This window comes from Streptomyces sp. NBC_01261, assembly GCF_036226385.1.
Classification (GTDB): domain Bacteria; phylum Actinomycetota; class Actinomycetes; order Streptomycetales; family Streptomycetaceae; genus Streptomyces.
Map to the genome: position 1 here is coordinate 9,813,254 of NZ_CP108463.1, position 57,077 is coordinate 9,870,330.

Sequence of the window (57,077 nt, forward strand, 5' to 3'; positions counted from 1 at the left end):
GCAGCGGAACGGCCAGTCCCTGTCCGGCGGTCGAGGTCCGCTTCAGGTGGGCGACCGCGGCCGGGTCGGCGGTGATGTCCGCGCCGCGGGTGAGCCGGTTCAGGTCGGTGCGCAGGTCGAGGCCCGCGTCACGGTAGAGCGACTCGACCTGCTTGACTTGGGCGGACCCGCGCAGCAGCCCGGTGTAGTCGACGCCCTTGTTCCAGGACGTGTTGCCGCCGGCGGACTGCTCCACCGACCAGCGCGCAGGGACGATGAACGACAGCAGGCCCTGGGCCAGCCACGCGTACTGCTGCCGCTCCTGGCCCGCGAAGTCGCCTCGCGCGGGCGGCAGTTGACCGGGAGCCCAGTCGGCCAGATTGAGATAGGCGGCGGCCAGCGCGATCCGGGCCCGGCCCGCCGGGGTCTCCTGCGCCGTCTCCACGGCCGTCGTGAGCCGGGCGGCGAGGGCGGCGCCGTCGGCCAGGCTGTCGAGGTTCACCAGGTCATCGGCGTCGGCGGGGTCGAAGAACGTGGCCAGGGTGTACTCGGCGTCCAGCTGGTAGTTGTCCAGATCGACCCCGCCCGCGACCAGGCCGCACAGGCCGAGCGCACCGTCGACGCGGCCCGCGCCGTCCCGGGCGATCCGGGCGTTGACGAGCCCGCCCATCGACTGGCCCACCGAGATGACCCGGGTAGGTGTGCCGACCTGTCGGCGAAAGGCGGTGAGGGCGGCGAACTGGTCCCGCTCGGCCGAGTCGAGCGCCCACATCGAGCCGTTGGGGTCGTAGGAGGACCCGGCGAGGGCGTAACCGGCGTCCAGCAGGGCCTGGCTCGCGGCGGGCGAGGGCGCGTCGGCGGCGGTGGTCGGGCCGAAGCCGTGGCTGAACAGCAGCAGGGTGCCGTTCCACTGCTCGGGCGTGTCCGCGATCCAGGTGGCGCCGTCGGTCAGCGTGCCGGAGTAGTGCCCGGCGGTGGCGGCCTGGGCGCCGGTCGCCGGACCGATCAGGGCGGTCGCGAGAGCGGTAGCGCAGGCGGCGGCGAGGGTCGAGAAACGGGGTCGGGACATGACGGCGGCTCCGCGAGTCGAGTCGGACCGATGGGGGAGCGTGCGGGACGTTCGCGTTGGGAGAGCGGTGAGAATGTAGGGCTCTTTTTTCATGGCCGTCAAGAGAGTGACCAATAATGAGGCAGGTGAATCCGTGTATGGGCACACGGGGGCCGGGGGTGGACGCAAGTGGGTCCGCTGGGTGTGGATCAGTCCAGGGTCATGGTGTCGAGCAGCCGGACGGCCGCTCGCGCCGCCGGTCGCTCCCAGCGACTGGCCAGACCGCGGAAGACGGTCTCCGCCTGCGCGGCGGGCCAGTCTCCGGGAAGGTGCTCGGCCGGCAGATGCGGATCCCGTCGTACGAGATCCAACCAGTCGGTGTGCAGCAGGAGTTGACCGGCGAGATCGTCACCGGAGGTCGCCGCCGGCAGGGGGTCGGTGCGGTCCCAGCGGTCAAGGAACGCGCGGTACCGGGCGCCGATGGCCGGCACGTCGAAGGCCTGCTCCAGCACCTCGCGGACGTCGGTCGGCGACTCCACCTCCGCCCGGAACACCCGCAGATACGGCTCCAGGCCGAGCCCCGCGACCATCTCGCGGACGTCGACCGGCGCCGGGGCCACCCACAGACCGTTCTGCAGCAGGCCGAAGCCCGCCCAGATCAGCCGGGAACGCAGATCGTGCCGTTCGCGGCTCCACGCCTCGGGCAGCGAGAAGCCCACCATCGTCCAGCGCCCGTCCCAGTCCCGGTTCACCGCGCCGGTCTGCCAGATGCGGTCCCTGCCGTCCGTCAGCACCTGCACGGCGTGCGGTGTCAGCGCGAAGTACGTCTTCCGGCCCTGGCGGCGCCGCTCCAGCAGATCGCGCTTGACCATCCGGTTCAGGGTGGTTCGCACGGCCTCCTCGGTACTCCCCACCCGCCCGAGAGCGGCGATCACGCTGCCCGACGACACGGCGACGGGCCGCCCCAGCACATGAGCACCGAAGAAGGTCAGCATCAGGGACTGGGTGCGCGGCTCGGGTCCGCTCTCGGCGGCGGGTCCGGGGGCGACGTCAACACTGGTCACGGGCACAGCGTAGGCCCGGGGCGGGCACGTGGAGCCTCTGTTCCGTGAACTGTGTCGTTTCTTTAACGGCAATCGGTGATTAGCCGAAGGTCAAGGGGAGCGGCCGACTCAGAAGGCGAACGCCTCGGTCAGGCGCAGGTTGTAGCCGTCCTCTTCCATCAGGACGACCGTGACGCCGAACGGGGACGGATGGTCCAGTTCGAGGGGAGTGAAGGCGTAGTCGACCGCTGCCTGGACAGGCGGTACCAGTCTGCCGTCCGGCTGGGGAGCCGGGGCCGGCTGCCACTGTGGTTCGGCGGAGGACGGGTCCTCTGTGTAGGGGAACTGGTGGAGCGTGTGGCCGTCCTTCGTGGCGTGCACCATGTTGAGGCAGGGGGACGGGCCGTCGCCGGGGAGTTCACAGGCGGTGGCCACGTCCTGGGTCTCCCAGGCGAGCACGATCTCGTCGGCGTTCGCCGCCGCGGCGATGTTCGACAGCGACGCGATCGCCGTGAGCGCGTCCTCGCCGGACCTGACCGGGCGCAGCCAGATCAGGCCGACCAACTCGCCGCGCACCAGCGGCATGATGACCGGGCGGGGCACGGCGCCCTCGCTGAGACCCGCGACGTACGCGCTCTTCATCGACTCCGTCAGCGCGTCGAACGTACGCGTGTCCATGAACTCCCCATCCGCAGCGGCTGTGTGGCGTCCATTCTGCCCCGGTCGCGGAGTGCGCGAGGTCGCACCTGGGAGTGAAAAGAAGGCCCCGGCCGGACGGGGGAGACCAGCCGGGGCCGTACAGGGTGGCGTGCGGAGGGCGGTCGCCTCTCGGCGAGGGGCTCCATGGGGCTTCAGCCGGACGATCGTCCCCATGGGCTGTAGGTGAGGCCCGGGGACACTGTCCCCTCCGCAGCCACGTACATATGAACGGGCGACCCGGCCCACTTGTTCCCGCTCAGGCCCCGTCGGGGACTGTGAGCTGCGGAACACTCCGCGCGGCAGGGCTCAGTTGAGGTAGTCGGCGATCAGGGCCGCGAACTCGTCGGGCGTGGCGAGACGGATGCCGAGAGTCTCGGCCTTGGCCCGCTTCGAGCCCGCGTTCTCGCCGGCCACGACCAGGGTGGTTTTCTTGGAGACGCTGGAGGAGGAACGGCCACCGGCGCGCTCGACGAGTTCGTTCATCTGGTTGCGGCTGAGCTTCTCCAGGGGGCCGGTCATCGCGCCGGTGACGACCACCGTCATCCCGGCCAGCGGCCCGTCGTCGGCCGTGGCCGCGGCCTCTGTGCCGTCGGCGACCGCGTCGTCCGTCATGGGCGCGGGCGGGGTCGCACCGGGCTCCGTCATGTTGACCCCGGCGGCGACCAGTCTGTCGATGAGCGGGGCGAGTTCGACGAGTTCGGCGACGATCGACGGGGCCTTCTCCGTGCCGATGCCGTCGACCCGCTGCATGGATTCCGCGTCGGCGGCCCGGATCTCGTCCATGGTCGCGAAGTAGCGCGCGATACGGCGGGACATGGAGCGGCCGGTGCCCCGCACCCCGAGCGCGCACAGCACCCGGGACAGCGGCTGCCCCTTGGCCGTGGTGATCGCGGCGAGGAGGTTGTCGGTGCTGGTCTCGCCCATCCGCTCCAGGTCCAGGAGCTGCTCCCGGGTGAGGGCGAACAGATCGGCGAGATCGGCGACCAGACCGGCGTCGACGAGCTGGACGACACGGGTGTGGCCCAGGCCCTCGATGTCGAGCTGGTCGCGACCCGTGGCGTAGGAGAGGGCGGCGACCAGATGGCAGTTGCGGCCCTGTTCGCAGCGCCAGCGCAGTTCGCTGGTGTCGATGCCGGAGCCGCAGCGCGGGCACACCTCGGGGAACACGATCGGCTGTTCCTCGCCGGTGCGCAGATGCGCGACCGGGGCCTCGATGCGGGGGATCACGTCACCGGCGCGGTGCACCATGACGTGGTCGCCCAGGCGCAGGTCACGGCGGGTGATGTCGCCCGGGTTGTGGAGCGTGGCGTAGGTGATGGTGGCGCCGTCGATCTCGACCGGCTCCAGGACCGCGCGCGGGGCGATGATGCCGGTGCGGCCCACGTTCCACTCCACCTCCAGCAGCCGGGTGATCTTCTCCACGGCGGGCAGCTTGTAGGCGATCGCCCAGCGCGGGGCCCGCGTCCCCGACCCGGCGGCCTGCTGGTCGGCGGCGAGGTCGGCCTTGATGACGATCCCGTCGATCCCGAACGGCAGCTGGGCCCGCAGCGCGGCGATCTCCTGCACCCGGGCCAGTACCTCCTCGACCGTGTCGGCGGTGATGCCGGGCACGGCGGTGGTGGCCGTGGTGTTGACCCCGTAGGCCGCGGCCTGGATCATCAGCTCGCTGTGCGCGAGCCCCGGCAGCCGTGCCGCGAGGTCGGCCTCGGTGTCCGGGAGGGGCAGCAGGCCGTAGCCGAAGAACGTCATCGGCACCGTGTAGGCGCGCTCCTTCGCGCGCAGCGTGCCCGCGGAGGCGCCGCGCGGGTTGGCGAAGGGCTGGCCGCCGTGCGCGGTGCGGACCTCGTTGCCGTGCTCGAACTGGGCGGTGGTCATGAGGACTTCGCCGCGCACCTCGACGGTGACCGGCTCGGCCAGCTCCTGCGGCAGGCCCTCGATGGTGCCGATCGCGTGGGAGACGTCCTCACCGGCCGTGCCGTCGCCCCGGGTGATGAGGCGGGTGAGCCTGCCGCGCGTGTACCGGGCCGCGATCGCCAGGCCGTCCAGCTTCGGCTCCACGCTGAACCGAGTGACCTCGTGGTCGATTCTTCGAGCCACCGACGCGGTCCAGGTGCTGAACTCCTCCGGGGAGAACACGTTGTCCAGGCTCAGCATCGCCACCGTGTGCGGGACATCGCCCTCGACCGCGCCGCCGGCCACCTTCCCGGTGGGCGAGTCGGGCAGCACCTGGTCGGGATTCTCGGCCTCCCACGCGGCGATGCCGCGCACCAGCCGGTCGTAGGAGTCGTCGTCCAGCGCGGAGGTACCGGCGGCGTAATAGGCGGCCGACGCCTTCACCGCGTCCTCGACCGCCTGCGCGTAGGCGGCGGCATCCACGATCACAGCTGCAGGAGTTGTCATGACTCCCATCCTGCCTCCCACCACTGACAATGCCCCGGGCCGAACGCGCCGCGGCCTCCTCGCCCGCCCACGGGAGGGCGGGCGAGGAGGCCTTCGTGCCGGTGCTCAGCCGAGCCCGCGGCTGTATGCCCAGGCGGTCGTGTTCAGGGTGTCCTCGAACCCGCTGAACGGTTCCTGCGGGGTGTACGAGTCGGTGGTGAAGTCGACGTCCACGTCGTCCGCCGTACCGCCGATCCCGTCCGCCCCGATGCCGAGCGTCTGGGCGATGCCGCCGCCCTGGTCCATCAGGTTCGCGGTGTCGTCGTACTGGTCGGTGTGCCAGTTGCCCGAGAAGTGTCCGATCTCGTGCGTGATGCTGTTGCCGAGCCCCCGCCCTATGAAGCCGATCTTGTCGCTCTGCGGTCCCAGGTAGGTGTTGAGCGAGTTCGGGTTCGGCGCCGCCGCGCTCAGCAGGTCGAGCAGGACGAGGGCGGTGTCCTCGTGGCCGTAGTTGCCGGGGTCGATCGAGGACGCGATGCCGATGGTCGGGATGCCGGACTCGGCGATGGTGCCGCCGACGACGACCCGACTGACGTTGGGCTGGTCGAACGGGTCAGGATCGTCACGGCTGTTGAGGACTCTGACGGCGAGGTGCGGGTCGGTGCCCTTCGCGGCCAGGTCGGTGGCGATGTTCACCTTCACGGAGGCCACGACGGCGTCGATGACCACACCGCGCCGCGGGGCACCTGTCCCTCATGGCAAGCGCCACGCCGTCGGCATCCCTCACGGAAGGCGCCGCGCCCCCCACGCATCCCCGGCGGCAAACAGCGCGCGCCCCCGTCAGTCCTCCGGCTCGGACGTGCGTTGCAGATCGGCCCGTCCCTCCGCCGTCCGGATGAAGCGGGTCATCCCGAACTGGCTTGTTCCGGCGGCATCTTGGAGGCTGCCGGGAGCCGATTCGGTGGAGCGGGGCGTGGCCGGCAGGACGTACGGGCGGCGGAGCACCTCGTCGAGGATGATCACGGTCTCGGTCGCGCGGACCGCGGGGATGGTGGAGAGACGGTCGGTGACCAGGCGGTGGACGGCGGTGACGTCGGCCACCCGGATCTGGATCATGGCGTCGTGCTCGCCGGTCGTGACGGCGCAGTACTCCACCTCCGGCATCTGGGCGAGCGCGGTACGGAACTGCTTCCACAGCTCCTGGCGGACCGTGACGAAGATCAGGGCGCAGATCTCAAGACCGACCCGGTTGTGGTCGACGCGCGCGCTGAAGCCGCTGATCACGCCGTCGGCGCGGAGGGCTTCGAGGCGGGTGTAGGCGTTCGCGCGGGAGACGCCGACACGCTCCGCGAGGGCCGCGACGGAAATACGGCCCTGGGTGCGCAGCACGTCGAGGATCTTGAAATGCACCGAATCCAGGGCAAGACCGATGCCGATCCGTCCAGAGCGGCGCTCGCCCGGGGTCTCCGGGGTCGACAGATCTTCCATGTTCGCGCCTCTCCGTTGCATTACGTCTCGCGCTGGTCCCGTCCGCCGAGAGTCCTGGTTAGTTTCAGCCAACCCTAACGGCGAATCGTCCAGGTCCCCTCCCGGCATCCGCCCGCACCCGCACGGCCTTCTTCCGCTCCGCCCTGCTCTGTCTTGCCCACGGAGGCACGCATGCCCAGATTCAGCGCCGGGTCCTACCCGGTGGCACTTCCTCTCGTCGCGGTCGCGGCGCTCGCCCTGAGCGCCTGCTCCGGCGGTACGAGCGCCTCCGGTTCCTCGGCCGGCAAGACCCTGGTCGTCGACACGTCGTTCAACCTGAAGACCGCCGACCCGGGCCGCGAGTTCGAGCCGACCGGGCAGATCGTGGACAAGGCGCTGTACGAGACGCTGCTGTCCTTCAAGGGCTCCGACGTCACCAAGCCGGTGCCGGGCCTCGCCTCCTCGTACGAGCAGTCCAAGGACGGCAAGACGCTCACCCTGCACCTGCGGACGGGCGCGAAGTTCGCGGACGGGAGCGCGGTCACCGCCGACGACGTCGTCTTCTCGCTGAACCGGGTGATCGCGCTCAAGGGCAACCCGTCGTTCCTGCTCGACGGCGTCACGGTCACCAAGACCGACGCGTCCACCGTCACCCTGGTGTCGAAGAAGGCGAACCCGGCGCTGCCCTTCATCCTCCCCAACCCCGCGCTCGGCATCCTCAGCGCGAAGACGGTCCAGGCCCACGGCGGCTCGGCGACCGCGACGGACGCGGCGGAGAAGTACCTCAACACGACGTCGGCGGGCTCCGGGCCGTACACCCTCACCTCGTTCAACACGAACACCCAGGTCGTCCTGACCAAGAACCCCCAGTACACCGGCTCCGACAAGCCGACCTACGACAAGATCGTCATCCGCAACGTCCAGGCCCCCACCCAGAAGCTGAACGTCCAGCGCGGCGACAGCCAGATCGCCCTGGACCTCACCTCCGACCAGGTCAGCGGGCTCGGCGGCGGGCTCAAGGTGGACAGCGGCGCGTCCTCGGACGTGATCTTCCTGCTGCTCAACCGGAACACCAAGGTCAGCAGTACGACGGCCAACGCGAAGTTCGCGGAGGCGGTGCGCAAGGGCATCGACTACAAGAGCCTGCTGTCGCTCGCGGGCACCGGTTCCGTCCAGCCCGCCGGGATCATCCCGTCGACCTTCCTCGGCGCGCTCCCCGCCTCCGAGGCCGTGGGCCGTGACCTGGCCGGGGCGAAGGCGGCGCTCAAGGCGAGCGGTATCGCCAAGCCGTCCGTGACCCTCGGCTACGCCAGTGACCTGACCGTCGACGGCCTGTCCCTGCAGACCCTCGCCGAACGGGTCCAGGCCCAGCTGAAGGAGGTCGGCATCACCGTCACGCTCGCCCCCGCGCCGACCACCACCGAACTCGACAACTACCGCAACGGAAAAGAGCAGTTGGGCCTCTGGTACTGGGGCCCGGACTACCCGGACCCCAGCGACTACCTGACCTTCCTCCCCGGCGACCTGGTCGGCCTCCGCGCGGGCTGGAAGGCCGGCGCCGACCCCGCCCTCACCGCGCTCGGCGACAAGGCGGCGACGACGATCGGCGACGACACCCGCAAGACCCTGTACGAGCAGATCCAGACCCGCATGAACGCCTCCGGCCCCTTCATCCCGCTGATGCAGCCCAGCCGGAACACCGTCTCCGCCGCGTCCGTGACCGGCGTCGCCTACAACCCCGTGTGGACGATCGATGTCGCCGCGCTGGGCGCGAAGTAAGGGGACGGGGGACGAAGGGGTGGGTGCCGAGGACGCCGACGGCGTGGGCGCGGGCGACCGCCTCCACACCGGCGGCGGCTCGGGCGGCGGTGACCGTCTTCGCACGGGCCGCCCGACGGCCCGCCGCCCCCGTCGTCTCCTCGCCCGCCACCCCCTCGCCCGTTTCCTCCTTCGCCGTACCGCCACCGCAGCCCTGCTCGCCCTCGGCGTGACCCTGGTGACGTTCATCCTCACCAACCTGGTCCCGGGCGACCCGGCGGCGGCGAACCTCGGCCAGCGGGCGATCGGCGACCCGGCGATCGTCGCCCAGTTCCGCCACCACTACGGCCTCGACAAGCCACTGCCGGTCCAGTACGTCACCTACCTCGGCAACCTCCTCCACGGCGACCTCGGCGAGTCCCAGCAGAGCCACCAGTCCGTCCTCACCGACCTGTCGACGGCCGTTCCCGCCACCCTCGAACTCGCCGGCGCCGCGATCGTGGTCTCCCTGATCGTGGGCGTGGCCTTCGGCGTCATCGCCGCACTGCGCCGGGACCGCCTCACCGACCAACTCCTGCGCGTGGTAAGCCTGTTGGGAGTCTCGGTGCCGACCTTCTGGCTGGCCCTGCTCGCCTTCTACGTCTTCTTCTACCGCCTCGGCTGGGCCCCGGGCAGCGGTCGCCTCGACCCCGGCATGGCAGCCCCGCCGCACGTCACCGGCTTGTACACGGTCGACGCGGCACTGGCAGGACAATGGCCGGTGTTCTGGAGTGCGGTGGGCCATCTCACCCTCCCCGCACTGGTGTTGACGGCCTACACGGTCGGCCTCCTCACCCGCTTCACCCGCTCGGCCGTCCTCGAAGTACTGAACCAGGACTACGTCCGTGCGGCCCGCGCCAAGGGCCTCCCCGCCCGCACGGTCCTCTTCCAGTACATCCTCCGCGCGGCCCTCGTCCCCGTCATCACGGTCGCCGGACTGGCCTTCGGCGCCCTCCTCTCCGGCACCGTCCTGGTCGAGTCGATCTTCGCCTGGCCGGGCCTCGGCGCCTACGCCTACCGCAGCGCGACCACCCTCGACCTCCCCGCCGTGATGGGCGTCGGCCTGGTCGTCGGCCTGGTCTACCTGACCGTCAACCTCGCCGTGGACGTCCTCTACGGCGTGATCGACCCGAGGGTGAGGGTCCAGTGAAACGCAGTCATGAGGGTGCGGTGAAACGCAGTCCGCTACGACGGCTGCCGCCCGCCTGGCGCAGGCCGCTCGCGGTGACGGGCGGTCTGGTCGCGCTGTTCTGGCTGGTCATCGTCCTCGCCGCCCCGCTGCTCGCCCCGCACGACCCGCTCGCGCAGAACCTGCCCCGGCTGGCCGCCCCCGGCGCCGGCCACTGGTTCGGCACGGACGAGCTGGGCCGGGACGTGCTGAGCCGGGTGCTGTACGGCGCCCGGGTCTCCATCCCGCTCGCCCTCCTGCTGGTGGCCATGTCGCTGCTGGTCGGCGGAGTGCTCGGGGCCTGCGCCGGGTTCTTCGGACGCTGGGTGGACGAGACAGTGATGCGGATCGCGGACCTGGTGTTCGCCTTCCCCACCGTCATCCTGGCGATGGTGGTCGCCGCCGCGCTCGGCGCCAGCCTGCAGAACGCGGTACTGGCCGTCCTGGTCGTCTCCTGGCCGTCGTACGCACGCGTCACCCGGGGCCTGGTCATGGGGCTGCGGAACCGTGAATTCGTGCTCAGCGGACGGCTGTTGGGCTTCTCGGCCTGGCGCTCGCTGCGCGTCGACGTCCTGCCCAATGTGCTCGGCCCACTCCTCGTCCTGGCCACCCTCGACATCGGCACCGCGACGCTGCTGCTGTCCGGGCTGTCCTTCCTCGGGCTCGGCGCGAAACCGCCGACCGCCGAGTGGGGCGCGATGGTGGCGGACGGAACGCAGCAGTTCGACAAGTGGTGGATCGGGGTCTTCCCCGGCCTGGCGATCCTCACGGTCGTCCTCGCCTTCAACTTCCTCGGCGACACCCTGCGGGACGCCCTCGACCCGGGCACCGCCCGCACGATCGGCGCGGAGAAGGAGCGTGTGGCATGACCGACGGCGACACGGTCGACGTACTGAAGATCAGTGGCCTCACCCTCGACCTGGGCGGTGCCCGCATCCTCGGCGGTGTCGACCTCGCGCTCCAACCCGGCCGTATCCACGGGCTCGCGGGGGAGAGCGGTTCGGGCAAGACCATGACCGGGCTGGCTGTGCTCGGCCTGCTGCCGCCCGGCGCGCGCACCGGCGGGCGGATCGAGTTCGAGGGAACCGACCTGCTGACCCTGCCGGCCCGCCAACTAACCGCGCTGCGCGGGCAGTCGGTGAGCATGGTGTTCCAGGACCCGTCCACCAGCCTGCACCCGATGCTCAGCATCGGCCACCAGCTCACCGACCACCTGCGCCATCACCTGAGGCTCAGCCGCAAGGCGGCGAAGGAACGGGCCGCCGAACTGCTGACACAGGTCCGTATCCCCAACCCCCGTGAGGCGCTGGGTCGTTACCCGCACCAGTTCTCCGGCGGCATGCGTCAGCGCATCGCGATCGCCATCGCGCTGGCCTGCGAACCGAGGGTCCTGATCGCCGACGAGCCGACCACCGCCCTCGATGTCACCGTGCAGGCAGGGGTGTTGCGGCTGCTGCGCGGTCTCTGCGACGACCTCGGACTCGCCGTCCTGCTGGTCACCCACGACCTGGGCGTGATGTCCGCGATCGCCGACGAGGTGAGCGTGATGCGCCACGGCCTGGTCGTCGAGACGGGTCCACGCGGCCGGGTCCTCACCGACCCGCAACACGACTACACCCGCACGCTCTTGGACGCGCTCCCCGGAAGGAGCACCGTATGACGACCAGCCCGCCGCCCCTCACGACCCCCCGATCGACGGCCCCTCTCCTCTCGGTCGACGACCTCGTGGTCCAGTACAACCGGCCGGGCGCACCCCCTACCCGGGCCGTCGCCGGGGTCAGCCTCCAGGTGCGGGCCGGTGAAGTCGTCGGCCTGGTAGGGGAGTCGGGCTGCGGCAAGTCGACGCTGGCCCGCGCGGTCTGCGGCCTCACCGCACCCGCGGAAGGCCGGATCACCTACGACGGCACCCCGGTACGCCCGTTGCGGGTACGCCGCCGCGAACAGGCCCTGACCGGCATCCAGATGGTCTTCCAGGACCCGTACGGCTCCCTCAACCCCCGGCGCCGGGTGGGTTCGCAGATCGCCGACGGCATCCGCACGGCGGCCGGGCGGGGTGAGTCGGCGGCCGAACTCACCACCCCGGAGGACCTGTTGACCCGGGTCGGCCTGCCGACGAGCGCCGCCGATCGCTACCCCCAGGAGTTCTCCGGCGGCCAACGCCAGCGCATCGCCATCGCCCGCGCCCTCGCCGCCCGACCCCGCCTGCTCGTCGGCGACGAGCCGATCTCCGCGCTGGACGCTTCCGCTCAGCTCCAAGTGGCCACGCTGATGCGGTCGTTGGCCGTCGAGTCGGGTGCCGGGCTGCTGTTCATCAGCCACGACCTGTCCGTCGTACGGCTGATCGCGGACCGGATCGCCGTGATGTACCTCGGCCGGATCGTGGAGACCGGCCCCACGGCCGAGGTCTGGGCGGACCCGCGCCACCCTTATACCCAGGCGCTGTTGGCCGCCGTACCGAAGCCGGACGGGGCGGGAGTCCTGCCGGCCGAACTCCCCGGCGATGTCCCCGACCCCGCCGACCCGCCGAGCGGCTGCCGCTTCCATCCGCGCTGCCCGCTGGCCTTCGACGGTTGCGACCGGGAGGAGCCGGAGTTGATCGCGGGGGGTGTCGCGTGTCGGTTGTACGCGGCGTGAACGGGAGTGGGGTGGCTGCGCGGGCGGTGGCGGGTCGCGGGCGGGGCTGATCCTGATCCGGATACGGCGATGATCCGGGCTGGTGCTGGTGCCTGGTCGGCGGGCGATGTCGATCCGGGCCGGTGCGGGCTCACGCGTGGTACCGGGTCGCGCCGGTGGCGACGACCCGTACTCGGCACCGATCCACCCCGGCAACGCCGGCAGCGTTTGATCACAGCGCCACCCGCTGACGATCGCCCACGGCGGAGCCCCCGTGCCACCGGCGCCCCGCACCCACGGAACCTCACCCACAGAACGTCAAACAGAACCCCGTACCGAACCCCACGGAGAACCCATGCCCGCCACCCCACCGCCCAACGACGACCACCCCCACCCCACCGAACCGCCCGCGAACCTGTACCCGGCCGACCGCCTCCACCGCGCCCGGCAAGCCACGGCCCGGGCAGGTCTCGACGCCCTGCTGATCTCGCCCGGCGCGGACCTGCGTTACCTGACCGGTTACGACGCCAAGCCCTTGGAGCGGCTGACCTGTCTGGTGCTGCCCGCCGACGGTGATCCCTTCCTCCTCGTGCCGGCCCTGGAGGAACTCGCCGCCAAGGCATCCCCGGCCGGTGACCTGGGCATCGAGATCACCGGCTGGGGTGAGACCGACGACCCCTACGCCCTCGTCGCGGCCCGGCTGCCTGCCCGTACCGCCCGTGTCGGCGTCGACAACCGGATGTGGGCGGAGAAGACCATCGCCTTCCGCAACCAACTGCCGGGCGCGAGCCAGGAGTTGGCCGGGGGCGTGCTGAACGGGCTGCGGATGCGCAAGACCCCGCAGGAGGCGGACGCGTTGAGCCGGGCCGGTGCGGCCATCGACCGGGTGCACGCCCGCATGGGGGAGTGGCTGCGAGCGGGTCGTACGGAACGCGAGGTCGGCCGGGACGTCGCGGACGCGATCATCGCCGAGGGGCACATCCGGGTCGACTTCGTCATCGTCGGCTCCGGCCCGAACAGCGCGAGCCCGCACCACGAACTCTCCGACCGGACGATCCGCCCCGGCGACCCGGTGGTGGTCGACATCGGCGGTACGACCCTGGACGGCTACTGCTCGGACTCCACCCGGGTGTACGCGGTGGGCGAGCCGCCCGCCGAGTTCCGCCGGCTCCACGACGTACTGCTCGGCGCCCAGCGCGCCCAGACCGACGCCGTGCGGCCGGGCATCACGGCCGGTCAACTCGACGCCGTAGGACGGGACATCATCACCGACGCCGGATACGGCCCGCACTTCATCCACCGCACCGGACACGGCATCGGCCTGGAGAGCCACGAGGAGCCCTACATCGTGACCGGCAACCCGCTCCCGCTCGCCCCGGGCATGGCCTTCTCCGTCGAACCCGGCATCTACCTGCCCGGCCGGTACGGAGCCCGGATCGAGGACATCGTGATCTGCACGGAGGAGGGCGGTGAGCGCCTCAACCGCACCCCCAGGGACCTGGTCGTCCTCCCGTGAACCGGAACGAACAGGAGGAGCGGGAGCGTCAGGCAGGCAGGGGAGACAGGAAGCGACGCGACGATCCACGGCGAGAACCCCGCCCCCGTCACCGCCTCCGCACTCGCCCCTGCCCCCGCGCAACTTCGCCTGACCGGCGAGGACTTGGTCCTCCGTGAGTGGACCGCGAACGGCCTCCCCGCCATGACGGAACTGTTCGACGACCCCGAGATCGCGCACTGGACCCCGCTGGCCTCCCCGTTCGACGAGACCGCCGCCCGCGCCTCGGTGGCCCGAGTCGCCGGCTCCCACCCCACCGACGAACCGCCGATCGCCGCTATCGGCAAGGGTCGGTCGCCCACCCTGCGGACGTGGGCCCACGACCGTCCCTGACCCGGACCGCACCCCTTCCCGCCAGTCACTCACCCAAGGATCCGCCATGCCCGCTCCGCCTCCCCCTTCCACCCGTCCCGCCGCCGACCGCGGTGCCCGCCCGGGTGGCGCGCCCGCCGACCTGGCCGACGTGTGGACGGTGATCACGGGCATGTACGCGGGCTACACCGCCGGCGACCGCGACCGTATCGACGCGTTCCTCGATCCGAATGCCACCATCTGGGACTCGGCGACTCCCGGACTCATCAGCGGCAGAACGGAGTTGAACCGCGTCCGGGACGCCCGTCCCGTACCGGACGACGGTCCTGCTGAAACCGGCCTCACTGCGTACGACCAAGTCGTCGACGTCTTCGGGGACTTGGCCGTGGCCCGCTACTGGCTGCGGGTCGACTTCCGTGCGGCCCCGGCGGAGTTGGCCCGCAACACCGCGGTCCTGCGACGCGCGCAGCCCGACGGTCACTGGCTCGTCGTGCATCTGCACGAGGACATCCAGAGCGTTCCGGGGCAGGGGGCGGATCCCGACGGTGCGACCACGGCAACTCTGGGTCACTGACGTCGGGTTGGGAATGGTGGGACGGGTGAGGCACAGGGGTCTGTTCCCTCTACTATGTCGGGGTCCGGTCCGGGCGTGTCGTCCGAGGACTGGTGTCGCCCCCCGCACCCACGCACCCCGGCTGGGCAACGGGGTTGGAGCCCAGCCGAGTTGACCTCACGGTGGATCTGGTGACTGTCGGTTCCACCCAAGGAGGACATGTCCCGTGCTTTCGCTCGATGGCTCCGACCCGTCGCACATAGGTCGTTACCGTCTGGTCGGCAGACTCGGCGAGGGCGGGATGGGGAGGGTGTATCTCGCGCGTTCGCCGGGTGGCCGTCCCACCGCCGTCAAGGTGATCAACGACCACCTGCGCCATGACGAACACGCCCTCAGCCGGTTCCGCCGCGAGGTGGAGACCCTGGGCACGGTCCGCAGCGCGTACACGGCGTCGCTCATCGACGCGGAGCTGGACACGCCGCCGTACTGGCTGGCCACCGAGTACGTGCCGGGGCCCACGCTGCACGCCGCTGTCGCGGCCAACGGACCGCTCCCCGCCGACCTGGCCCGGGTCATGCTGGCCGCCCTCGCCGAGGGGCTGGACGCCATCCACGTCCGCGGTGTCTGGCATCGGGACCTCAAGCCGCACAACGTCATCCTCTCCGCCACCGGCCCTCAGCTGATCGACTTCGGCATCGCCAGGACCACCGGCACGTCCAACCTCACCCAGGTCGGCGGAGCGATGGGCAGTCCCGGGTTCATCGCGCCGGAGACGATCACGGGCGGCGAGACCGGTCCGGGCGCGGACGTGTTCGCCCTCGGGGCCACGCTGGCGTTCGCCGTCACGGGCCGACCGCCTTACGGGGACGGGCCGTTCGCGGCCGTGTCGTACCGTTCGGTGCACGGCGAGATCGACCTGCGGGGTGTGGACGCGGGCGTCGCCGAGCTGATCGCCGCCTGCGCGCAGAGTGATCCCGCCCTGCGCCCCACCCCGCATCAGATCGTCGAACTCTGCCGGGCCGAGGCCGACCTGGTCCACCACCCCGCCTACCAACGGGCGCTCGCCGTGGGCTCGTTGACGGATCGGGAACGTGCCGCGACCGTCGCCGCCAACGGGAGCGGTGGGTCGCCCATCGCCTCGGACGCGATGACGGCCGTAGCCCCGCAGACGGCGGCCGCCATGGACGGCGGCGCGCGGGAAGCCCACGCGGCCACGCTCCTCGCGCCGAACCCGGGCCTGGACACCCCCACGCAGCCGCACGCGGCGGACATCTACGGCCCCTATCCGGTGGGAACCGGCCCGACTCCGCCCCCGGACGGCGCGGGCACCCGAGGTGAACCCGGGCGTCGCACGCTCTGGACCGCCATCGGCGCGGGCGCGCTGGTCGTCGTCGCCGGTTCCGGACTGCTCCTGTTCAACACGCTTGACGACAAGGGCGACAGCAAGAGCAAGGACTCGTCGTCAGCCCATGGCACACCGTCCGCCGGCGCCGACCGCGCCGCCCACGTGTCGGCCTCCCCGTCGGACAGCGGAGCGACGGCGTCTCCGTCCGCCTCTGGCACAGGTGAGACCAAGGTGCCCGACGCCGTGGTGGTGCAGTCCCCCTTCACGTTCGAGGTCGGAAAGTTCATCCAGACCGTGCGCTCGAAACTGATCATGCAGGCGGACGGCAACCTCGTGCTCTACGACGCGTCCGGAACGGCGCATTGGGCGAGCCAGACCCAGGGCGCGGGGAACACGGCCGCGTTCCAGGCGGACGGCAACCTCGTGGTCTACGACGCTCAGCACCAGGCGCTGTGGAGCAGCAAAACGCAAGGTGCCACCGGGGCCGTGCTCAAGGTGCTGGAGGACGGCAACATGGTCATCGCGACGGACAGCGCGGTCGTCTGGCAGACCAATACCGCGAGTTGAGGACGGGGGCGCGTGGCCGACAGAGCGAACTCGGCAGACGGATCAGCCGAGTCGGAGCCCTTTGGGCGGGTCCGGAAGATCATGCGAGAGTGGGCGCATGACGGCACCAGAAGCCACGGTCGTGGCGGTCGACGAGGTCGAGGAACTCGCGGTGGACGGGCTGCGCTGGCTGATCGAAGCGGCGCGAGAGACCGCCGGGGGAGGCCTCGCCTGGTCGAGGAAGCCCTCGGACGACGAGCCGAACCCGTCCCTCTACAGCGGTACCGCCGGGATCGTCCCCGTACTCCTGGAGGCGTGGCGGCACTTCGGCGACGACTCCTACGCCGACGCGGCTCTCCGGGCGGGCCTCAGCCTCGCGGACTCCGTCGACGGCTTCGAAGACGACTCCCTCTACTTCGGCCGCACCGGAGTGGCCCTCGTCCTGCGGACCCTGCACGAGGAACTCGGGGACGCGGGCGCCGGTGCCGCCGCCGACCGCGCGCTGCACCTCGTGCGGTCACGCTTCGACGGGACCCGCTGGGGCGAGCTGTTCGAGCTGATGGGCGGCAACGCGGGGATCGGCCTCGGCGCACTCCTGGCCGGCGACCCCGAACTGGCCGTCCTCGCCGTGGAGCCGTACCTGCGGACGGCGGAGCAGACTCCGGCGGGCGTCCACTGGCCCCACCGCCCGGGCATCGAGGCGCGTCTGCACCACATCTCGCACGGCACACTCGGCATCGTCGTCGGACTCGCCCGGGTCGGCGAGGCCACCGGCCGCCCGGACCTGGTCGAACTCGCGCTGGCCGGTGCCGCGGACGTCGTGTCGCGCGACGAGGCGGGCCCGGAAGGCTTCCTGGTCCGGCACTCCACCCCGCGGTTCCGCCCCGACGTGATCGAGCCCATCAGCTACGGCTGGTGCCACGGCCCGGCCGGTGACGCCCACGCCTTCCGGCTCCTGCGGGACATCACGGCCGACCCCGCCTGGTCCGCCCTCGCCGACCGCTGCTGGCACACGGTCACCCACTCCGGCCTGCCCCAGCGGCTGCGCCCCCGTTTCTGGGACAACAACGGCCGCTGCTGCGGCACCGCGGGCGTCCTCGCCCTGGCCTGCGACCGGATCGCCGAGCAGCGGGCACAGGGGCGACCGCAGGAGCCGTACGACTTCGCCCACGTGCTCGTCGCGGATCTGGCCGCCCGCGCGATCCGGGACGGTGACGGCGCCCGCTGGTCGAACGTCGAACACCGGGACACCCCGAGCGACCTCGAACCCTTCACGGGCTGGGGGATGGGCAACGCGGGCATCGTCCGCGAACTCCTGCGCTTCGTGCGGCTCGGCCGAGGCGGCGATCCGCGCTACGCGTTCGCGTGGCCGGACCAGCCCCCGGCGCACGCCCGGGACGCGAGCCGCCGCTAGCGGATCCGTGCCACCGCCGCGTAGATCCCGCTGCCTTCCGGTGCCTCCTCCGACGCCGGCGGGTTCCACTCCGTCGCCGTCACCAGGCCGGGCGGCACCAGTTCGAGGTCGTCGAAGAAGCGGGCGACCTCCGGGCGGGTGCGGAAGCCGAGCTTGATGCCGCCCTTGGCGTACTCGGCGGTGACCTGGGCGGAGAGTTCGGGGTACAGGTCGGACGCCGCGTGGGACAGGACCAGGTAGCTGCCGGACGGCAGGGTCGCGACGAGGTTGCGGACGATGCCGTGGGCGTCCTGCTCGTCCGGGATGAAGTGCATCAGCGCGATCAGCGAGAGGGCGATCGGGCGGGTGAAGTCCAGGACGTGGCGGGCGTGTTCGACGATGAGCTCGGGTTCGCGCACGTCGGCCTGGATGTAGTCCGTGACCCCGTCGGCGTGGCTGATCAGCAGCGCCTCGGCGTGCCGCAGGACGATCGGGTCGTAGTCGGTGTAGACGACCTTCGCCGTCGGCACGGTCCGCTGGACGATCTGGTGCAGGTTGGGCGCGGTGGGGATGCCCGTGCCGATGTCCAGGAACTGGTCGATGCCCTGCCCGGCGAGCCAGGTCGCCGCGCGGTGCATGAACTCACGGTTCTGCCGCGCCGCGTCCTTCGCCTCCGGCGGCAGCTTCTCTCCTACGGCCTCGTCGACCGGGTAGTTGTCCTTGCCGCCCAGCAGCCAGTCGTAGACCCGCGCGGGATGTGCCTTGCCGGTGTCGATCTGCGGTGACGGCTTGGGGTCGGTCGTCATGGCAACTCCATCGCGGCAGGTGAGAAGGGTGGACGAGAGGGGCGGGGCGAGCTTTCGATCATCGTACTCGGAGTGCTTCATGTGGCTTGTGGGGGAGGGGAGTTGGGGCTTGCCGTTCCTGTCAGCCCGCCGCGCGTCCGTGCAGGCCGTCGAAGAGGATGGTCGTCAGGGCGTCGGCCAGCGTCTCCACGGTCAGGTCGCGGTCGGGGCGGTACCACTCCACGAGGGAGTTGACGGTGCCGAACAGCAGCCGGCCGGCGAGGTGCGGGTCGATGTCCGCCCGTATGCCGCCCTCGGCCGCCGCCCGGGTCATCAACTCGGCCACCCGGTGGTCGAATTCACGCCGCCGGGCCAGCGCCCGCTGCTCCACCTCACTGTTGCCGTGCAGCCTCAACAGCAAGGTGACGTACGGCAGTTCGGCGGCCAGCACCTCGACGCTGCGGTGGATGATGCGCTTCGTCCGAGCCGTGGCGGTCGCGGCCGTGCCCGGGGCTCCGCCGTCTCCGTCCCGGTCCCCGGCCTCCTCGTCCAGCACGGCGAACAGCGCGTCCAGCGCGCGGTTGACCGCGAGTTCGAGGAGCTCCTCCTTGCCGGACACGTGGTGGTAGATGCTCGACTTGCTGAGGCCCAGGCGTCTGGCCAGTTCCTCCATGCCGGTGCCGTCGTAGCCGCGTTCGTTGAAGACCACGACGGCGACCTCCAGCAGGGAGTCGCGGTCGTAGGCGGGACGGCCGTGGCGGCCGGCCGGGTTCTGCACAGGTGTCCTGGTCACCGGCCCATTGTGACAAGGTCGGCGACCGCGCCGGGCGGAACGGCCCCGGAGGTCACTGGTCCCGCAGGTCCTTGACCCGGCGGATCTTGCCCACCGAGCGCTCCAGGGTCTCCGGATCGACGATCTCCACCGCCACGCTCACGCCCACGCCGTCCTTGACGCCCTTGCCGATCGCCGCCGCCGCGGCCTCCCGCTGCTCGGGAGTGGCACCGGGGCGGGCCTCGGCGCGGACCGTCATGTGGTCCATGCGACCGCGCCGGCTGAGCTGGATCGTGAAGTGCGGGGCGACGGCCGGGGTGCGGAGCAGGATCTCCTCGATCTGGCTGGGGAAGACGTTCACCCCGCGCAGGATGATCATGTCGTCGCAGCGACCGGTGATCTTCTCGATGCGCCGGAAGGCCGGGCGGGCCGTGCCGGGGAGGAGCCGGGTCAGGTCGCGGGTGCGGTAGCGGATGATCGGCAGCGCCTCCTTGGTGAGGGAGGTGAAGACCAGCTCGCCGCTGTCGCCGTCGGGCAGCACCTCGTCGGAGATCGGGTCGACGATCTCCGGGTAGAAGTGGTCCTCCCACACGTGCAGGCCGTCCTTGGTCTCCACGCACTCCTGCGCGACCCCGGGGCCGATCACCTCCGACAGGCCGTAGATGTCGACCGCGTGGATGTCCATGCGCTCCTCGATCTCGCGGCGCATCTCCTCCGTCCACGGCTCGGCGCCGAAGATGCCCACCTTGAGGGAGCTGCCGCGCGGGTCGACGCCCTGGCGCTCGAACTCGTCGAGGAGGGTGAGCATGTAGGACGGGGTGACCATGATGATCTCGGGCTTGAAGTCCTGGATGATCTGCACCTGGCGGGCGGTCATGCCGCCGGAGGCGGGGATCACGGTGCAGCCCGCGCGCTCGGCGCCGTAGTGCGCGCCCAGACCGCCGGTGAACAACCCGTAGCCGTACGACACATGGATCTTGTGGCCGGGACGGCCGCCGGCCGCGCGGATCGAGCGGGCGACGACGTCGGCCCACATGGAGAGGTCGTTCTCCGTGTAGCCGACGACCGTGGGGCGGCCGGTGGTGCCGCTGGAGGCGTGGACGCGGCGGACCTGGTCCATGGGGACGGCGAACATGCCGAAGGGGTACGTGTCCCGCAGGTCGGCCTTGGTGGTGAAGGGGAACCGGGCCAGGTCGTCGAGGGTGCGGCAGTCGTCGGGTTTGACGCCGGCCGCGTCGAACTTGCGGCGGTACAGCTCCACGTTGTCGTAGGCGTGCCTCAACGTGGCCTGGAGCAGGCCGAGTTGGTGCTCGCGCAGCTCCTCGCGGCTCAGCCGTTCGGCGGCGTCCAGCAACCCGTCGGGGAGCGGTTCCCCGAGGCGCGGACCCACGGGCGGCGAAGCCGGTGGGGCCGCCGGGGCTGTCAGGTCGCTGCTCATGGAGACTCCTTCGTCTTCGCGCTGTTGATCGTGCGGCTACGGCCGCGGAACTCCGCGATCACCTGGTCGCCGCGCAGCACGCTCACGTCGTAGATGCCACTGCGGCCGAACCGGGTGCGCTCCACCGCCGTCGCCACCAGGACGTCGCCCTCGTACGCCGGGGCGACGAAGTCGATGTCGGCCGCGGCGGCCACGGTCACCGGGCCGTGGCTGTTGCAGGCACAGGCGAAGGCGGAGTCCGCGAACAGGAACAGATAACCGCCGTGGGCGATCTTGTGTCCGTTGACCATGGCCGGGGTCACGGTCATGCGGAGCACGGCGGTCCCGTCGCCGTGCTCGACGAGCTCTATCCCGAGAGCCCGGGACGCCTCGTCCGCGGCGAACATCCTCGCCGTCGGACCGGGGGCCGTGTCAGCGGCCTGCGTCATTTTCCACCACCTTGTGGACCGACCGAACATTCGGTTAGCGTGCGTCACGGCCAAGTAATCCAGCAACACCACTGCCTGTCAAGAGGTGGAACGCATGCCCCAGACCAGCTCCGAGCTGCCCGACTTCTTCGCCCGCCATCGCGCCCTGCTGGAACAGGCGGTCACCGCGACCGCCACCCGCGACCACTGGACGCCGTACCCGGAGTCGCCCAGCAAGTCGGTCTACGGCGAGGACGCGGCCAAGATCGGCGAAGCCGCCTTCGAGGAGCGGCTCGGCGGCCGTTTCGAGCTGGGCATCTCCTACCCCCGCGTCGCGCCGGACGAGGCGGTGGCCGCCGCGCTGGCGGCGACCGGGCCCTGGCGCGACGCGGGCCCCGACACCCGCGCCGGTGTCGCCGCCGAGATCCTGGCCCGGCTGAACGCGGCGAGCTTCGAGATCGCGCACGCCGTGCGGCACACCACCGGGCAGGCCTTCGTCATGGCGTTCCAGGCGGGCGGCCCGCACGCCACCCTGTCCGACCCCGCGTTCGTCACCGGCCGCTTCGCGACCCTGCGGTCACGCCGGCCCGCCCCCGCCGAGGAGACCCCCGATGCCTGAGCTGTCCTCCGACGAGGTCTATCTGATCGACGGGGCCCGCACCCCGCAGGGCCGCTACGGCGGCGCCCTCGCCTCCGTACGACCCGACGACCTCGCCGCACTGGTCGTCGGCGAGGCGGTCCGGCGCGCCGGAATACCCGCGCACGAGGTCGACGAGGTGATCCTCGGCGCCGCCAACCAGGCCGGCGAGGACAACCGCGACGTGGCCCGCATGGCCGTCCTGCTGGCCGGGCTGCCGCACACCGTGCCCGGCTACACCGTCAACCGGCTCTGCGCCTCCGGCCTGACCGCCGTGGCCTCCGCCGCCCAGGCGATCCGCGCCGGAGAGGCCGACCTGGTCGTCGCGGGCGGCGTGGAGTCCATGACCCGCGCCCCCTGGGTGATGGCCAAGCCCGGTACCCCGTGGGCCAAGCCGGGAGAGGTGCACGACACCTCGCTCGGCTGGCGCTTCACCAATCCGCGCTTCGCCGCCCAGCAGACCCTGACGATGGGGGAGACGGCCGAGGAGGTCGCCGCGCTCGACGGCATCACCCGCGCCGAGTCCGACGCGTTCGCGCTGCGCAGCCATCAACGGGCCGTCGCCGCCCAGGAGTCGGGCCGTTTCGACCGGGAGATCGTGCCGGTCGCGGTCAAGGACGGAGAAGTGACGCGGGACGAGGGCCCGCGCCCCGGCACCACGCTGGAGAGACTCGGCTCCCTGCGCACCATCTTCCGCGAGGGTGGCATCGTCACCGCCGGTTCCTCCTCACCGCTGTCCGACGGCGCCGCCGCCCTGGTGGTCGCGAGCGGGGCTGCGGTCCGACGCCATGGGCTCACTCCCCGGGCGCGGATCGTCACCTCGGCCTCGGCCGGGGTGCAGCCCCACATCATGGGGCTCGGCCCGGTCCCCGCCACCGAGAAGGTGCTCGCCCGCGCGGGTTGGCAGACCGGTGACCTGGATGCCGTAGAGCTGAACGAGGCCTTCGCCGCTCAGGCGCTCGCGGTCACGCGTCGCCTCAAGCTGGACGAGGAGAAGGTCAACGCCGACGGTGGAGCGATCGCCCTCGGCCATCCTCTCGGTTGCTCGGGCGCCCGCATCCTGCTCACCCTGCTGGGCAGGCTGGAGCGCGAGAACGGCAGCCGGGGCCTGGCCACACTGTGCGTCGGGGTCGGGCAGGGCGTCGCGATGCTCGTGGAGCGGGTATGAGCGACCCCAGCACCGAGAAGAGCGCCGGTGACTACGACACCCTCCTCGTCGAGGAGCGCGCGGACCGGATCGTCGTCACCCTCCACCGCCCCGCATCCCGCAACGCCATCAGCGGCCGGATGATCCGCGAACTGCACGCCGTCTGCGACCAGTTGGAGCAGCACCCCAAGCTGCTCCTGCTCACCGGACACGGCGGGGTCTTCGCCGGCGGCGCCGACATCGCCGAGCTGCTCGCACGCGGGCGGGACGAAGCCCTCCAGGGCATCAACAGCCGGCTCTTCGAGCGGGTACGCAGGCTGCCGATGCCGACCCTCGCCGCGGTCGACGGCTGGGCGCTGGGCGGCGGTGCGGAACTGTCGTACGCCTGCGACCTCCGTATCGCCGGACCGGACGCAGTCTTCGGCAACCCGGAGCCCGGACTCGGCATCCTCGCCGCGGCCGGTGCCTGCTGGCGGCTGCCCGAGCTGGTCGGCGAGTCCGTCGCCAAGCAGGTGCTGCTGGCCGGGCGCACCCTCGACGCGGCGGCGGCACTGGCGGCCGGGCTGGTCATCGACGTCGTACCGGCGGAGAAGCTGTTGGACGAGGCGCACGCGCTGCTGGACCGCATGGCCCGTTCGTCGGCTACGGCCCTGAGACTCACCAAGCTCGTGGTCGACTCGCCCGGCGCCCACCCGGTCGCCGACGACCTCGCGCAGGCCGTGCTCTTCGAGGGGCAGGACAAGAGGGACCGTATGACGCGCTTCTTGAATACAAGGGGCCTGGAGAGGAGGAGCAGTCGAGCATGAGCCCAACACCCCACTCAGCGCCCGCAGTTGTCGGTGTGATCGGCGGTGGCCGGATGGGCGCCGGGATCGCGCAGTCCTTCGCCGCCGCCGGTTCGTCCGTGACCGTCGTGGAGAGCGGCGAGGCTGCCTCGGCCGCCGCGCTGGACCGGGTCGCCACCGGGTTGAAACGAGCTGCCGAGCGCGGCCTGCTCAGCGAGCCCGCCGAGCAGGTGCTCGCCCGCGTCACCATGGCGGGATCGGTGGCAGGGCTGCCCGCCGACGCCGATCTGGTCGTCGAGGCCGTCCCCGAGGACGCCGGGCTCAAGGCCCGCGTGCTCGCGGCGGCCGAGCAGGCGGTGGGCGCGACAACCGTGCTGGCCACCAACACCAGCTCGCTGTCCGTCACCGAACTCGCCTCCGTGCTCACCCGGCCCGGCCGTTTCCTGGGCATGCACTTCTTCAACCCGGTGCCCGCCTCGGCGCTCGTGGAGATCGTCGTCGCTCCGCACACCGAGCCCGCCGCCGTCAGCGCCGCTCTCGACTGGACGCACGCCCTCGGCAAGAAGGACGTGACCGTCAAGGACTCGCCCGGCTTCGCCAGCAGCCGCCTCGGACTGGCGCTGGGCCTGGAGGCGATCCGGATGGTCGAGGAGGGCGTCGCCGCGCCGGAGGCGATCGACGACGCGATGAGCCTCGGCTACAAGCACCCCATGGGACCGCTGCGCCTCACCGACCTGGTCGGCCTCGACGTGCGCCTGGCCATCGCCGAGTACCTGCACTCCACCCTCGGCGAGCGCTTCGCCCCGCCGCAGTTGCTCCGCGACAAGGTCGCCCGCGGTGAGCTGGGGCGCAAGACGGGACAGGGGTTCTACGAGTGGAAGTGAGCGAATCCCCGGACGGCGTCGGCTATCGCCTGGACGCCGGTGTCGCCACCATCGAGCTGCGCCGGCCCGCGCTCGACGCCTCCCTCCGGGGCGAGCTGCTGGCCGCCGTACGTCGGGTGCGCGATGACGGGGACGCGGTCCGTTCCGTACTGCTCACCGCGTGGGGCAGGCACTTCTGCGTGGGGCAGGACCTCAAGGAGCACGCCCGGGCGTTGGAGAACGGGCCCGAATCCGCCTTCGCCTGTGTGCGGAACGAGTACAACCCCCTGGTGGAGGCGCTGCACGCGCTGACCCAGCCGGTCGTCGTGGCCGTCGAGGGCGCGTGTGTCGGGGCCGGGCTCGGGCTGGCGCTCTGCGCGGATGTGCGGGTCGCGGCCGAGGGGGCACGGTTCGCCACCGCGTTCACCGGGATCGGGCTGGCCGCCGACAGCGGGCTGAGCGGTGCGCTGGCGCGGGCGCTGGGTCCGTCGCGGGCCGCCGCGCTGATGCTGCTCGGGGACCGGTTCGGCGCGGAGGACGCGCTGCGGTGGGGGATGGTGCACCGGGTCGTGCCGGACGGTGGCGCTACGGCGGAGGGGCTGGCCCTGGCCACGCGGCTGGCCGTCGGGTCCACCGCCGCGTACGCGGAGGTCAAGGCGCTGCTGCGGGACGCGCCCGGCGCGAGCCTCGCCGGTGTGCTGGAGCGGGAGGCGGCGGCGCAGGAGCGGCTCGGCGCCACGCGGGACCACCGGGCCGCCGTAGAGGCGTTTCCGGCGCGGGCTGAACCGTCGTTCGAGGGCCGGTGACCAGCCATTCGCTCGGCAGGTCTTGCCTCGCCGGGGGAAACCCATCAGACTAGGTACCGAACGAATGGTCGGTAGGGAAGTTGGTGTGTCGATGACCAGCACAGGCACGGAGGCGTCAGCCGTCGGCTGGGACGAAGCGCGGCTCGGCGAGCAGTTCGATGCCACGATCGCGAAGGACCAGCGGATCGAGCCCCGCGACTGGATGCCCGACGGCTATCGCAAGACCCTGATCCGGCAGATCGCGCAGCACGCGCACTCCGAGATCATCGGGATGCAGCCGGAGGGTGACTGGATCACCCGCGCGCCCTCCCTGCGCCGCAAGGCGATCCTCTTCGCGAAGGTCCAGGACGAGGCCGGACACGGACTGTATCTCTACTCGGCCGCCGAGACCCTGGGCGCGGACCGCGCGGAGCTGACCGCGGCGCTGATCGAGGGCCGGCAGAAGTACTCGTCGATCTTCAACTACCCGACGCCGACCTTCGCCGACGTCGGCGTGATCGGCTGGTTCGTGGACGGCGCGGCGATCTGCAACCAGGTGCCGCTGTGCCGCTGTTCGTACGGGCCGTACGCGCGGGCCATGGTGCGGGTGTGCAAGGAGGAGTCCTTCCACCAGCGCCAGGGCTTCGAGTTGCTGCTCACGATGATGCGCGGCACGGACGGCCAGCGGGCCATGGTCCAGGACGCGGTGGACCGTTGGTGGTGGCCGTCGCTGATGATGTTCGGGCCGCCCGACGACGACTCGCCCAACTCGGCGCGCTCCATGGCCTGGAAGATCAAGCGGCACAGCAACGACGAACTGCGTCAGCGCTTCGTCGACATGACGGTGCCGCAGGCGGAGAAGCTCGGAGTCACCCTGCCCGACCCGGAGTTGAGCTGGAACGAGGACCGCGGTCACCACGACTTCGGCACCCCGGACTGGTCCGAGTTGCAGCGCGTGATCAGCGGCGACGGACCGTGCAACGCCGAGCGGGTCTCCCGCCGCCGGGCCGCCCACGAGGAGGGCGCCTGGGTCCGCGAGGCGGCCACCGCCCACGCGGCCAAGCAGGCGGCCCGTACACGGGAAACCGCCCGTACGCAGAAGACCGAAGGAGCGGCGGCATGACGCAGGACTGGCCCCTGTACGAGGTGTTCGTCCGTGGCAAGCGCGGCCTGAACCACGTCCACGTCGGCTCGCTGCACGCCGCCGACGACGCCATGGCGCTCACCCACGCCCGCGACCTCTACACGCGGCGCAACGAGGGCGTGTCGATCTGGGTCGTGCGCTCGGAGCACATCGCCGCCTCGACCCGCGACGAGAAGGACCCGTTCTTCGCGCCGAGCGCCGACAAGGTCTACCGTCACCCGACGTTCTACGACATCCCCGAAGACGTCCCCCACATCTAGGAGCAGGGAATGAGTGACGACCACGTCTATCTGTCCCTGGCCGAGGGGCACGACGACAGCGACGCCCGCTGGGCCTTCGGCACCGGCTTCGAGGACCCGCTCCACGGCGTCGACCAGACCGTGCCGGAGGGGACGGACTCCGCTCAACTGGCCGCGTTCTGCCTGGCACTTGGCGACGACGCGCTGGTGAGTGCCCAGCGACTGGCCCAATGGTGCACCGCCGCCCCCGAGTTGGAGGAGGAGGTGGCCCTGGCCAACATCGGGCTCGACCTGCTCGGCCAGACCCGCCTGCTCTACGCGCGTGCCGGTCAGGTCGACGGCTCCGGACGCAGCGAGGACGCGTACGCCTACTTCCGCGACGCCGACGCCTTCCGCAACGTACGGCTGGCCGAACTCCCCAACGGAGACTTCGCGTTCTCCATCACCAGGCTGCTGGTGCTGTCCTCCTGGCGACTCGCCCTCTTCGAGCGGCTCGCCACCACGACATCGGACCCGGTGCTCGCCGCCATCGCCGCCAAGGGCGTCAAGGAGCTCGCGTACCACCGCCAGTACGCCGCCGAGTGGGTCGTCCGGCTGGGCGACGGCACGGAGGAGTCGCAGCGACGGATGCGCGACGCGTTCGCCGGCATCGCCCCGTACGTGGACGAACTCTTCGCGGGGGACGGCGAGTTGAGGACCGAGGTGCTGGCGGTGCTCCGCCAGGTCACGGAAGCGGCCGGACTGGTCCTCCCCGACGCCGCACCGGTCCCCGGCCACGGCCGCGACGGCGACCACACCGACCACCTGGCCCCGCTGCTGGCCGAACTCCAGAGCGTGGCCCGCGCCCACCCGGAGGCGACATGGTGACCACCCTGCTCGACGCGCGGCGCGCCCGGAACGTCGCCGCGCAGGTGACCGACCCCGAGATGCCCATGCTCACGCTGGCCGACCTCGGTGTCCTGCGCGACGTCGAGCTGACCGAGGACGGCACGGTCGTCGCGAGCCTGACACCCACCTACTCCGGCTGCCCGGCGATGGCCGAGATGCGCGCCGAGGTGGCCGCACGGCTGCGGGACGCCGGGTACGCGCGCGTGGAGATCCGCACGGTCCTCAACCCACCCTGGACCACCGACTGGATCACCCCGGCCGGCCGCCGCAAGCTCGCCGAACACGGCATCGCCCCACCGGGCGCCGCCCCCCGCGGCCCGCTCACGCTCACCCTGTCACCGACCCGCCGCACGGTGCCCTGCCCCCGCTGCGGGGCGACGGACACCGAGGAGACCTCACACTTCGCCGCGACCTCCTGCAAAGCCCTGTGGCGATGCCGCACCTGCCGCGAGCCGTTCGAGTACGTCAAGGAGATCTGATGGCGAGCCCCCAACTCCCGCTCGCGGAAAGGACGATGGACCAGTGACCGCCCCGGCCCCCACCACCCCCGCCCGCCCGGCGCGTCGGCGCCCGGCCTTTCACGCCCTGCGGGTCGCCGCCGTCGAGTCGCTGTGCGAGGACGCCGCCGCCATCAGCTTCGAGATCCCCGAGGACCTCGCCGAGGAGTTCGCGTACCGGCCCGGTCAGTCGCTCACGCTGCGGCGTGAGGTCGAGGGACGGGACGAGCGGCGCTCGTACTCCATCTGCTCCCCGGCGGGTGTGCGCCCCCGGATCGGCGTACGGGTCGTACCCGGCGGCCTGTTCTCCTCCTGGCTGGTGAACGACGTACGGCCCGGCGACACCGTCGAGGTGATGGCCCCCACCGGAGCCTTCACCCCCGACCTGACCAGCCCCGGCCACCACGTCCTGATCGCCGCGGGCTCCGGCATCACCCCGATGCTGTCCATCGCGGAATCCGTCCTCGCCGCCGACACCCGCTCCCACGTCACACTCTTCTACGGCAACCGGCGCAGCGGCACCGTGATGTTCGCCGACGACCTGGCCGACCTGAAGGACCTGTACCCCGGCCGTTTCCAGCTGGCGCACATCCTCTCCCGCGAACCGCGTGAGGCGGAGATCCTCTCCGGCCGTCTCGACGCCGACCGGCTCGGCGCCCTCGTCGATGCCCTCGTGGACGTGGACACCGCCGACGACTGGTGGTTGTGCGGCCCGCACGGCATGGTCCGCGACGCCCAGCAGGTCCTCGCCGGACTCGGCGTCCCCGTCGAACGCGTCCACCAGGAGCTGTTCTACGCCGACGACGAGCCCGTACGGACCAACGAACACATCGACAAGGTCTACGACGGCCCCGTCAGCCAGGTGAGCGTCACGCTCGACGGCCGCACCACCAACTCCGCCCTGCACAAGGACATCTCGATCCTCGACGGCGCCCAGAAGACCCGCCCCGACCTGCCCTTCGCCTGCAAGGGCGGCGTCTGCGGCACCTGCCGCGCACTGGTCACGGACGGCACGGCGGACATGCGGCGCAACTACGCCCTCGAACCCGCCGAGGTCGACGCCGGTTACGTCCTGACCTGCCAGACCTTCCCCGTGTCCGACACCCTCGCCGTCGACTACGACAGCTGAGGCGGGCCATGACACTTCACTTCGAAGTCGCTGACGGCGTCGGCACCATCCGGCTCGACCGGCCGCCGATGAACGCCCTGGACACGGAGACGCAGGACGGCCTGCGCGCACTCGCCGAGGAGATCTCGCGTCGCGAGGATGTGCGGGCCGTGGTGGTCTACGGCGGGGAGAAGGTGTTCGCGGCGGGTGCGGACATCAAGGAGATGCAGCGGATGGACCATGCGGGGATGGTCGTGCGGTCGCGGGCGTTGCAGGAGTCGTTCACGGCGGTGGCCCGTATTCCGAAGCCGGTGGTCGCGGCGATCACGGGCTATGCGCTGGGTGGGGGGTGCGAGTTGGCGTTGTGTGCGGACTTCCGGATCGCGGCGGACAACGCGAGGTTGGGGCAGCCGGAGATTCTGCTGGGGTTGATTCCGGGGGCTGGTGGTACGCAGCGGCTGGCGCGGCTGATCGGTCCCTCGAAGGCGAAGGACCTGGTCTTCACGGGTCGGATGGTCAAGGCCGATGAGGCGCTCGAACTGGGTCTGGTGGACCGGCTGGTGCCCGCTGCCGACGTGTATGCCGAGGCGTATGCGTGGGCGGCGAAGCTCGCGCAGGGTCCGGCGATCGCGTTGCGTGCCGCGAAGGAGGCGATCGACACGGGGTTGGAGACGGACATCGAGACCGGGCTGGCCGTCGAACGCACGTGGTTCGCGGGGCTGTTCGCGACCGAGGACCGTGAGCGCGGGATGCGGAGCTTCGTCGAAGAGGGCCCCGGCAAGGCCAAGTTCAGGTGAGGCGAAGTTCAGGTGAGGCGAAGTTCAGGTGGGACGAAGCGCGGGCCGGAAGTGATTCCCGGCCCGCGCTTCACATCAGTCGTACGTCAGCGTTCGTGAGTCAGCCCTCGCAGATCAGCCGAGCAGCTTCGTCGCCAGGGTCGCCGCGTTGTACGACCCCCAACCGGTGGTGAAGTCCCAGCCCGTGGCGGCGGAGTACGCGCCGTTGCTGCCACTGGTGATGTCGTGGAAGCCGGTGCCGCTCGTCGTGTAGAGCGCGGGGTTGGCGAAGCCGAGGTTGGCCTTGCCGGACGCCGCGGCCTGCTGGTTGTAGAGCGCGCCGAACGCGGCCCACTCGGGCGCCGCGGCGCTGGTGCCGCCGACCGAGGTCCAGGTGCCCTGCGAGTAGATCGAGACACCGGGGCTGGGGTTGGCGTGTGCCGAGACGTCCGGGACCTGGCGGTAGCCGCCACCGGCGCTCTTCTGGACGGCGGTCTGCCAGCTCGGGATCTTGAAGACGGACGACTTGCCGCCGCCACCGCCGGACCAGGCAACTTCCTTGCTGAACGCGTTGGCGGAGGTGACGGTCAGCTTGGTGCCGCCGACGCCGGTGACGTACGGGTCGGAGGCCGGGTAGTCGACCGTGGTCGTACCGTTGCCCGCGTCGTCCGAACCGTCGTCGCCCGAGGCGGCGTAGAAGCCGAGGCCCTCGGCCGCGCCCGCCTTGAAGACGGCGTCCACGGCGTTGATGTTGGAGGTGGTGCGCTGGCTCTCGGACGCGCCCCAGCTGATCGAGGTGGTCGGGATGCCGCTGTCGACGATGGCCTGGTAGGTGTCGACCTCGCCGGCGTCGGAGTTGGGGCCCTCGAAGACGGTGACGTTCGCCTTCGGGGCGATCGCGTGCAGGACCTCGATGTCCAGCTCGACCTCGACCTGACCGTCACCGAGCGCACCGGAACCGCCGTCGACCTTCGACACGGTCGGGGTGGGGGAGCCCAGGCTGTAGTTGGTGTCGTACTTGGTGATATTGGACTGCGCGAAGCCGTCGAACTCCAGCAGGGCGATCTTCTGGCCGCTGCCGGTGTACGTGCCGGAGACGTTGTAGCCGCCCTTGAGCTGCGCCGGAGTGTAGCCGCCGCCGGGACCGTTGCGTGGGGCGACGGTGTCGGTCGCCTGGTGGTGCAGCTGGGCGCGGTTGTTGAGGCCGGTGACGTCGCTGACCAGGCCGGCGATGCCGGTCGGCAGGGTGGGCGCGGTCGCGTTGGCGTAGAACGCGCGGCCCGACTTGGCGTCCTTCCACGTCGCCAGCTTGGTGCCGAACGCCTTCTCCAACTGCGCGGCGGTGCCGCTGGCGTCGACCAGCAGGTTCCCCGAGTGGACCTTCCCGACGGTGAGACCCTGGGCGCGCAGGTAGTCCTTGACCCGCTTCACCTCGGCGTCGGTCCGGCCGAACCGGGCCGCGAACTGGGCCTTCGTCAGATAGTGGCCGTACGAACTCGACCGCGGACTAGTGACGTTGGCGATGAAGGTGTCGAGACCCTTGTTGTTTCTCGGGGTCAGGCTGATGGCCACCGATATGTGTTTGGCGGCGGAGACGGCGCCGGTGCGGGCCGCGTCGTGGTTCAGGCCCTTGAGGACATCTCCCGCGATGGCGGCGCGAGTTGTGTGCGGCTGGGCGGCGGCGTAGGCGCTGGGGACGGCGGCGGCGAGCAGAGCCGGTACGGCGACCAGACCGACCAGTTTCAGTCGTGACGTCACGGAGGTCCTCCGAGGAGTGGGGGGTTGCTGTCCCGGAAGCGGAACGGCTTCACCGTAGGAACATCGACCCCACCCGCATAAGCGGGGGAACCCTTGCGTTGCGTGTTAACTACGCGTGTCACGTGAACCGCGGATGACAGGTCAGCGGCGGTTGTCGAGCGTCCGGGACGTACGGACCCGGCCGGGCTGACTGATCGTCACCGCCGGGGTCGTGAGCTGCTGTTGGTCGTCGTCGCCGACGCTCACGGTCGCCGCGCCGGACGCGATGACGGCGACCGCCATGGCGTGGGCGAGCGCGGTACGCGAGCGGACGCCGACCTTGCGGTAGACCCGCGACAGAGTGCCCTCGACCGTCTTGACGCTGATGAACAGCTCCGCGGCGACCTCCCTGTTGGTGGCCCCGCCGCCGACCAGTTCGGCCACCCTCGCTTCCGTGGGCGTGAGTTCGGGCCGCCCCTCACCGTCCCGGTCACCGGCCTCCAACCGGGCCAGTTCGTCCCCGGCCCGTGCCGCCAGCGGAACGGCGCCGATCCGTGTCGCGGTCTCCCACGCCTCGCCGAGCGCGGTGCGCGCGGCGTTCCGGTGCCGGGCCCGGCGCTCGACCGCACCGAGCGCGATGAGCGTGCGCACCAGATCCACGGGCAACGGGAGTTCACGTAGCCGCTCCACGGCGGCCCGCAGCCGTACTGCCCCTTCCTTCGCCCGGCCGAGCCCCGCCTCTCGGAGCCCCTCCGCCCGTTCCAGTGCCGCCAGTACGCTGCCGGGCGCGTCGACGGACACCCGCTTCCGGGCCTCGTCGATCACGGCCCCGGCCGCGTCCGTCTCGCCGAGCACGACCAGGGCCTCGGCCAGGTCGCTGTACCAGTGCAGCAGAGGCGGATCGGCGGCGGACATGGCCGCGCCGAGTTCCTTGACGCGCTGCAGCGCCTCGACCGCGGCGGCGGCCCCACGCGGGTCACCGGCGAGCAACTCGGCCTGCCCCAGCACCGCCAACGCGCGTAGCAGGAACAGCCGGTCGCCGTCCGCCTCCGAGGCCCGCACCGCCTGCTCCGCGAGCCGCCGCGCCTCGTCGGCGGTCCCGCCCGCGGTCGCCGCGAGCGCCGCGGCGTACAGCGCCGGAGCAGCCTGTACGCCGGTCTCGGCCACGGCACGCGTGCAGCGGGCGGCGGTGTCCAGGGCCTCCCGGCAGTGCCCGGCGCGCACTTGGATCCGGGTGAGCGCGACCAGGGTCGCCATGACCTCCTCGACCCCGGCGAACTCCCCGATCTCCGCGAGGAGTTCGGTGACCCGCTCCCGGGCCTCGGTGACCTTGTCGGAGTCCAGGGCGAGGATCGCCCGCATCCGGATCAGCCCCCAGCTCTCCGGCCCGGCACCGGCGCCACCGGCCAGCGCGAGGGCCTCCTCCAACGCGACGTCGGCGGCGACCGGTTCGCCGCCCAGGGAACGCACCCGGGCGAGCGTGGCGAGTGCCCCGATCCGGGTCTCCGTGTCACCGACCAGGGCCGCCTGCCGGGCGGCACGCCGGGCATGCCCCGCCGCGTCCTCCAACTCCCCGCACAACAGGCCCCGTACGGCGGCCCAGTGGTGCAGCCACGCCTCGGCCTCAGGATCGCCGTCGGCGTCGCGAAGCCCCTCCTCGATCAGGGCATGCGCACCCTTCAACGCCTGCCCGGCATTGCGCAGCAGGACCAGCCGCGCCCGCACCCGCTGTCGTGCGGAGCCCGACCCGGCGAGCACGGTCTCGGCCGCCTGCCCCGCCTCCTCCAACTGCCCGGCGTCACAGGCGTATTCGGCCGCCGCCAACAGCCGGTCGGCACGCTCCACCGGACGGTCGCCGGGTGTGCGCAGGGCCGCGAGCCCGGCCAGCTCGAAGGCGGCGTCGGGCGCGCCGTCACGACGGGCGTACTCCGCCGCGTACATCAGCGTGCGCGCGGTGGCCTCGTCCTCGTACGGCTGGGCGAGCGCCAAGTGCCGTGCCTGCTCCACGGGTTCGGCGACCGGACGGGCCAGCAGCGCGTGCGCCTCCCGGCGGTCGTGCTCCGGAGCATCGGCGTACACGGCGGCCCGGATCAGCGGATGCCGGAAGCGTACGGTCCCCTCGGCGTCGGCGGTCGCGACCCCGACCCGCTCCGCCTGCGCGAGGTCGGCGGCGGGGTCAGGCAACCCGGCGGCACGCAGCAGCGTGAGCGTGGGACGGGCGGCGGCGCTCGCGACGAGGAGGGTGCGGCGCACGGATTCGGGCAGCGTGCGTACCTGTTCCAGGAGCAGGGTGCGCAGGCGTCGGGGTACGGGAAGCGTCCGGCCGAGACCGACTGCCGCTCCGTCGCTCGGGGCCGCCCGCCCCAACTCCCGTGCGTACCAAGGGTTTCCGGCGGCGGTGTCCTGCACGGCCCGCAGCACCGCCGGTGGCAGGTCGGTGGGCAGGAGCTGCGTCACCTCGTCGTCCGTCAGGGGCGGCACGGGCAGTTCGACGGTGCCGGGCGGGCAGCAGTGCGGCCGCTCGGGCTGCTCGCCCTCGGCCACCCGCTCGGCGGCGATCACCTGTACGTCGAGGCCCTCGACACGTCGTACGGCGAAGGCGAGTACCTCGGCGGTCGGCGCGTCGAGCCACTGGAGACCGTCGAGGACCAGCAGTACGGGGCCGGTGGCCGCGAGGGCGCGCAGCACGTCGAGAACGGCGACGCGGATCGCGAGCCGGTCCCGGTCGCCGTCCGGTGTCTCACCGCGCAACAGGGCTGCCCGCAAAGCCGCTTGGGGTTCAGCGGCCAAGGCCGTCAGGCAACTCTCCGGCACCCGTGCGAACAGGTCGACGAGACCGGCGAACGGGAGCCGGGCGTCCTCCTCGGCGGGGGAGCAGTGCAACACCGTTCCGGGCGGCCGGACCTGAGCGGCCGAGGACGCCACGACGGCGGCCACCAGCACGGATTTGCCGATGCCCGCGGGGCCGTGGAGAAGCACTCCGTGACCGTTCGTCAACTCGGCCCGGGCGGTGTCGAGCAGCTCCTGGCGCCCGGTCAATGACCGTACATTCACGGTGAGTCCAGGGACGGGTCGTGTCGGGGCCCCGGATATTTCGGCATGTGTTCATGACAACCGGTACGGAATCGGCTTGTCAATGACGGTCGGTGTGTCGCCGGTCGGCGATCGAACCGCGGTCGCGATCCCGCAGGCTGCATCGCCGGTCATTTGGCGCATGATCTCGATCTGAGTCCTCAATCGTGACGTACTTCCTGCGTATACAGGTGCCATATATGTGTGAATCAGCTATCCCGCCGTACAAAAGCCTGGTCAGCGGATGTCGCGAAGAAGTGGGAGAGAACGATGACTGATCACGGAGCAGATCTGGTGATCCGGGCGAACGCGATCCACACACGGGTGCCCGGCCAGGCGCCGCAGCGGGCGCTGGCCGTACGGGGCGACCGCGTCGTGGCCCTCTCGCCCGACCCGAACGGACTCGACCACCTCCTGAGTGAGCGCACGACGGTCCACGACCTGCCCGGCGCCACCGTGCTGCCCGCGTTCGACGACACCCACACCCACCTCATCTACGCGGCACTCGGCGCGCACGACGTGCCCGTCCACCAGGCCCACGACATCCCCGAGTTCCTGGACCTGATTCGGCAACGGGCCAAGGTGACCCCCGAGGGCGAGTGGATCCGCACCACCACCAACTGGCAGGAACTCAACCTCGCCGAGCGCCGGATGCCCACCGCGGCCGAACTCGACCAGGCCACCGACCGGCACCCCGTCCTGGTCAAGCGCGGTGGCCACAACGACATCGTCAACAGCTACGCGCTGCGCCTGGCGGGCATCACCGAGGACACCCCCGTACCGCCGGGCGGTGTCATCGGCCGCGACGCCGACGGTCGGCTCAACGGGCGGCTCGTGGACAACGCGCTGGGCCTGGTGGAGCGCCTGGTCCCGGCGCCGGACCGCGCCCAGCGCATCGACGGGCTGCGCCTGGCGTCCGCCCAGTACGCCGCCACCGGCATCGGTACCGTCCGCGACTGCGCGGTCAGCCCCGAGGACTACGCCGTCCTCCTGGCCGCCCGCGAGGCCGGCGCCCTCAACACCCGTGTCCGCGCCCTGATCTCAGCGCTCGGTATGACCAGCGCGACCCAGGTGGAGGACCTGCTCGACGTCATGGAGGACTGGCGTGACGGCTCCGACCCGTGGCTGCGGGTGTGGGGCGTGAAGCTCGGGCTCGACGGCGGCCTCGAAGCCGGCGCCACCGAGGAGCCGTACGCCTGCGACCACGCCTTCTCCGGGACGCTGATCTGGGAGCCCGACGCAATGGTCGAGGCCGTGGAGGCCGTGGTCCGGCGCGGCTGGCGGGTCGGCACCCACGCCTACGGCGACCGCGCGGTCCGCACCCTCCTGGACGTCTACGAGCGCGTCCTCGCCCGCAACCCAGGTCTGCCCGCCGGCACGCTGGTGATGGAGCACGGCGGTCTCGCCGGTCCCGAACAGCGGGCGCGTGCAGTCGAGTTGGGCATCCCCGTCACCATCCAGCAGCCCCTGCTGCACGACACCGCCGAGGTGGAGGAGGGTTTCTGGGGTCCGGAACGCGTCGCCCGGCTCTTCCCGGCCCGCGGCTGGATCGACCTGGGCGCCGAGGTCAGCGCCGGATCGGACTTCCCCGTCGGCCAGTTCGGCGCGATGCGCTCCGTCTACGGCATGACCACCCGCCAGACCGTCATCGGCGTCAAGGGACCCGAGCACGCCATCTCCTACGACGAGGCGCTCACCCTGCACACCGTCAACGCGGCCCGCCTGTGCGGCGATCAGGATCTGCGCGGCACCCTCGCCCCGGGCCGCCTCGCCGACCTCACGGTCTGGGACCGGGACCCCGCCGACTGCCCGAGCGACGCCCTGCGCGACCTGAACCCGCTCCACACGATCGTCGGCGGCCGTCTCGTCACCCGGTAGGGAGACCGCGCGACCGGAAACGACAGGAGACGACCGGAAGCGACCAGGAACGAGGGCGGACACACGACTCGCCCGGCACGCAGCGACACGGCGTCCGGGCGGGCAAACGTCTTGTCAGGCGGCCGGCATCGTGCGGATCGCCGCGATGTCGAACTGGAGCCGCACCTTCTCGCTCACCATCGCACCGCCCTCGGCCAGCCGGGAGTTGTAGGTCAGACCCCAGTCGGAACGGTCGATGGTGGTGGTGCCGTCGAAGCCGACGCGCTCGACGGCGAAGGGGTCGGTGACATGGCCGATATAGGTGAGTTCGAGGACCACGGGCCGGGTGACATCCTTGATGGTGAGATCGCCGAGCATGCGGTAGACATCGTTGCCCGCCGTCTGCACCGCGGTACTGGCGAAGCGCATCCGCGGGAAGTTCGCGGAGTTCAGGAAGTCACGGCCGACCAAGTGGGCGTCGCGTTGTTCCACGCCGGTGTCGACGCTTCCGGTGGACACCACGATCTCCGCCTGCGAACGGGCGGGATTGCGGCCGTCGAAGTAGAGCCGGCTTTTGTATTCGGCGAAGGAACCGCGCACGGTCGTCACCATCGCGTGCCGGACGGAGAAGCCGATCCGGCTGTGCGCGGGGTCGATCATCCACTCGCCGGTCAGCTCCGCCAGGTCGGGATCGGGCAGGCCGGAGGAAGCGAACGCCGGTGGGGCGGCGGGGCGTTTCGGGACAGTGGGGGGTGCCGAGCGGCGGAGGGGCGCAGCGCGGTTGAACAGGTTCATGTGTCACGTAGTTACTGCACGCCTGAAATCGCCGCAAGCCCTTGCTGTGGAGCGCCGAGAGCGCGAATCGGCACTGACACGGTTAAATACCGCCACCTCGCGGGCCGTTGGCACATTTCCCACACATATTCGTCACCTGAAAAACAGCGCTTGCCAATTCGGCGCCCTGTTCGGCACGCCACTGTTCAGCGCACCGGGAATCCGAACGAATAACCCTGCTGCTTCAGCCACGGCAGGATCTCGCGCAGTGCGGCCACGGTCTCCGAGCGGTCGCCGCCGGCGTCGTGGAACAGGATGGTCGGCCCGTTGGGCAGTTCGGACTTGACGGTGGCGATGATGGCGTCCGTGCCCGGGAGTTCGAAGTCCTTGGAGTCGACGTTCCAGCCCAGCGGGCGCATCCCCTGCGAGGCGGCGAGGTGCCGGCTGTACGGCGTGAAGGCGCCGCCCGGCGCACGGTAGTACTCCGGACGTACGCCCCCCGACGCCTTGGTGATCATGCTCGCGGCGTTCAGGATCTCCTGCGACTGGTAGGCCTCGGACTTCTTGTCCATCGCGGTGTCGTGCGACACCGTGTGGTCGCACAGCCGGTGCCCGGCCGCCACGACCGCCTTGACCAGGTCGGGGTGGGCCTCGGCCTCGGGACCGATCATGCAGAAGGTGGCCTTCACCCCGTACTCCTTGAGCACGTGGAGCACCTGCGGTGTCCAGGTCGGGTCCGGCCCGTCGTCGACGGTGATGTTGACGGCGTGAGCACCCTTGTCGGAGGCGTGCACGATCTCCTCGGACACGGTGGTGATCCGGGCGGGATTCGAACTCCCGGCGGAGGGACGCGAGGCCCCGGCACCCGGCCTGTCGACGACACCGGCCTGCGCGGTCCACACCGACGTCGCCGCCGCCACCGCGGTCACTCCGACCGCCGCCGCGAGTACCCGCCCGTACCAACCCCGCCCACCGTGCCGTGCCATGTCAGCCCTGCCCTTGTCCTGTTTGATCGACTCCGTGCACTCGTCAGGACGGCGTAAAGGCGGGGGAGGATCCGCCTGTTACGGATCACGGACAATTTCGCGGGAGTTCCGAGACGCACCCTCAACGAGCGGACACCCAGGAGGTTTCGCTACCGCAGCGTGAGACGCCCGCGGAAGTCCTCCGGTACCGGCGCGAAGCGCAGCGCCATCGTGAGCTTCTCGGGGTGGTCGACGGTCAGCCGGTACCGGGTGGACAACAGATGGCACAGGCCCATCAGTTGGACGGTCCCGATATTGGCGCCGACGCATTTCTTGGGCGCCCAGCCGAACGGCACATAACAGGTGCGGTCGGCCGGCCCGTGCGGCGCGCCCGGCAGGAAACGGTCCGGGTCGAACTCGTCCGGCCGCTTCCACACCCGCTCGTCACGGTGGATGAGATGCGGGCTCAGCAGATACCAATCACCGGGCTCCAGCCGGGTCTTGCCGAAGTCGAAGGGGAACTGGTTGCGCCGGACCAGCAGCAGCGGCGGGCTCCACAGCCGCAGCACCTCCTTCACGAACCGGTGCGTCACCGGGGCCGCGTGCGTCGGTGCCGCACGGAACTCCACCGGGTCCACGGCGCGCAGTTCCGCGGCGAGTTGCTCCTGCCACTCGGGATGCCGGACGAACTCGTACAGCAGACTCGCGGCGGCGGTGCCCGGCGGGCCACCGATCGCGGTGAGGACGGTGGTGACGACGTCCAGCGCGCGGTCCATGCCGAGTTGGGGCAACAGGTCGACGAACGGATCGGCGAGATCCAGCTCGCGCTTCCGCTTCCCGTGCGCGCGCTGCCGCAGCACCCGGCGCACCACGAGCCCGGACCGCAGCTGTACGACGATGAACCGCAGATGGTGCCAAGTCCCGGCCGGCTCGGGCGAGACGAGCCGCAGCAGCTTCATCTCCAGGTCACGGCGGACCAGTTCGGCCTCGCCGGAGGTGAGACCGGACAGCGCGACCGGCAGCATGGACCGCAGCGCCACGTCCTGGGTGAGCATCACCAGGTCCACGTCCTCGCCGAGCCGCTCGTCGATGATCCGCTCCATGCGGTCGATCAGGGCGCCGTGCTGCTCCGCCGTGGCCAGCGTGTGCAGTTGGGTGAGCCAGGCGGAACGGATCCGGCTCCACCGCACCTCGGGACTGCGCCGCCGCAACAGCATGTCGATCAGCCGGTCGTGCAGGACGAACCGGCGCCAGTTCGTGGCACTGACCCGGCGCGCCGCCTCCGGCTCGAACACACCGAGCCGGGTGTCGTCGACCCAGAAGATCCCGTCCTCGGCGGCGCTGCGCGTACGGATGGAGTGCAGGAAGTCCTCGGGGTGCTGCGGGGTGGTCATGATGAGCGTCCCCTCGTGGGGCGCGGGGAGCCGGCCGCTCGGTGGTTCCCCGCGCCGGGCCGGTCAGATGTGGTGGTACAGGTACCAGAACTGTCCGTACGAGCCTCGGATGTTGAGGACGGACTTCGCCTTGAGGTACAGGGCGTGCATGCGCGTTCACCTCCTCCCGGGACAGTCGGTGCGGGCGCTCAGCACCGCGGTGAAACGCGGTGGAGCGAGCGCCGGGCCCACCTGGGGACCGGCGCCGTCCTGGGTGACCGACAACTGCCAGTCACGGGTGATCAGTTCGATGAGATCTTCGAGGAGCCGCATGGTGACGGTCGCCCCGGCACAGGTGTGCGGCCCGTACCCGAACGGCAGATACGCCGCGTCCGGCACCGCCCCCGCCCAGCGCTCCGGCACGAACTCGTCCGGCCGCTCCCAGTACCCGGGATGCCGGTGCACCAGATAGGTGCAGACGGCGAGGAGGTCGCGCGGGGTCACCTCCGCCCCGCCGAGCGTCTGTGCGTGGCTCGGCGTCCGCGCGAACAACCACGCCACCGGCCACAGCCGAAGCGCCTCCCGTACCGTCCAACTCGGCTCCGTAGTAGGGGAGTCGGGGTGAGTGCCGAGCAGATACACCGACCAGCCGAGCGCGAAGCCGACCGAGCCGACGGTGGCGAACAGGAACGAGAGATAGACCTCGGCGAGGTCCCTCGGATCCGCCCCGGGTTCGCTCTCGTCCACGACGACGTCGAGCAGGTCACGTGGATCGGGGGTGCGGGCCAACTCCCGCTGCCGGGCGCGTATTTCGGCGTGCAGCACGCTCAACGCCCGCCGCCGGAACAGCAGTCGGGACGGCGGCGAGTGGCGGCGCCGCGCGCCCGCCAGGACCGCTCGGCGCACGATCTGCTCGACGGTGACGTGCAGTGGGGGCGGAGCACCCCGGTGCAGCAGGACGTCTCGGAGATGGCGGAGGACGAGCAGGTTCCCGGCGTCGGGCCAGACGGCGCCGGGGGTGAGGAGTTCGGCGACCAGACCGGGCAACTCCATGCGCCGCGCGTCCAAATGACGGCGTATCAGGGCACGGGCCGAGCGCCCGATCCGGATCTGCGCCGCACGGGGTCCGAAGTCCCCGTGCCGGGTCTTGTAGAAGTCGGACGCCTCGACGACCACGGCGTCCCGGTTGCCGAGCACCGCGCGGGCGGAGTCCGGCCCGGCCACGCACACCGTGCCCATGGCCGAGCGCCACACGTCGTGTCCCTCGTCGAACTCCGCGCTCAGCAGGGCCAGCGTGTCGCGGGCGCGGGCGCGGGGGCGGACTCCGCGTGGAGTGCGAGCGGCCTCGCCGTACCCCTGACGTGTCCCGGACGACTCCATGGCGGCCCCCTTCGAGATCGCGGAAGCGCGGCACCCGTGGTGCGGTTCGCGTGACGCCCCGACCGATGGGAACAGCCTGCTGACGGGCCGGTGCCGTGTCGCGTGCTGTGCCGGTGAGCGGAACAGTGGAGTGTGCCCATGTGTGGCGTCGGCACATGTGGTGCCGCCATATGTGGGCACCCGGAGCGGACTGCACCCGCAGCGGACGACCTGCCCGCCGCGATGAGTTTCGGCCGCGCCCGGAGTCTGATCCGGTGAGCGCCGTAGCGCGTCGTACGACGCTGCCCGAGACAACTCCGCAACGACACACCACGGAGGAACCCATGACGACCACACCCGGCACCGCGAGCAGCGACCTCCCCGGCAAGCCGCCCGTCGTGGACATCGCCGCCTGGAACGCGGCGCGCGACGAGCTGCTGATCCGCGAGAAGGCGCACACCCGTGAGGGGGACGCGATCGCCGCGGCCCGGCGGCGGCTGCCGATGGTCGAGCTCGACGGGAAGGCCGAGGTCGTCGGCGCCGACGGACCGGTCCCGTTCCTCGACCTGTTCCAGGGGCGCGACGAACTGGTGGTGTACCAGCACATGTGGCACGACCACGCACCCCACCAGGGCCAGTGCGAGGGCTGCACCACCACGGCCTGGCACATGAAGGACGCCGTCTACCTCAACGCCCGGGGCGTCTCGTACGCCGTCCTGACCACGGGCGTGTGGGACGAGGTGGCTGCGTACGTCGCGTTCATGGGCTACACCGAGCCCTGGTACTCGGTGCGGGGCCTGGGCGCGCCGATCGGCGGCGGAATGGGGCACATCCTCGCCTTCCTGCGCGACGGCGACCGCGTGTTCCTCACCTACTCCACGACGGGCCGCGGCAACGAGCCCGTGAACGGCTCCCTCGCCCTGCTCGACATGACGCCCTACGGCCGCGGCGAGGCCTGGCAGGACAACCCCGAGGGCTACCCGCCCGGCCGCGACGCCTGCTGGTACTGGCGCTCGGACGCCGACGGGAACGCCACCTGGGGCGGGACCAGCCGTCCCGTCCCGCAGTGGATCCGCCCCGGCGCGACCCCCGTGGAGACCCTCGGCCGTCACGGCGACTGCCACTGACGCGCCCACGCCTCCCCTTGACGCCCGTCACCCCCACACCTAGCCTCGACTGAACACGTCTAGACAGGTAGGTCGACGATGGCGGACTCCTCCCAGACTTCCCAGTCCCGGCAGCTCCAGGTCGAGACACACGGCCTCGATGTGATCGGCGACGCCGAACGCAAAGGCACCCCAAGCACCTTGTTCTGGCCGTGGTTCGGGGCCAACGTCTCGATCCTCGGCCTGAGTTACGGCGCCTTCGCGCTCGGCTTCGGGATCTCGTTCTGGCAGGCGCTAGTCGCCGGTGTCATCGGGATCGTCTTCTCGTTCCTGCTCTGCGGCTTCATCGCGGTCGCCGGCAAGCGCGGCTCCGCGCCGACGATGGTGCTGAGCCGCGCCGCCTACGGCGTGCGCGGCAACCGGCTGCCGTCGGTGATCTCCTGGGTCCTCACCGTCGGCTGGGAGACCGTGCTCACCGCGCTCGCGACCATGGCCACCGCGACCGTGTTCGGCAGGCTCAGCTGGGGCGGCGGCACCGAGACCAAGGTGGTCGCACTGATCATCGTCGGTGCACTGACCGTCATCGGCGGAGTCATGGGCTTTGACCTGATCATGCGGCTCCAGACTGTCATCACCGTGGTCACCGGCGTGCTCACGATCGTGTACATCGCGCTCGTCGCCGACCACATCCACTGGAGCACGGTGAGCGCCGTACCGGCGGGCTCCGCCCAGGAGTTCATCGGTGCGCTGGTGTTCATGATGACGGGCTTCGGGCTCGGCTGGGTCAACGCCGCCGCCGACTACTCCCGTTATCTGCCCCGGAGTTCGTCCGGCAGAGGCGTGATCGGCTGGACCACCTTCGGCGCCTCCGTCGCCCCGCTGCTCCTGCTGGTCTTCGGCCTGCTGCTCGCCGGTTCCTCCAGCACGCTCAACAAGGCGGTCGCCGCCGACCCGATCGGCGCGCTGACGACGATCCTGCCCACCTGGTTCCTGGTCCCGTTCGCCGTGGTGGCCGTCCTCGGCCTGGTCGGCGGCGCGGTCCTCGACATCTACTCCTCCGGACTGGCCCTGCTGTCGGCCGGTCTCCGGGTGCCGCGCTACCTCGCCGCGCTCGTCGACGGCGTCCTGATGATCGCGGGCTCCGTCTACATCGTGTTCTTCGCCGACGACTTCCTCGGCCAGTTCATGGGCTTCCTCACCACCCTCGGCGTCCCCATCGCCGCTTGGTGCGGCATCATGCTCGCCGACCTCGCCCTGCGCCGCCGCGACTACGACGAGGGCGACCTCTTCCGCCCGACCGGCCGCTACGGCGACGTGGCACTCACCCCGCTCCTCCTCACCCTCGCCGCCACCGCGATCGGCTGGGGCCTGGTCACCAACACGGCCGCCAGCTGGCTGACTTGGCAGGGCTATCTGCTCGACCCGTTCGGCCTCGGCGGCAAGTCCGGCTCCTGGGCCTATGCCAACCTCGGCGTCCTGGTCGCCCTCGCCCTCGGCTTCCTCGGCACACTCGCGCTGGGCCGCGCCCGCGTCCAGCGGCAGGAAGCCGAGGCCCCGAGCCCGGAGGCGGTGCCCGCCGTATGACCACCGCATCCGGCCACCTCGCCGTCATCGACATGCAGCGCGTCTTCGCCGAACCCGACAGCCCCTGGGCCACGCCCCGCTTCACCGAAGCGGCGGCAGGCGTACGACGACTGCTGCCGGCCTTCGGCGAACGCGTCACCTTCACCCGCTTCCTCGCCCCCGAGAAACCCGAGGGCGCCTGGCGCGCCTACTACGACCAGTGGCCCTTCGCCCTCCAGCCGCCGGACGCCCCACTCTGGGAACTGAACGACGAATTCGCCACGCGGGCACGGCACTTGGTGGACGCGCCCACCTTCGGCAAATGGACCCCGGAACTCGCCGAACGCGTCGCCCCCACCGGCCGGCTCGTCCTCGCCGGCGTCAGCACCGACTGCTGCGTCCTCTCCACGGCACTCGCCGCCGCCGACACCGGAGTCGAGGTACTCGTCGTCGCCGACGCCTGCGCGGGCGTGGACGACGAATCCCACGCCAAGGCCCTGCACGTCATGGACCTCTACCGGCCCCTGATCCGGGTGGTCACCGTCGCCGAGGCGGTCGGGGAGATCTCGTGACCGCCGTCCGGCTCAAACACCAGCGCATCAGCGAGGTCCTCGCCAAGGAGATCCGCAGCGGCCACCGCCCCGCCGGTGAGCAACTCCCCGGCGAACACGCCCTGGCCCAACGCTTCGGCGTCAGCCGTACGACCGTCCGCGCGGCCCTCGCCGAACTCGGCGAGGCCGGCCTGATCGCCACCCGCACCGGCAAGGGCTCCTACGTCCTCTTCGACGGCCGCCCCCTCGACGACCGCCTCGGCTGGGCCCACGCACTGGCCACCCAGGGCATCGACACCCGGGTACGGACCCTCACCGTGGATGCCCGGCGGGACGAGCGCCTCGCCGGTCAACTCACCCTGAACACGGCCGAGTTCGTATGCGTCGAACGGATACGGGAACTGGCCGCCGACGCGGTCGTCGTGTCGTACGAACGCAGCTTTCTGCCGCCCGTGCCCGGGGTGCGCGAGCTGCCCTCCCGCGGGCTCGGCCAGGATTCGCTGACCGACGTCATGCTGCGGGCCGGACTGCGGGCCGACCACGGTGAGCAGCGGGTGCGCGGGCGGCGGATCGACGGGCGGGAGGCCGAGCTGCTGCGCCGCGAACCGGGTGACTGGTTCCTCGACACGCGGCGGACCAGCCGGGCGGCCGACGGCTCCTTCGTCGAACATGTCGTGAGCCTCCTGGACCCCGACCACTTCCAACTGACCCTCGAATTCGGCTGACCCGCACCCCTGCCCCCGGAAAGCACCCATGACCCTCCAGAGCCGCGCCACCGGAGCCCTCTACGGGCTCGCCCTCGGAGACGCCCTCGGCATGCCCACCCAGATGCTGTCCCGCCCGGACATCACATCTCGCTACGGCCCGTTCCTCACCGGCTTCCAACCGGCCGCCTCCGACCATCCCCTCGCCGCCGGGATGCCGGCCGGAGCCGTCACCGACGACACCGAACAGGCCCTGCTCCTGGCCCGGTTGCTCCTCGACGGCAAGGGCCGCGTCGACCCCGCGGAACTCGCCCGGCGGCTGGTCGCCTGGGAGGACGACATGCGGGCCCGCGGCTCGCTCGACCTGCTCGGGCCGTCCACCAAGCGCGCGGTGGAACTCGTCCTCGCGGGCACCCCGGTCGACGAGGTCGGGCGCTACGGCACCACCAACGGCGCGGCGATGCGGATCGCCCCCGTGGGCATCGCGGTGTCGGTCGCCGACCCGGCCGAGTTGGTGGACCGGGTGGTCGAGGCCAGCAACCTGACCCACAACACCGGGGTCGCACTCGCCGGTGCCGCGGCCGTGGCCGCCGCTGTGAGCGCGGGAGTTGACGGCGCATCGGTTCCCGAGGCGGTCGAAGTGGCCGTGTCGGCGGCCCGGTCGGCGGCGGGGCGCGGACACTGGGTGGCCGCCGCCGACGTCGCCGAACGGATCGTCTGGGCGACCGGGCTGGTGCGTGGCCTGACCGAGGCCCAACTCTGCGAGCGGGTCTACGCGTTGGTCGGGACGAGTCTCGCCACGCAGGAATCCGTGCCCGCCGCCTTCGCCGTACTCGCCGCCTTCCCCGACGACCCCTGGCGGGCCGCGCTGCTCGCCGCGTCCGTCGGCGGGGACTGCGACACCATCGCCGCGATCGCGGGTGCCGTCGGGGGCGCCTGCCACGGGGTGGACGCGTTCCCGGCCGACGCGCGGGAGACGCTCGTACGCGTCAACCCGAAGCTCCAACTGGACGCCACAGCAGCCGCGTTGCTCGGACTGCGGGCCCGGTCGTGAGTGGCAGGCTGTGGCACCTCGGCAATGTCGTCGTCGACCTGGTCCTCGATGTCCCGGCCCTTCCCGAGCGCGGCGGCGACGTCCTCGCCACCCGCACCGAGCTCACCCCGGGCGGCGGCTTCAACGTCATGGCAGCCGCGGCCCGCCAGGGACTTCCGGTGACCTACGCAGGAGCGCACGGCACCGGCCCCTTCGGTGACCGGGCCCGCGCCGCGCTGCGGTCCGAGGGCATCGACGTCCTGCTCGCACCGCGCCCGCAACCGGACACCGGCTTCGTCGTCTGCCTGGTCGACGCGGACGGCGAGCGCACCTTTGTCACCAGCCCCGGCGCAGAGGCCACCCTCACCCCCACCGACCTGGCTGAACTCCGGCCCAGCGCGGGCGACTTGGTGTACGTCACCGGATACAGCCTGCTCCACGACAGCAACCGCACCGCCCTGCTCGACCTCCTGCCCCGACTGGACCCGGCCGTCACGCTGGTCACCGACCCGGGGCCGCTGGTCCATGAAATCCCCGCTGAGGCCGTGGAGTTGCTGCTCGCCCGCTCCGACTGGTGGAGCTGCAACGCCCGCGAGGCCGCGCTGCTCACCGGCATGGACGACCCGGCCGAAGCCGCCCGCGTACTCCAATCCCGGCTGGGGCGCGGCTCGGTGCTCGTCCGTACCGGCCCCGACGGATGTCTCCTGCGCCAGGGTGAACGCCTCGTCGCCGTCCCCGGGTTCGCCGTGGACGCCGTCGACCTGAACGGCGCGGGCGACGCGCACACCGGGGTGTTCATGGCCGCCCTCGGGCAGGGCCTTGACCCGGTGGCCGCCGCTCACCGGGCCAATGCGGGCGCCGCTCTGGCCGTCACCGCGTCGGGCCCGGCCACGGCGCCGGACGCGGCCCGGCTGGACGCGTTCCTGAACTAGTCCCGCACCGCGGTCAGTTGCCGTCCCGGCGGGAGACCTCGACGTTCTCCAGGATGCCGATCGCGTCCGGCACCAGGACGGCGGCCGAGAAGTAGGTGCTCACCAGGTAGGAGATGATCGCCTGCTCGTTGATGCCCATGAACCGTACGTTGAGGCCCGGTTCGATCTCGTCCGGGATGCCCGTCTGGTGGAGGCCGATCACGCCCTGGTCGTCCTCGCCGGTGCGCATCGCGATGATCGACGACGTACGGGACGCGCTGACCGGGATCTTGCCGCACGGCAGCAACGGCACCCCGCGCCAGGCGGGCAGATGGTGGCCGCCGACGTCGATGCCGCTGAAGTAGACGCCCCGCTTGTTGCACTCGCGGCCGAACGCGGCGATGGCCCTCGGATGGGCGAACAGGTAGCGGGTGTCGCGCCGCATGCTGAGGAGTTCGTCGAGGTCGTCGGGGGTCGGGGGCCCGGAGTGGGTGGAGATCCGCTGGTCGTAGTCGGCGTTGTGCAGCAGGCCGAAGTCCCGGTTGTTGACCAGCTCGTTCTCCTGCCGCTCGCGCAACGCCTCGATCGTGAGGCGGAGTTGCTGCTGGGTCTGGTTCATCGGCTGGTTGTAGAGGTCGGTGACCCGGCTGTGCACCTTCAACACGGTCTGGGCGACGCTGAGTTCGTACTCGCGCGGGGCGAGGTCGTAGTCCACGAACGTGCCCGGCAGGTCGGGTTCGCCGACGTGTCCGGCGCTGAGGTTGATCGCCGCCTCGCCGAACGGGTTGACCGGGCCGTGCTCGTCCGAGCCGACCGAGGCGACGTGCGCGCTCAGTTCCGGGTGCCGCTCCGCGACGGCCTGGTACGCCGAGTGCGGCAGCGCCAGCACGGTGGTGGCCGTCGCCGCGCGGGCCGTGAACTCCCAGCTGCCGTCGGGATCGGCGAGCACCTGGCCGCCGAAGGTGTCGCCGTCGGCCAGCAGGCCGGTGACCGTCTCGTCGCCGTAGGGACCCTCCCCGAGCTGCTCCACCTTGCCGTGCGCGATCAGGAACACCTGGTCGGCGGGGCGGCCCGCCTCCACGATCAACTGGCCCGGTGCGAACTCCCGTTGCTCGAACCGGTCGGCCAGCGCGCCGAGCGCGTCGGCGTCCGCGAAGTCGCGCAGCGGCGGCAGTTCGCTCAACTCGGCCGGGACGACCCGCACTTGTGCGCCGGTCTGCACGAACGTCACCCGTCCGTCGCCCTGCGTGTAGGACAGCCGGCGGTTGACGCGGTAGGTGCCGCCGGGCACGTTCACCCAGGGCAGCATGCGGGTCAGCCAGCGTGAACTGATGCCCTGCATCTGAGGTTCGGACTTGGTCGTGGTCGCCAGAGTGCGTGCCGCGGCGGTACCGAGGCTCTGCTGTTCCCGCTCCTCGGCGCCCGCCTCGGGCGCGGTACCGGTGTCGACCGACATGGTGCCTTCTCTCCTGTCGCGCGGGTGACGGGACGGCTGTCCTCCGTCACATTCCGTGCGTAGAGCTACCCGTTGTCGGTCACGACGAGTGATGACTTCGGACGGCGGTCGAGGCACATGCCAAAAGCACGTGCTCCCGCACCACCCTCGGATCACTCGGCCTCACCCGTTCGGCGGTATCCGATCCGGGGCGCCTCACAGGGTCTTGCCGGGGTTGAGGATGCCCCGGGGATCGAACGCCTCCTTCAGCCGGCGCTGCAACGCGTGGGCGGTGGGCCCGAGTTCGTCCGCCACCCACTGCCGCTTCAGCACGCCCACGCCGTGCTCGCCGGTCAGCGTCCCGCCCAGTCGCAGCGCCAGCGCGAAGATCTCGCCGGCCGCCTCCCAGGCCGCGTCCGGCAGCCGGTCCAGGGCCGGATCGACCACGATGATCGGATGGAGGTTGCCGTCCGCGGCATGAGCGAGCGTGTAGACCGGCACGCCGTGCCGGGCCGAGACGCCGCGGATCTCGCGGACCGCCTCCGCGAGCCGCGAGCGGGGCACGGCGATGTCCTCGATCAATGGCCGCCCCAGCCGCTCCAGCGCGGGCAGCGCGAGCCGCCGGGCCGCGAGCAGGGCCTCCGCCTCGACCGGGTCCGCGGTGGTCTCCACGCTCGTGGCCGTCGGCGCCAGTACCCGCGCGACCTGCTCCGCCTCGATGGCCGCCCCCGCCCCGTCGCACTGCACCAGCAGCAGCGCCGACCCGCGCTCGCCCAGCGCCGGATCCACGGCCCGCAGCACCGGCCCGTCGAGCAGCTCCGCGAGCGCCGGTACGACCCCGGCCCGCCCGATCGCGTACGACGCCTCGGCCGCCGCCTCGAACGAGTCGAAGTAGGCGGCCAGTGTCGCGGTCGCCACCGGCACCGGGCGCAGCCGCAGCGTCGCCGAGGTGATGACGGCGAGGGTGCCCTCGGAGCCGGTCAGCAGCGCGGTGAGGTCGTAACCGGTGACCCCCTTCACGGTACGGCGGCCGGTCGTGACCACCGTCCCGTCGGCGAGTACGGCCTCCAGACCGAGCACGCTGTCCCGCGTCACCCCGTACTTCGCGCACCGCAGCCCGCCCGCGTTGGTCGCGATGTTCCCGCCGATCGTCGAGATCGCCGCACTCGCCGGATCGGGCGCGTACCGCAGCCCGTGCGCACCCGCCGCCCGGTCCAACTCGGCGGTGATCACGCCCGGTTCGACCACCACGAGCTGGTCGTCGGCCGACAGTTCGAGGATGCGGTTCATTCCGGACAGGTCCAGCACGAGCACGCCCTCACCGGCCGACGCCCCGCCCGACAGACCGGTGCCCGCACCGCGCGGCACCACCGGCACGCCCAGCGCGTTCGCGTGCCGGAGCGTGACGGTCACGTCCTCGGTGCGCCGCGCGTGCACCACGGCGAGCGGGACACCGTCCGGCCGGGTGCCCGACCGGTCCGTGGTGTACCCGCCCAACGTGCGTGGGTCCGTGGCCAGTTGGTCGGGCGGCAGATCCCGGGCGAGCAGACCGAGCAGCCGGGCGGCGGCGGTGGGGGTGGTGGGGGGAGCTGTGGTCACGGGTTCCGTACCTTCACTGTGCGTGCCTTCACGGATTCAACGCCTTCGTTCCGATCGCGAGCAGGGAGACGTCCTCCTGGGGCGCGTGCACGGGCGCGCACTGGATGTCCCGGAAGTGCCGCTCCAGCGGATTCCCGCGCGCGAGCCCGGGATTGCCGAGCAGCCGTACGGCCAGCTCCACCGCCCGTACGCCGTGTCGGTCCGCCAACACCCGTGCCCCCAGAGCCTGTTCGGGGGTGTACGAGGAGTCGGCGGAGTCCACCCGCGCGGCTCCGCCGAACACCAGCTGCTCGGCGGCTGAGACCAGCACCTCGATCTCCCCGGCGGTCCTGCGGAAGCGTTCCGTACGGGCCACCGGATGGCCGAGGTTGGCGGGCACGCGTGTGTGGGCGAACGTGTGGAAGAAGGACTGGGCCGCCCGTGCCACCCCCAAGTAGAGGGCGGCGAGGGGGAGATGAAGGGAGGCGCCGGCCCGGTTGTCCTGCTCGGCGGACGCGCCGTACGGGCCGATGCCGATGACGTGCTCGTACGGGATCTCCACGTCCCGGAACGTCACGTCGTGGCTGCCGCTGGCCCGCAGGCCCAACTGGTCCCACCGGCCGGTGATTTCGATGCCGAGGGAGCCGCCCGGTACGAGGAAGGTGCCGACACGCGGCTCCGGTTCGTCGGTGGTGGCCCACACCAGGAACCAGTCCAGGCCCTCCGCGCCGGTCACGAAGCGTTTGGTGCCGCTCAGCGACCAGCCGTCCGGGGTGCGCCGGGCGAGCGTCGAGGGGAGTCCGCCGCGTGCGGGGGAGCCCAACTCGGGTTCCACGCGTGCGTGGTTGACGAGCACCGGCCGCTCGAACGACTCCTTGACCACACGCGCGTACAGCTCCTCCGGCCAGTGCGGCTGTACGGCCTGCCGGGCGTGCGTGTTGAGGGTCATCGCCGCGATCAGGGCCACCGACGGGTCGCCCTGCCCGATCCGGTGGAGGATGCGCGCGCTCTCCTCGACCCGGGCGCCCCGGCCGCCGTAGGACTCGCCGATGGTCGCGGTGAGGAGGCCGGCCTCGTGGGCGATGCGGAGGGAGTCGGCGGGGAAGGCGCCCGACTGGTCGTAGCCGGCGGCCAGTTCGGCGATGCGGGCGGTCACAGGGCCTTCTTCAGGTCGGAGTCGAGTGCGGTGGTCCAGAAGGACTTCACGTCCAAGTGCTTCTTGAGCGCGCCGAGTTCGGTGAAGGCGTCGGCCACCTTCTGCTGGGAGGCGATCGTGTCGGCGCCTACCGTCCTGGCCTGCGTCGGACGCTGCTTCTGCGCGGCGAGCAGGTCCGACTCGGCCTGCGCCACGGGCTGGTGGGTGGCGTCGGCGGTGACCTTCGCGAAGCCGTCCTCGTGGCCGTCACGGACATAGGCGTACGCCTTGGAGATCCGGGCGATCAGGTCGGCGGCGGCGGCCCGTTGGGCGGGGCTCTTGAGGACGCTGTCGCGTGCGGACCAGAGGAAGTTGCCGGAGAGGATGTCCGCGCCGGAGCCGACCGTCGTCGCGCCCTGCTGGTGGGCGGTGATGATCGACGTGCCGTAGGAGGCGAAGGCGTCGATGGAGCCGCCGTTCAGGGCCGCGAGGCCGTCGTTGGGGAGCAGCGGCTTGGCGTCGATGTCGGACCAGGTCAACCCGGCCCGCTTCAGCAGCTCGTAGAGGAAGTAGTGGGCGGTGGTGTTCTGGACGTAGCCGACCTTCTTGCCCTTCAGGCCGGCGATGTCGGTGACCTTGGAGCCCCTGGGGACGATGACTTCCTGGTTCAGGGTGGTGCCGCGCTGGACGGCGACGACCTTGAAGTCGGGATTGCCGTCGGCCGCCGAGAAGAGGGGCGGGATCTCGCTGGAGGAGGCGAGGTCCAGTGCTCCGGCGCGGACGGCCTGGAGTTGCTGGTCGCCGCCCTGGAACAGGCTCCACTTCACCTTGTACGGGGTGTCGTCGAGGTGGGCGTACTTGAGGACGGCCTCGCCGACCTTCCAGCCGGTGTCGCCGACCCGCAGGGTCACGGAGGAGACGTCGGACGAGGACTCGGCCTTCGCGCTGCCTCCGCAGGCGGCGGCGAAGGGGAGCAGCAGGGCGAGGGCGGCGGCGGACGCGCGCAGGGAACGGCGGAACAACACGGTTTCTCCATAGGGGAGTTCGCAATCAGAGAGAGGGGCGGGTCAGGCGGCTTGCGAGGTCGTGGCGCGGTGGGCGAGTTCCTGGCGGACCAGTGGCAGGACGTGCCGGGCGTAGTCGATCGCGTCGTTGAGCGGGTCGTAGCCGCGGATCGACAGCAGGTCGCAGCCGATGTCGACGTAGTCGAGGAGGGCCTGGGCGACCGTCTCGGGCGTGCCCACAAGGGCGGTTGACGCGCCTTCGGCATTCGTGGCGACGGCGGGGGCGGTCCACAGGCAGCGGTCCTGGACCTCGCCGCGCTCGGCGATGTCGAGGAGGCGCTGCGAGCCGACGTTCGCGGGGCGGCCGGTGGTGCGGTAGTGGCGGAGCGACTCGGTGTTCCTCGCCTGGTCCTTGAGGACGCCGAGGGTGCGGTGGGCCTTCTCCCAGGCGAGTTCCTCGGTGGGCGCGATGATCGGGCGGAACGACACCCAGATACGGGGATGCGGGCGCCCGGCGGCATCCGCGACCGCGTTGACGGCGGCGATCTGCTCGGCCGTCTCCTTGAGCGGCTCGCCCCACAGCCCGAAGATGTCGCCCTGCTGACCGCCCACCCGGTACGCGTCCTGCGAGGAGCCGCCGACCGAGATCGGGACGAGGCCGTTCACCGGCTTCACGTCGGAGTGGTAGCCCTCGAACGTGAAGTACTTGCCCTCGTGCGAGACGGGCCCCTCGGCCTCCCAGACCTTGCGCAGGATCTGGATGTACTCGTCCGAACGCTCGTACCGCTCGGCCTTGTTGAGGTAGTCGCCCTCCCGGCGCTGCTCCTCGTCGCTGCCGCCGGAGATGATGTGCAGCGTCAGCCGGCCATTGCTGATCCGGTCCAGCGTCGCCAGGGCGCGGGCCGCGTGCGTGGGGAAGATGACGCCGGGGCGGTGCGCGAGGATCGGGCGGACGCGCTCGGTGTGGGTGGCGACGAACTGGGCGACCTGGAAGGCGTCGGGCGAGGCCGAGTGGTAGGCGACCAGGGTGTGGTCGAAGCCGCCGTCGTCCAACGCGCGGGCGTACTTGCGCAGATGGTCGACGTCGAAGCCGGTACGGCTCGACGCGGTGGGACCCGAGGCCCCGGAGTCGGTGTGGACGGCGCTGATGAACTCGACGGGCATGAGCGAACTCCTAGGACGGGACGGTCACTTGAGCAGGGGAGGTGTCCGTGGTCACTTGAGCAGCGAGGTGTCGGCGGACTTGGCCACGTCCACGTTCGGGTCGAGGACCCCGATGCTGTTCATGAGGTCGGCGACCTGCTGGACGGTCGTGTCGACGTCCGAGGTGATCGGCAGCACCTGGCTGTAGGCGGCCGAGGCGAGGGTCTTGGCGACCGTGGCGTCGGCGCCGTTGCGCTGCTCGATGGCCTTCGCGTACGCGTCCTGGTGGGTGCTGGTCCACTTCAGCGCCGCGCTCAGCCGCTGGAGGAAGTCCGAAAGGGCCGTCTTCTTCGCCGAGTTGGCGAGTGCCTTCTCCGAGGCGTTGATGAAGCCGTAGCCGCTGACCCGGCCGTCCGCGCCGTCGACGAGGAGCTTGCCGCCCTGCTCCACACCGACCGCCTGGTAGACGCCGAACGTCGCCCAGATCTTGACCTTCCCGGAGGCGAAGGCGGCCTGCGCGTCGGTCGGCAGCAGGTACTGCACCTTGACGTCCTTGTAGTTGAGCCCGTTCTGCTTCAGCACGTTGGCCAGCAGATACTCCGAGATGCTGCCCTTCGCCGAGGACACCACGACCTTCTGGCCCTTGAGGTCCTTCACGCTGTCGATGCCGGAGTCCTTGCGGACGACGATCCCGACGTGCGTACCGTCGTTCTTGAGGGCGGCGATGTTCTTGATCCTGACACCACCGCTGAGCGCCTGGAGCGCGGGCAGGTCGGCCGAGTACCCGGTGTCGGCGGCGTCCGCCTGCACGGCCTGGTAGAGCGGGGCCGCGCCCTGGAACTCGGCCCACTTCACCTTGTACTCGGCGCCCTTGAGCGCGTCCGAGGCGGCGATGATCGTCTGGAGCGTCTTGGCCTGGTCGCCGATGGTGAGGGTGACCTGCCCGCCGGCGGAGGTGTCCGCCGAGGAGTCGGCGCCGCAGGCGCTCAGCGTCAGCAGGGAGGTCAGGCTCAGGCTGGCGGCGGCGATTCTGCGGATCACGAGGGGGTTCCTTCCAACGTGCGGGTCACGCCGAGCCAGTTCAGGAGGCGGGCGCGCAGGGTCACGAACTCGGGGGCGGTCAGATCACGGGGGCGGGGCAGGTCGACGGTCACCTCGTGGGCGATACGGCCCTCGTCCATCACCAGGACCCGGTCGGCGAGCAGCAGCGCCTCCTCCACGTCATGGGTGACCAGGAGGATCGCGCACCCGTGCAGCCGCCACAGCTCGGCGACGAGCGCCTGCACCTTGCCCCGGGTCAGCGCGTCCAGCGCCCCGAACGGCTCGTCCAGCAAAAGGAGTTCGGGCTCACGGACCAGGGCACGGGCGAGCGAGACGCGCTGGGCCTGACCGCCGGACAGAGTCTTGGGCCAGACGGTCGCGCGCTCCGCGATGCCGACCTCGTCGAGCGCCTTCAGGGCGAGCGCCCGGTCGGGTCGCCCCGGCAGCCCGAGCACGACGTTGCGCCACACCTTCAACCACGGGAGCAGCCGCGGCGATTGGAAGGCCGCGCTGCGCCGCGCGGGCACGGTCACCTCGCCGCCGATCTCGTCGTCCAGCCCCGCGAGAATCCGCAGCAGCGTCGACTTGCCGCAGCCGCTGTGCCCGAGCAGGGCCACGAACTCGCCCTCACGGATGTCCAGATCGAGGTCGTGCAGCACGGTGTTGCCGTCGAAGGCCCGCGAAAGCCCCCGAATCTCAACGGAGTTGGCCATGTCTACGCCTCACCCTCGAAGTTGGCCCGCCAGGTCAGCAGCCGGCGCGACAGGATCCGTACGGCGAAGTCGCAGGCGAGACCGAGCAGCGCGTACACGACGAGGCACAGCACGATGACGTCCGTACGGAAGTACTGCTGGGCGTTGCTCATCAGATAGCCGAGCCCCGCGTCCGCGTTGACCTGCTCGGCGAAGACGAGCGCCAGCCACGCGGTGGACAGCGCGTACCGCAGGCCCACGAGTGCCCCGGGCAGCGCGCTCGGCAGGATCACGTACTTGATCAGCCCGAACCGGCCGAGCCCCATCATCCGGGCGGCCTCGACGAGTTGGGCGTCGGTGGAGCGGATGCCGCCGTAGATGTTGAAGTACAGCGGATACGTCACCCCCAGCGCGACGAGCGCGATCTTCGGGGTCTCCTCGATGCCGAACCAAACGATGAACAGCGGGATCAGACCCACCCAGGGGATCGCCCGGAACATGCCCATCGAGGAGTCGATGACGTCCTCGCCGAGCCGGAACAGCCCGGCCAGCAGCGACAGGACCAGCGCGACGGTCGCGCCGATCAGGAACCCGATGGCGGCGCGACGGCCCGACGCGGCGATGGCGTGCGGGAGTTCACCGTTCTTCGTCAGGTCCACCGCCTGGCGGATGACGTCGACGGGGGAGGCCAGTACGGACTCGGGGAGCACTCCGGTGGCGGAGGTCAGGAACCAGAGGAGGACGAGGCCGACCGGTCCGGCGGCGCGTCGCACCGAACGGGGCACGGTGAAAAGGCGGTTCACCTTCGCGGCGCCGCGGATGGTGACCCGGGTGGACGGCGCGGGCACGACCTCCCTCTGCTGCGGCAGCACGGCCGCGTTCAGGGGTTTCGTCGTCATGGCCGGTCTCCCGTCGCCGCCGGGCGCGCGGGATCGGCGGACCAGGCGGACCAGGAACCCGGGAAGAGCGTCGCCTCGAACCCGGCGATCTCCAGCGCCGCGATCTGGTGGGCGGCGGTGACCCCGGAACCGCAGTACACGCCGATGCGCGCCGCGTCCCCGGCACCCCGCTCCTCGAACCGCTTGCGCAGCGACTCCGGTGCCAGGAACGTCCCGTCCGCCGCGAGGTTCTCCCCGGTCGGCGCGGACACGGCCCCCGGGATGTGCCCCGCACGCGGGTCCACGGGCTCGACCTCACCCCGGTAACGCTCACCGGCGCGGGCGTCCAACAGCAGCCCCGATACGGCGAGTTCGGCGGCCCCGTCGGCATCGGCGGTCGGCAGCGCACCCACGCGGAGCACGACATCACCCGGCGTCGGATCGGCGGGAATCCCTGACTCCAGCGGCAGCCCCGCTGCCCGCCAGGCGCCCAACGCCCCGTCCAGCAGGGTCACTTCGGTGACGCCCGCGTAGCGCAGCAGCCACCAGGCGCGGGCGGCTGCCGTGTTGCCCAGGTCGTCGTGGACGACGACGGCTCGGCCGTCGCCGATGCCCCAACGGCGGGCGGATTCCTGGAGTTCGGCGAGGTCGGGGAGCGGGTGCCGGCCGCCCTCGGGGCTCGCCGGTGCGGCCAACTCCGTGTCCAGGTCGACGTAGACCGCGCCGGGGATGTGACCGTCCGCGTAGTGGTCGCGGCCGTGCGGGTCGCCGAGGGCCCAGCGGACGTCGAGCAGGACGGGCGGCTGCTCGGAGCCCAGGAGTTCGGCCAGCTCGGCGACCGTGGTCGTCACGCGGCTGCTCATGTCAACTCCGCCGCGATAAGCGGCAGTTCACGGGTCTCGCCGGTCTCGCGGACCTCGGGGGTCAGCCGGAGCCGTTCGAGGAAGAGGACGACCGTGGCGGCGGCCGTGCGGTGCAGGGCGTCGTTGAGGACGTCG

General features: G+C 71.4%; 54 protein-coding genes (2 of these 54 running past the window's edge). 28 read left to right on the forward strand and 26 right to left on the reverse strand.

Annotated features, from left to right (window positions below; genetic code table 11):
- From OG226_RS43620 to OG226_RS43645, 6 genes are all read right to left on the reverse strand, one after another.
- Positions 1-1,048 carry the 5' portion of an alpha/beta hydrolase gene (locus OG226_RS43620; RefSeq protein WP_329352186.1) on the reverse strand. The gene continues 305 nt to the left of window position 1, outside the view, so 1,048 of the gene's 1,353 nt are visible here — the first part of the coding sequence; the start codon lies at positions 1,046-1,048; its stop codon lies off the left edge, out of view.
- 188 nt (positions 1,049-1,236) lie between these two features.
- Positions 1,237-2,097, reverse strand: a complete 861-nt coding sequence (locus OG226_RS43625; protein WP_328685088.1) for a PaaX family transcriptional regulator — start codon at positions 2,095-2,097, stop codon at positions 1,237-1,239.
- A gap of 102 nt (positions 2,098-2,199) precedes the next feature.
- Positions 2,200-2,748, reverse strand: coding sequence for a hypothetical protein (locus OG226_RS43630; protein WP_329352187.1), 549 nt, complete (start codon positions 2,746-2,748; stop codon positions 2,200-2,202).
- A gap of 327 nt (positions 2,749-3,075) precedes the next feature.
- Positions 3,076-5,178, reverse strand: a complete 2,103-nt coding sequence (ligA, locus tag OG226_RS43635) for an NAD-dependent DNA ligase LigA (protein ID WP_443066956.1) — start codon at positions 5,176-5,178, stop codon at positions 3,076-3,078.
- A gap of 96 nt (positions 5,179-5,274) precedes the next feature.
- Complete coding sequence (locus OG226_RS43640) at positions 5,275-5,877, reverse strand: hypothetical protein (RefSeq protein ID WP_329352189.1); 603 nt, start codon at positions 5,875-5,877, stop codon at positions 5,275-5,277.
- A 111-nt stretch (positions 5,878-5,988) separates the two neighbouring features.
- The gene (locus OG226_RS43645) at positions 5,989-6,636 is read right to left on the reverse strand and encodes an Lrp/AsnC family transcriptional regulator (protein ID WP_329352190.1); all 648 of its coding nucleotides are present in this window, start codon (positions 6,634-6,636) and stop codon (positions 5,989-5,991) included.
- Between the two features lie 171 nt (positions 6,637-6,807).
- Between OG226_RS43645 and OG226_RS43650 the strand changes: the two genes are divergently transcribed.
- From OG226_RS43650 to OG226_RS43695, 10 genes are all read left to right on the forward strand, one after another.
- Positions 6,808-8,394, forward strand: coding sequence for an ABC transporter substrate-binding protein (locus OG226_RS43650; RefSeq protein ID WP_329352191.1), 1,587 nt, complete (start codon positions 6,808-6,810; stop codon positions 8,392-8,394).
- 19 nt (positions 8,395-8,413) lie between these two features.
- Positions 8,414-9,562: an ABC transporter permease gene (locus OG226_RS43655; RefSeq protein ID WP_328685094.1), complete on the forward strand. Its 1,149-nt coding sequence runs from the start codon at positions 8,414-8,416 to the stop codon at positions 9,560-9,562.
- 20 nt (positions 9,563-9,582) lie between these two features.
- The gene (locus OG226_RS43660; protein ID WP_329352192.1) at positions 9,583-10,449 is read left to right on the forward strand and encodes an ABC transporter permease; all 867 of its coding nucleotides are present in this window, start codon (positions 9,583-9,585) and stop codon (positions 10,447-10,449) included.
- Positions 10,446-11,240 carry an ABC transporter ATP-binding protein gene (locus OG226_RS43665; RefSeq protein ID WP_329352193.1) on the forward strand — a complete coding sequence of 265 codons (795 nt, stop codon included), beginning with the start codon at positions 10,446-10,448 and terminating at the stop codon, positions 11,238-11,240. Before OG226_RS43660 ends, OG226_RS43665 begins: the two co-directional genes overlap by 4 nt.
- On the forward strand, positions 11,237-12,214 hold the full coding sequence (locus OG226_RS43670; protein ID WP_329352194.1) for an ABC transporter ATP-binding protein: 978 nt from the start codon (positions 11,237-11,239) through the stop codon (positions 12,212-12,214). Before OG226_RS43665 ends, OG226_RS43670 begins: the two co-directional genes overlap by 4 nt.
- A gap of 334 nt (positions 12,215-12,548) precedes the next feature.
- Complete coding sequence (locus tag OG226_RS43675; protein WP_329352195.1) at positions 12,549-13,709, forward strand: M24 family metallopeptidase; 1,161 nt, start codon at positions 12,549-12,551, stop codon at positions 13,707-13,709.
- A 183-nt stretch (positions 13,710-13,892) separates the two neighbouring features.
- The gene (locus tag OG226_RS43680) at positions 13,893-14,081 is read left to right on the forward strand and encodes a hypothetical protein (protein ID WP_329352196.1); all 189 of its coding nucleotides are present in this window, start codon (positions 13,893-13,895) and stop codon (positions 14,079-14,081) included.
- A gap of 46 nt (positions 14,082-14,127) precedes the next feature.
- Complete coding sequence (locus OG226_RS43685; protein ID WP_329352197.1) at positions 14,128-14,634, forward strand: DUF4440 domain-containing protein; 507 nt, start codon at positions 14,128-14,130, stop codon at positions 14,632-14,634.
- 205 nt (positions 14,635-14,839) lie between these two features.
- Positions 14,840-16,525, forward strand: a complete 1,686-nt coding sequence (locus tag OG226_RS43690; RefSeq protein WP_329352198.1) for a protein kinase domain-containing protein — start codon at positions 14,840-14,842, stop codon at positions 16,523-16,525.
- A 97-nt stretch (positions 16,526-16,622) separates the two neighbouring features.
- Entirely contained in the window at positions 16,623-17,918 is a 1,296-nt protein-coding gene (locus tag OG226_RS43695) for a lanthionine synthetase LanC family protein (protein WP_329352199.1), read from the forward strand.
- Here the strand turns inward: OG226_RS43695 and OG226_RS43700 are convergent.
- The 4 genes from OG226_RS43700 to paaI all read right to left on the reverse strand — a co-directional run bounded on the left by OG226_RS43700 (position 17,915) and on the right by paaI (position 21,320).
- Positions 17,915-18,703, reverse strand: a complete 789-nt coding sequence (locus tag OG226_RS43700; RefSeq protein WP_328685103.1) for an SAM-dependent methyltransferase — start codon at positions 18,701-18,703, stop codon at positions 17,915-17,917. The genes OG226_RS43695 and OG226_RS43700 overlap by 4 nt on opposite strands.
- Before the next feature lie 121 nt (positions 18,704-18,824).
- The gene (locus tag OG226_RS43705) at positions 18,825-19,475 is read right to left on the reverse strand and encodes a TetR/AcrR family transcriptional regulator (RefSeq protein ID WP_328685104.1); all 651 of its coding nucleotides are present in this window, start codon (positions 19,473-19,475) and stop codon (positions 18,825-18,827) included.
- Between the two features lie 52 nt (positions 19,476-19,527).
- Positions 19,528-20,892: a phenylacetate--CoA ligase PaaK gene (gene paaK / locus OG226_RS43710; protein WP_328685105.1), complete on the reverse strand. Its 1,365-nt coding sequence runs from the start codon at positions 20,890-20,892 to the stop codon at positions 19,528-19,530.
- Positions 20,889-21,320: a hydroxyphenylacetyl-CoA thioesterase PaaI gene (gene paaI, locus OG226_RS43715; protein WP_329352200.1), complete on the reverse strand. Its 432-nt coding sequence runs from the start codon at positions 21,318-21,320 to the stop codon at positions 20,889-20,891. Before paaI ends, paaK begins: the two co-directional genes overlap by 4 nt.
- 94 nt (positions 21,321-21,414) lie before the next feature.
- On the opposite strand from paaI, the gene OG226_RS43720 reads away from it, so the two are divergent.
- The 11 genes from OG226_RS43720 to OG226_RS43770 all read left to right on the forward strand — a co-directional run bounded on the left by OG226_RS43720 (position 21,415) and on the right by OG226_RS43770 (position 30,189).
- Positions 21,415-21,918: a hypothetical protein gene (locus tag OG226_RS43720; protein WP_443066957.1), complete on the forward strand. Its 504-nt coding sequence runs from the start codon at positions 21,415-21,417 to the stop codon at positions 21,916-21,918.
- Complete coding sequence (locus tag OG226_RS43725; RefSeq protein WP_329352201.1) at positions 21,911-23,104, forward strand: thiolase family protein; 1,194 nt, start codon at positions 21,911-21,913, stop codon at positions 23,102-23,104. Before OG226_RS43720 ends, OG226_RS43725 begins: the two co-directional genes overlap by 8 nt.
- The gene (locus OG226_RS43730) at positions 23,101-23,889 is read left to right on the forward strand and encodes an enoyl-CoA hydratase/isomerase family protein (RefSeq protein WP_329352202.1); all 789 of its coding nucleotides are present in this window, start codon (positions 23,101-23,103) and stop codon (positions 23,887-23,889) included. Before OG226_RS43725 ends, OG226_RS43730 begins: the two co-directional genes overlap by 4 nt.
- Positions 23,886-24,752, forward strand: coding sequence for a 3-hydroxyacyl-CoA dehydrogenase family protein (locus OG226_RS43735; protein WP_329352203.1), 867 nt, complete (start codon positions 23,886-23,888; stop codon positions 24,750-24,752). The genes OG226_RS43730 and OG226_RS43735 overlap by 4 nt, the downstream gene beginning before the upstream one ends.
- Positions 24,749-25,537: an enoyl-CoA hydratase/isomerase family protein gene (locus OG226_RS43740; protein WP_329352204.1), complete on the forward strand. Its 789-nt coding sequence runs from the start codon at positions 24,749-24,751 to the stop codon at positions 25,535-25,537. The genes OG226_RS43735 and OG226_RS43740 overlap by 4 nt, the downstream gene beginning before the upstream one ends.
- Positions 25,538-25,628: 91 nt before the next feature.
- Entirely contained in the window at positions 25,629-26,639 is a 1,011-nt protein-coding gene (gene paaA / locus OG226_RS43745) for a 1,2-phenylacetyl-CoA epoxidase subunit PaaA (protein ID WP_329352205.1), read from the forward strand.
- A complete protein-coding gene (paaB, locus tag OG226_RS43750) occupies positions 26,636-26,920 on the forward strand; it encodes a 1,2-phenylacetyl-CoA epoxidase subunit PaaB (protein WP_033278572.1) in 285 nt (94 codons plus the stop codon). Before paaA ends, paaB begins: the two co-directional genes overlap by 4 nt.
- A 9-nt stretch (positions 26,921-26,929) precedes the next feature.
- A complete protein-coding gene (gene paaC, locus OG226_RS43755) occupies positions 26,930-27,766 on the forward strand; it encodes a 1,2-phenylacetyl-CoA epoxidase subunit PaaC (protein WP_329352206.1) in 837 nt (278 codons plus the stop codon).
- Positions 27,760-28,266, forward strand: a complete 507-nt coding sequence (gene paaD / locus OG226_RS43760) for a 1,2-phenylacetyl-CoA epoxidase subunit PaaD (RefSeq protein ID WP_329352207.1) — start codon at positions 27,760-27,762, stop codon at positions 28,264-28,266. The genes paaC and paaD overlap by 7 nt, the downstream gene beginning before the upstream one ends.
- A gap of 43 nt (positions 28,267-28,309) precedes the next feature.
- On the forward strand, positions 28,310-29,413 hold the full coding sequence (gene paaE, locus OG226_RS43765) for a 1,2-phenylacetyl-CoA epoxidase subunit PaaE (protein ID WP_329352208.1): 1,104 nt from the start codon (positions 28,310-28,312) through the stop codon (positions 29,411-29,413).
- Positions 29,414-29,421: 8 nt separating this feature from the next.
- Entirely contained in the window at positions 29,422-30,189 is a 768-nt protein-coding gene (locus tag OG226_RS43770; protein ID WP_329352209.1) for an enoyl-CoA hydratase/isomerase family protein, read from the forward strand.
- Positions 30,190-30,303: 114 nt separating this feature from the next.
- Here the strand turns inward: OG226_RS43770 and OG226_RS43775 are convergent, their stop codons facing one another.
- Positions 30,304-31,926: a S53 family peptidase gene (locus OG226_RS43775; protein ID WP_329352210.1), complete on the reverse strand. Its 1,623-nt coding sequence runs from the start codon at positions 31,924-31,926 to the stop codon at positions 30,304-30,306.
- A gap of 141 nt (positions 31,927-32,067) precedes the next feature.
- On the reverse strand, positions 32,068-34,944 hold the full coding sequence (locus tag OG226_RS43780) for a helix-turn-helix transcriptional regulator (protein WP_329352211.1): 2,877 nt from the start codon (positions 34,942-34,944) through the stop codon (positions 32,068-32,070).
- Between the two features lie 303 nt (positions 34,945-35,247).
- Here OG226_RS43780 and OG226_RS43785 point away from each other — a divergent pair, with 303 nt between their 5' ends.
- Complete coding sequence (locus OG226_RS43785; protein ID WP_329352212.1) at positions 35,248-36,855, forward strand: amidohydrolase; 1,608 nt, start codon at positions 35,248-35,250, stop codon at positions 36,853-36,855.
- Positions 36,856-36,969: 114 nt separating this feature from the next.
- Here OG226_RS43785 and OG226_RS43790 read toward each other — a convergent pair whose 3' ends face one another.
- From OG226_RS43790 to OG226_RS43805, 4 genes are all read right to left on the reverse strand, one after another.
- Positions 36,970-37,629, reverse strand: a complete 660-nt coding sequence (locus OG226_RS43790) for a YceI family protein (protein ID WP_329352213.1) — start codon at positions 37,627-37,629, stop codon at positions 36,970-36,972.
- Positions 37,630-37,814: 185 nt separating this feature from the next.
- Complete coding sequence (locus OG226_RS43795; protein ID WP_329352214.1) at positions 37,815-38,594, reverse strand: polysaccharide deacetylase family protein; 780 nt, start codon at positions 38,592-38,594, stop codon at positions 37,815-37,817.
- A gap of 149 nt (positions 38,595-38,743) precedes the next feature.
- Positions 38,744-39,967, reverse strand: coding sequence for a cytochrome P450 (locus tag OG226_RS43800; protein ID WP_329352215.1), 1,224 nt, complete (start codon positions 39,965-39,967; stop codon positions 38,744-38,746).
- 156 nt (positions 39,968-40,123) lie between these two features.
- Positions 40,124-41,326, reverse strand: coding sequence for a cytochrome P450 (locus tag OG226_RS43805; protein WP_329352216.1), 1,203 nt, complete (start codon positions 41,324-41,326; stop codon positions 40,124-40,126).
- A gap of 323 nt (positions 41,327-41,649) precedes the next feature.
- Here OG226_RS43805 and OG226_RS43810 point away from each other — a divergent pair, with 323 nt between their 5' ends.
- The 6 genes from OG226_RS43810 to OG226_RS43835 all read left to right on the forward strand — a co-directional run bounded on the left by OG226_RS43810 (position 41,650) and on the right by OG226_RS43835 (position 47,194).
- The gene (locus tag OG226_RS43810; RefSeq protein ID WP_329352217.1) at positions 41,650-42,432 is read left to right on the forward strand and encodes a DUF899 family protein; all 783 of its coding nucleotides are present in this window, start codon (positions 41,650-41,652) and stop codon (positions 42,430-42,432) included.
- Between the two features lie 78 nt (positions 42,433-42,510).
- Positions 42,511-43,995, forward strand: a complete 1,485-nt coding sequence (locus tag OG226_RS43815) for a purine-cytosine permease family protein (RefSeq protein ID WP_329352218.1) — start codon at positions 42,511-42,513, stop codon at positions 43,993-43,995.
- Entirely contained in the window at positions 43,992-44,546 is a 555-nt protein-coding gene (locus OG226_RS43820) for a cysteine hydrolase family protein (protein ID WP_329352219.1), read from the forward strand. Before OG226_RS43815 ends, OG226_RS43820 begins: the two co-directional genes overlap by 4 nt.
- Positions 44,543-45,250: a GntR family transcriptional regulator gene (locus OG226_RS43825; protein WP_329352220.1), complete on the forward strand. Its 708-nt coding sequence runs from the start codon at positions 44,543-44,545 to the stop codon at positions 45,248-45,250. Before OG226_RS43820 ends, OG226_RS43825 begins: the two co-directional genes overlap by 4 nt.
- 28 nt (positions 45,251-45,278) lie before the next feature.
- Entirely contained in the window at positions 45,279-46,283 is a 1,005-nt protein-coding gene (locus OG226_RS43830) for an ADP-ribosylglycohydrolase family protein (RefSeq protein WP_329352221.1), read from the forward strand.
- On the forward strand, positions 46,280-47,194 hold the full coding sequence (locus tag OG226_RS43835; protein WP_329352222.1) for a PfkB family carbohydrate kinase: 915 nt from the start codon (positions 46,280-46,282) through the stop codon (positions 47,192-47,194). The genes OG226_RS43830 and OG226_RS43835 overlap by 4 nt, the downstream gene beginning before the upstream one ends.
- Before the next feature lie 13 nt (positions 47,195-47,207).
- Here OG226_RS43835 and OG226_RS43840 read toward each other — a convergent pair whose 3' ends face one another.
- The 10 genes from OG226_RS43840 to OG226_RS43885 form a co-directional block, all read right to left on the reverse strand.
- Entirely contained in the window at positions 47,208-48,629 is a 1,422-nt protein-coding gene (locus OG226_RS43840) for a family 2B encapsulin nanocompartment shell protein (RefSeq protein WP_329352223.1), read from the reverse strand.
- Between the two features lie 195 nt (positions 48,630-48,824).
- Positions 48,825-50,207 (reverse strand): FAD-binding oxidoreductase, encoded by a 1,383-nt coding sequence (locus tag OG226_RS43845; protein WP_329352224.1) that lies wholly within the window; start codon positions 50,205-50,207, stop codon positions 48,825-48,827.
- Positions 50,208-50,235: 28 nt separating this feature from the next.
- A complete protein-coding gene (locus OG226_RS43850) occupies positions 50,236-51,342 on the reverse strand; it encodes an acyl-CoA dehydrogenase family protein (protein WP_329352225.1) in 1,107 nt (368 codons plus the stop codon).
- Positions 51,339-52,346, reverse strand: a complete 1,008-nt coding sequence (locus OG226_RS43855; protein ID WP_328685132.1) for an ABC transporter substrate-binding protein — start codon at positions 52,344-52,346, stop codon at positions 51,339-51,341. The genes OG226_RS43850 and OG226_RS43855 overlap by 4 nt, the downstream gene beginning before the upstream one ends.
- A gap of 42 nt (positions 52,347-52,388) precedes the next feature.
- The gene (locus tag OG226_RS43860; protein WP_329352226.1) at positions 52,389-53,489 is read right to left on the reverse strand and encodes an LLM class flavin-dependent oxidoreductase; all 1,101 of its coding nucleotides are present in this window, start codon (positions 53,487-53,489) and stop codon (positions 52,389-52,391) included.
- A 51-nt stretch (positions 53,490-53,540) separates the two neighbouring features.
- Positions 53,541-54,509, reverse strand: coding sequence for an ABC transporter substrate-binding protein (locus tag OG226_RS43865; protein WP_329352227.1), 969 nt, complete (start codon positions 54,507-54,509; stop codon positions 53,541-53,543).
- The gene (locus OG226_RS43870; RefSeq protein ID WP_033278595.1) at positions 54,506-55,222 is read right to left on the reverse strand and encodes an ABC transporter ATP-binding protein; all 717 of its coding nucleotides are present in this window, start codon (positions 55,220-55,222) and stop codon (positions 54,506-54,508) included. Before OG226_RS43870 ends, OG226_RS43865 begins: the two co-directional genes overlap by 4 nt.
- A gap of 2 nt (positions 55,223-55,224) precedes the next feature.
- Entirely contained in the window at positions 55,225-56,100 is an 876-nt protein-coding gene (locus OG226_RS43875; RefSeq protein WP_329352228.1) for an ABC transporter permease, read from the reverse strand.
- A complete protein-coding gene (locus tag OG226_RS43880) occupies positions 56,097-56,942 on the reverse strand; it encodes a sulfurtransferase (RefSeq protein ID WP_329352229.1) in 846 nt (281 codons plus the stop codon). Before OG226_RS43880 ends, OG226_RS43875 begins: the two co-directional genes overlap by 4 nt.
- A protein-coding gene (locus OG226_RS43885) for an alpha/beta hydrolase (protein ID WP_329352230.1) crosses the window boundary here: on the reverse strand, positions 56,939-57,077 show its end. Its footprint extends 599 nt past the window's final position; 139 of the gene's 738 nt are visible here — the last part of the coding sequence; the start codon falls outside the window, past its right edge — the gene reads right to left on this strand; the stop codon is at positions 56,939-56,941. Before OG226_RS43885 ends, OG226_RS43880 begins: the two co-directional genes overlap by 4 nt.

Coding starts and splice junctions, on each gene's coding strand:
- OG226_RS43630 (WP_329352187.1), bottom strand. CDS start 2,748: ATGGACACGCGTACGTTCGACGCGCTGACGGAGTCGATGAAGAGCGCG.
- ligA (WP_443066956.1), bottom strand. CDS start 5,178: ATGGGAGTCATGACAACTCCTGCAGCTGTGATCGTGGATGCCGCCGCC.
- OG226_RS43645 (WP_329352190.1), bottom strand. CDS start 6,636: ATGGAAGATCTGTCGACCCCGGAGACCCCGGGCGAGCGCCGCTCTGGA.
- OG226_RS43650 (WP_329352191.1), top strand. CDS start 6,808: ATGCCCAGATTCAGCGCCGGGTCCTACCCGGTGGCACTTCCTCTCGTC.
- OG226_RS43665 (WP_329352193.1), top strand. CDS start 10,446: ATGACCGACGGCGACACGGTCGACGTACTGAAGATCAGTGGCCTCACC.
- OG226_RS43670 (WP_329352194.1), top strand. CDS start 11,237: ATGACGACCAGCCCGCCGCCCCTCACGACCCCCCGATCGACGGCCCCT.
- OG226_RS43675 (WP_329352195.1), top strand. CDS start 12,549: ATGCCCGCCACCCCACCGCCCAACGACGACCACCCCCACCCCACCGAA.
- OG226_RS43680 (WP_329352196.1), top strand. CDS start 13,893: ATGACGGAACTGTTCGACGACCCCGAGATCGCGCACTGGACCCCGCTG.
- OG226_RS43685 (WP_329352197.1), top strand. CDS start 14,128: ATGCCCGCTCCGCCTCCCCCTTCCACCCGTCCCGCCGCCGACCGCGGT.
- OG226_RS43695 (WP_329352199.1), top strand. CDS start 16,623: ATGACGGCACCAGAAGCCACGGTCGTGGCGGTCGACGAGGTCGAGGAA.
- OG226_RS43700 (WP_328685103.1), bottom strand. CDS start 18,703: ATGACGACCGACCCCAAGCCGTCACCGCAGATCGACACCGGCAAGGCA.
- paaK (WP_328685105.1), bottom strand. CDS start 20,892: ATGAGCAGCGACCTGACAGCCCCGGCGGCCCCACCGGCTTCGCCGCCC.
- paaI (WP_329352200.1), bottom strand. CDS start 21,320: ATGACGCAGGCCGCTGACACGGCCCCCGGTCCGACGGCGAGGATGTTC.
- OG226_RS43720 (WP_443066957.1), top strand. CDS start 21,415: ATGCCCCAGACCAGCTCCGAGCTGCCCGACTTCTTCGCCCGCCATCGC.
- OG226_RS43725 (WP_329352201.1), top strand. CDS start 21,911: ATGCCTGAGCTGTCCTCCGACGAGGTCTATCTGATCGACGGGGCCCGC.
- OG226_RS43730 (WP_329352202.1), top strand. CDS start 23,101: ATGAGCGACCCCAGCACCGAGAAGAGCGCCGGTGACTACGACACCCTC.
- OG226_RS43735 (WP_329352203.1), top strand. CDS start 23,886: ATGAGCCCAACACCCCACTCAGCGCCCGCAGTTGTCGGTGTGATCGGC.
- paaA (WP_329352205.1), top strand. CDS start 25,629: ATGACCAGCACAGGCACGGAGGCGTCAGCCGTCGGCTGGGACGAAGCG.
- paaB (WP_033278572.1), top strand. CDS start 26,636: ATGACGCAGGACTGGCCCCTGTACGAGGTGTTCGTCCGTGGCAAGCGC.
- paaC (WP_329352206.1), top strand. CDS start 26,930: ATGAGTGACGACCACGTCTATCTGTCCCTGGCCGAGGGGCACGACGAC.
- paaD (WP_329352207.1), top strand. CDS start 27,760: ATGGTGACCACCCTGCTCGACGCGCGGCGCGCCCGGAACGTCGCCGCG.
- OG226_RS43770 (WP_329352209.1), top strand. CDS start 29,422: ATGACACTTCACTTCGAAGTCGCTGACGGCGTCGGCACCATCCGGCTC.
- OG226_RS43785 (WP_329352212.1), top strand. CDS start 35,248: ATGACTGATCACGGAGCAGATCTGGTGATCCGGGCGAACGCGATCCAC.
- OG226_RS43790 (WP_329352213.1), bottom strand. CDS start 37,629: ATGAACCTGTTCAACCGCGCTGCGCCCCTCCGCCGCTCGGCACCCCCC.
- OG226_RS43795 (WP_329352214.1), bottom strand. CDS start 38,594: ATGGCACGGCACGGTGGGCGGGGTTGGTACGGGCGGGTACTCGCGGCG.
- OG226_RS43800 (WP_329352215.1), bottom strand. CDS start 39,967: ATGACCACCCCGCAGCACCCCGAGGACTTCCTGCACTCCATCCGTACG.
- OG226_RS43805 (WP_329352216.1), bottom strand. CDS start 41,326: ATGGAGTCGTCCGGGACACGTCAGGGGTACGGCGAGGCCGCTCGCACT.
- OG226_RS43810 (WP_329352217.1), top strand. CDS start 41,650: ATGACGACCACACCCGGCACCGCGAGCAGCGACCTCCCCGGCAAGCCG.
- OG226_RS43815 (WP_329352218.1), top strand. CDS start 42,511: ATGGCGGACTCCTCCCAGACTTCCCAGTCCCGGCAGCTCCAGGTCGAG.
- OG226_RS43820 (WP_329352219.1), top strand. CDS start 43,992: ATGACCACCGCATCCGGCCACCTCGCCGTCATCGACATGCAGCGCGTC.
- OG226_RS43830 (WP_329352221.1), top strand. CDS start 45,279: ATGACCCTCCAGAGCCGCGCCACCGGAGCCCTCTACGGGCTCGCCCTC.
- OG226_RS43840 (WP_329352223.1), bottom strand. CDS start 48,629: ATGTCGGTCGACACCGGTACCGCGCCCGAGGCGGGCGCCGAGGAGCGG.
- OG226_RS43860 (WP_329352226.1), bottom strand. CDS start 53,489: ATGCCCGTCGAGTTCATCAGCGCCGTCCACACCGACTCCGGGGCCTCG.
- OG226_RS43870 (WP_033278595.1), bottom strand. CDS start 55,222: ATGGCCAACTCCGTTGAGATTCGGGGGCTTTCGCGGGCCTTCGACGGC.
- OG226_RS43875 (WP_329352228.1), bottom strand. CDS start 56,100: ATGACGACGAAACCCCTGAACGCGGCCGTGCTGCCGCAGCAGAGGGAG.
- OG226_RS43880 (WP_329352229.1), bottom strand. CDS start 56,942: ATGAGCAGCCGCGTGACGACCACGGTCGCCGAGCTGGCCGAACTCCTG.